At 70.7% G+C, this 57530-nt stretch carries 49 protein-coding genes and 1 pseudogene (1 of these 50 only partly in view); 25 read left to right on the forward strand and 25 right to left on the reverse strand.

The features are described 5' to 3' along the window. Positions 1-8 precede the first annotated feature (8 nt). The 6 genes from AB0H78_RS04825 (at position 9) to AB0H78_RS04850 (ending at position 7720) form a co-directional block, all read left to right on the forward strand. Positions 9-464 (forward strand): GNAT family N-acetyltransferase, encoded by a 456-nt coding sequence (locus tag AB0H78_RS04825; protein WP_363232805.1) that lies wholly within the window; start codon positions 9-11, stop codon positions 462-464. A 191-nt stretch (positions 465-655) separates the two neighbouring features. Continuing rightward, positions 656-991 carry an SH3 domain-containing protein gene (locus AB0H78_RS04830; RefSeq protein ID WP_363232806.1) on the forward strand — a complete coding sequence of 112 codons (336 nt, stop codon included), beginning with the start codon at positions 656-658 and terminating at the stop codon, positions 989-991. A 132-nt stretch (positions 992-1123) separates the two neighbouring features. Continuing rightward, positions 1124-3190: an MDR family MFS transporter gene (locus AB0H78_RS04835; RefSeq protein ID WP_363232807.1), complete on the forward strand. Its 2067-nt coding sequence runs from the start codon at positions 1124-1126 to the stop codon at positions 3188-3190. A gap of 55 nt (positions 3191-3245) precedes the next feature. Then, complete coding sequence (locus AB0H78_RS04840) at positions 3246-4697, forward strand: amino acid permease (RefSeq protein WP_363232808.1); 1452 nt, start codon at positions 3246-3248, stop codon at positions 4695-4697. Between the two features lie 67 nt (positions 4698-4764). Continuing rightward, positions 4765-5766, forward strand: a complete 1002-nt coding sequence (locus AB0H78_RS04845) for a LacI family DNA-binding transcriptional regulator (RefSeq protein WP_363232809.1) — start codon at positions 4765-4767, stop codon at positions 5764-5766. Positions 5767-5845: 79 nt separating this feature from the next. Further along, positions 5846-7720: an alpha-L-fucosidase gene (locus AB0H78_RS04850; protein WP_363232810.1), complete on the forward strand. Its 1875-nt coding sequence runs from the start codon at positions 5846-5848 to the stop codon at positions 7718-7720. 9 nt (positions 7721-7729) lie between these two features. On the opposite strand, the gene AB0H78_RS04855 is transcribed toward AB0H78_RS04850, so the two are convergent. Beyond that, positions 7730-9223 carry an APC family permease gene (locus tag AB0H78_RS04855; protein ID WP_363232811.1) on the reverse strand — a complete coding sequence of 498 codons (1494 nt, stop codon included), beginning with the start codon at positions 9221-9223 and terminating at the stop codon, positions 7730-7732. A 123-nt stretch (positions 9224-9346) separates the two neighbouring features. Here AB0H78_RS04855 and AB0H78_RS04860 point away from each other — a divergent pair, with 123 nt between their 5' ends. Continuing rightward, entirely contained in the window at positions 9347-10060 is a 714-nt protein-coding gene (locus AB0H78_RS04860) for a TetR/AcrR family transcriptional regulator (protein WP_363232812.1), read from the forward strand. On the opposite strand, the gene AB0H78_RS04865 is transcribed toward AB0H78_RS04860, so the two are convergent. The 4 genes from AB0H78_RS04865 to AB0H78_RS04880 are packed head-to-tail and all read right to left on the reverse strand — an operon-like array spanning position 10047 to position 13179. Then, on the reverse strand, positions 10047-11120 hold the full coding sequence (locus AB0H78_RS04865) for a bile acid:sodium symporter (protein WP_363232813.1): 1074 nt from the start codon (positions 11118-11120) through the stop codon (positions 10047-10049). The genes AB0H78_RS04860 and AB0H78_RS04865 overlap by 14 nt on opposite strands. A gap of 46 nt (positions 11121-11166) precedes the next feature. Continuing rightward, the gene (locus AB0H78_RS04870) at positions 11167-11922 is read right to left on the reverse strand and encodes a phosphatase PAP2 family protein (RefSeq protein ID WP_363232814.1); all 756 of its coding nucleotides are present in this window, start codon (positions 11920-11922) and stop codon (positions 11167-11169) included. Continuing rightward, positions 11919-12506, reverse strand: coding sequence for a phosphatase PAP2 family protein (locus AB0H78_RS04875; protein ID WP_363232815.1), 588 nt, complete (start codon positions 12504-12506; stop codon positions 11919-11921). The genes AB0H78_RS04870 and AB0H78_RS04875 overlap by 4 nt, the downstream gene beginning before the upstream one ends. Before the next feature lie 13 nt (positions 12507-12519). Then, entirely contained in the window at positions 12520-13179 is a 660-nt protein-coding gene (locus AB0H78_RS04880; protein ID WP_363232816.1) for a DedA family protein, read from the reverse strand. A 115-nt stretch (positions 13180-13294) separates the two neighbouring features. Here AB0H78_RS04880 and AB0H78_RS04885 point away from each other — a divergent pair, with 115 nt between their 5' ends. The 7 genes from AB0H78_RS04885 (at position 13295) to AB0H78_RS04915 (ending at position 22247) form a co-directional block, all read left to right on the forward strand. Further along, complete coding sequence (locus AB0H78_RS04885) at positions 13295-13666, forward strand: BlaI/MecI/CopY family transcriptional regulator (protein WP_363232817.1); 372 nt, start codon at positions 13295-13297, stop codon at positions 13664-13666. Next, on the forward strand, positions 13663-14604 hold the full coding sequence (locus tag AB0H78_RS04890) for a M56 family metallopeptidase (RefSeq protein ID WP_363232818.1): 942 nt from the start codon (positions 13663-13665) through the stop codon (positions 14602-14604). Before AB0H78_RS04885 ends, AB0H78_RS04890 begins: the two co-directional genes overlap by 4 nt. A gap of 97 nt (positions 14605-14701) precedes the next feature. Continuing rightward, positions 14702-15568: an alpha/beta hydrolase gene (locus tag AB0H78_RS04895; protein ID WP_363232819.1), complete on the forward strand. Its 867-nt coding sequence runs from the start codon at positions 14702-14704 to the stop codon at positions 15566-15568. Between the two features lie 24 nt (positions 15569-15592). Next, positions 15593-16834, forward strand: a complete 1242-nt coding sequence (locus AB0H78_RS04900) for an FAD-binding protein (protein WP_363232820.1) — start codon at positions 15593-15595, stop codon at positions 16832-16834. A gap of 108 nt (positions 16835-16942) precedes the next feature. Beyond that, a complete protein-coding gene (locus AB0H78_RS04905) occupies positions 16943-18205 on the forward strand; it encodes an ROK family protein (protein ID WP_363232821.1) in 1263 nt (420 codons plus the stop codon). Next, complete coding sequence (locus tag AB0H78_RS04910; RefSeq protein ID WP_363232822.1) at positions 18202-21039, forward strand: glycoside hydrolase family 2 TIM barrel-domain containing protein; 2838 nt, start codon at positions 18202-18204, stop codon at positions 21037-21039. The genes AB0H78_RS04905 and AB0H78_RS04910 overlap by 4 nt, the downstream gene beginning before the upstream one ends. After that, positions 21036-22247, forward strand: a complete 1212-nt coding sequence (locus tag AB0H78_RS04915; protein WP_363232823.1) for an MFS transporter — start codon at positions 21036-21038, stop codon at positions 22245-22247. Before AB0H78_RS04910 ends, AB0H78_RS04915 begins: the two co-directional genes overlap by 4 nt. Here the strand turns inward: AB0H78_RS04915 and AB0H78_RS04920 are convergent. Both AB0H78_RS04920 and AB0H78_RS04925 read right to left on the reverse strand, forming a co-directional pair. Next, positions 22189-23433, reverse strand: coding sequence for an MFS transporter (locus AB0H78_RS04920; protein WP_363232824.1), 1245 nt, complete (start codon positions 23431-23433; stop codon positions 22189-22191). The genes AB0H78_RS04915 and AB0H78_RS04920 overlap by 59 nt on opposite strands. A gap of 3 nt (positions 23434-23436) precedes the next feature. Continuing rightward, positions 23437-24405 (reverse strand): helix-turn-helix domain-containing protein, encoded by a 969-nt coding sequence (locus AB0H78_RS04925; RefSeq protein ID WP_363232825.1) that lies wholly within the window; start codon positions 24403-24405, stop codon positions 23437-23439. Positions 24406-24476: 71 nt separating this feature from the next. On the opposite strand from AB0H78_RS04925, the gene AB0H78_RS04930 reads away from it, so the two are divergent. Beyond that, entirely contained in the window at positions 24477-24806 is a 330-nt protein-coding gene (locus AB0H78_RS04930; protein WP_363232826.1) for a cupin domain-containing protein, read from the forward strand. Positions 24807-24849: 43 nt separating this feature from the next. Next, positions 24850-25689 (forward strand): sulfurtransferase, encoded by an 840-nt coding sequence (locus AB0H78_RS04935; RefSeq protein ID WP_363232827.1) that lies wholly within the window; start codon positions 24850-24852, stop codon positions 25687-25689. Here AB0H78_RS04935 and AB0H78_RS04940 read toward each other — a convergent pair. Further along, positions 25682-26515 carry an NAD(P)H-binding protein gene (locus AB0H78_RS04940; protein WP_363232828.1) on the reverse strand — a complete coding sequence of 278 codons (834 nt, stop codon included), beginning with the start codon at positions 26513-26515 and terminating at the stop codon, positions 25682-25684. The genes AB0H78_RS04935 and AB0H78_RS04940 overlap by 8 nt on opposite strands. Before the next feature lie 95 nt (positions 26516-26610). On the opposite strand from AB0H78_RS04940, the gene AB0H78_RS04945 reads away from it, so the two are divergent. Continuing rightward, positions 26611-27564, forward strand: coding sequence for a WYL domain-containing protein (locus AB0H78_RS04945; RefSeq protein WP_363232829.1), 954 nt, complete (start codon positions 26611-26613; stop codon positions 27562-27564). 24 nt (positions 27565-27588) lie between these two features. Here AB0H78_RS04945 and AB0H78_RS04950 read toward each other — a convergent pair whose 3' ends face one another. The 4 genes from AB0H78_RS04950 to AB0H78_RS04965 all read right to left on the reverse strand — a co-directional run bounded on the left by AB0H78_RS04950 (position 27589) and on the right by AB0H78_RS04965 (position 31036). Next, a complete protein-coding gene (locus AB0H78_RS04950; RefSeq protein WP_363232830.1) occupies positions 27589-27912 on the reverse strand; it encodes an SCO5918 family protein in 324 nt (107 codons plus the stop codon). A gap of 46 nt (positions 27913-27958) precedes the next feature. Further along, the gene (locus AB0H78_RS04955; RefSeq protein WP_363232831.1) at positions 27959-29416 is read right to left on the reverse strand and encodes a DEAD/DEAH box helicase; all 1458 of its coding nucleotides are present in this window, start codon (positions 29414-29416) and stop codon (positions 27959-27961) included. Between the two features lie 159 nt (positions 29417-29575). Continuing rightward, the gene (locus AB0H78_RS04960; protein WP_018536328.1) at positions 29576-29779 is read right to left on the reverse strand and encodes a cold-shock protein; all 204 of its coding nucleotides are present in this window, start codon (positions 29777-29779) and stop codon (positions 29576-29578) included. A 225-nt stretch (positions 29780-30004) separates the two neighbouring features. After that, positions 30005-31036 carry an alpha/beta hydrolase gene (locus AB0H78_RS04965; protein ID WP_363232832.1) on the reverse strand — a complete coding sequence of 344 codons (1032 nt, stop codon included), beginning with the start codon at positions 31034-31036 and terminating at the stop codon, positions 30005-30007. A gap of 99 nt (positions 31037-31135) precedes the next feature. Between AB0H78_RS04965 and mmuM the strand changes: the two genes are divergently transcribed. From mmuM to AB0H78_RS04980, 3 genes are all read left to right on the forward strand, one after another. After that, positions 31136-32062, forward strand: coding sequence for a homocysteine S-methyltransferase (mmuM, locus tag AB0H78_RS04970; protein ID WP_363232833.1), 927 nt, complete (start codon positions 31136-31138; stop codon positions 32060-32062). A gap of 131 nt (positions 32063-32193) precedes the next feature. Continuing rightward, the gene (locus AB0H78_RS04975) at positions 32194-33534 is read left to right on the forward strand and encodes a hypothetical protein (protein ID WP_363232834.1); all 1341 of its coding nucleotides are present in this window, start codon (positions 32194-32196) and stop codon (positions 33532-33534) included. Positions 33535-33553: 19 nt separating this feature from the next. Then, positions 33554-34261 (forward strand): hypothetical protein, encoded by a 708-nt coding sequence (locus AB0H78_RS04980; RefSeq protein ID WP_363232835.1) that lies wholly within the window; start codon positions 33554-33556, stop codon positions 34259-34261. On the opposite strand, the gene AB0H78_RS04985 is transcribed toward AB0H78_RS04980, so the two are convergent. The 3 genes from AB0H78_RS04985 to AB0H78_RS04995 form a co-directional block, all read right to left on the reverse strand. Then, complete coding sequence (locus AB0H78_RS04985) at positions 34241-34678, reverse strand: NUDIX hydrolase (RefSeq protein WP_363232836.1); 438 nt, start codon at positions 34676-34678, stop codon at positions 34241-34243. The two genes, AB0H78_RS04980 and AB0H78_RS04985, sit on opposite strands and share 21 nt — an antisense overlap. A 90-nt stretch (positions 34679-34768) precedes the next feature. Continuing rightward, entirely contained in the window at positions 34769-35815 is a 1047-nt protein-coding gene (locus AB0H78_RS04990) for a rhamnogalacturonan acetylesterase (protein WP_363232837.1), read from the reverse strand. A 166-nt stretch (positions 35816-35981) separates the two neighbouring features. Continuing rightward, positions 35982-38918, reverse strand: a complete 2937-nt coding sequence (locus AB0H78_RS04995) for a glycoside hydrolase family 48 protein (protein WP_363232838.1) — start codon at positions 38916-38918, stop codon at positions 35982-35984. Between the two features lie 240 nt (positions 38919-39158). On the opposite strand from AB0H78_RS04995, the gene AB0H78_RS05000 reads away from it, so the two are divergent. Continuing rightward, positions 39159-40652: a cellulase family glycosylhydrolase gene (locus tag AB0H78_RS05000; RefSeq protein ID WP_363232839.1), complete on the forward strand. Its 1494-nt coding sequence runs from the start codon at positions 39159-39161 to the stop codon at positions 40650-40652. A 14-nt stretch (positions 40653-40666) separates the two neighbouring features. Then, on the forward strand, positions 40667-42439 hold the full coding sequence (locus AB0H78_RS05005) for a glycoside hydrolase family 6 protein (RefSeq protein ID WP_363232840.1): 1773 nt from the start codon (positions 40667-40669) through the stop codon (positions 42437-42439). On the opposite strand, the gene AB0H78_RS05010 is transcribed toward AB0H78_RS05005, so the two are convergent. Then, entirely contained in the window at positions 42424-42972 is a 549-nt protein-coding gene (locus tag AB0H78_RS05010; RefSeq protein ID WP_363232841.1) for a helix-turn-helix domain-containing protein, read from the reverse strand. The two genes, AB0H78_RS05005 and AB0H78_RS05010, sit on opposite strands and share 16 nt — an antisense overlap. Positions 42973-43021: 49 nt before the next feature. On the opposite strand from AB0H78_RS05010, the gene pip reads away from it, so the two are divergent. Together pip and lepB are read left to right on the forward strand one after the other, a co-directional pair. Beyond that, entirely contained in the window at positions 43022-43981 is a 960-nt protein-coding gene (gene pip / locus AB0H78_RS05015) for a prolyl aminopeptidase (protein ID WP_363232842.1), read from the forward strand. 52 nt (positions 43982-44033) lie between these two features. After that, positions 44034-44741: pseudogene (lepB, locus tag AB0H78_RS05020) on the forward strand (signal peptidase I); the annotation flags it as partial. An 18-nt stretch (positions 44742-44759) separates the two neighbouring features. Here the strand turns inward: lepB and AB0H78_RS05025 are convergent. The 4 genes from AB0H78_RS05025 to AB0H78_RS05040 all read right to left on the reverse strand — a co-directional run bounded on the left by AB0H78_RS05025 (position 44760) and on the right by AB0H78_RS05040 (position 48764). Next, positions 44760-45206: a response regulator gene (locus AB0H78_RS05025; RefSeq protein ID WP_363232843.1), complete on the reverse strand. Its 447-nt coding sequence runs from the start codon at positions 45204-45206 to the stop codon at positions 44760-44762. After that, positions 45203-46900: an ATP-binding protein gene (locus tag AB0H78_RS05030; protein WP_363232844.1), complete on the reverse strand. Its 1698-nt coding sequence runs from the start codon at positions 46898-46900 to the stop codon at positions 45203-45205. The genes AB0H78_RS05025 and AB0H78_RS05030 overlap by 4 nt, the downstream gene beginning before the upstream one ends. Further along, positions 46897-48072: a SpoIIE family protein phosphatase gene (locus AB0H78_RS05035; RefSeq protein ID WP_363233424.1), complete on the reverse strand. Its 1176-nt coding sequence runs from the start codon at positions 48070-48072 to the stop codon at positions 46897-46899. Before AB0H78_RS05035 ends, AB0H78_RS05030 begins: the two co-directional genes overlap by 4 nt. Positions 48073-48305: 233 nt before the next feature. Then, a complete protein-coding gene (locus AB0H78_RS05040) occupies positions 48306-48764 on the reverse strand; it encodes a MarR family transcriptional regulator (RefSeq protein ID WP_363232845.1) in 459 nt (152 codons plus the stop codon). Positions 48765-48885: 121 nt separating this feature from the next. On the opposite strand from AB0H78_RS05040, the gene AB0H78_RS05045 reads away from it, so the two are divergent. Beyond that, positions 48886-50685, forward strand: coding sequence for an ABC transporter ATP-binding protein (locus AB0H78_RS05045; protein WP_363232846.1), 1800 nt, complete (start codon positions 48886-48888; stop codon positions 50683-50685). Here AB0H78_RS05045 and AB0H78_RS05050 read toward each other — a convergent pair. The 5 genes in view from AB0H78_RS05050 to AB0H78_RS05070 are tightly spaced (at most 20 nt apart) and all read right to left on the reverse strand, a layout consistent with a single transcriptional unit that may run on beyond the window. After that, positions 50660-51868 (reverse strand): sigma-70 family RNA polymerase sigma factor, encoded by a 1209-nt coding sequence (locus AB0H78_RS05050; protein ID WP_363232847.1) that lies wholly within the window; start codon positions 51866-51868, stop codon positions 50660-50662. The genes AB0H78_RS05045 and AB0H78_RS05050 overlap by 26 nt on opposite strands. Before the next feature lie 20 nt (positions 51869-51888). Continuing rightward, a complete protein-coding gene (locus AB0H78_RS05055; RefSeq protein WP_363232848.1) occupies positions 51889-52236 on the reverse strand; it encodes a YciI family protein in 348 nt (115 codons plus the stop codon). 18 nt (positions 52237-52254) lie between these two features. Further along, entirely contained in the window at positions 52255-53766 is a 1512-nt protein-coding gene (locus AB0H78_RS05060) for an MFS transporter (protein WP_363233425.1), read from the reverse strand. Between the two features lie 3 nt (positions 53767-53769). Further along, positions 53770-56469, reverse strand: a complete 2700-nt coding sequence (locus AB0H78_RS05065) for a carbohydrate-binding protein (protein WP_363232849.1) — start codon at positions 56467-56469, stop codon at positions 53770-53772. Continuing rightward, positions 56466-57530, reverse strand: the 3' portion of a protein-coding gene (locus AB0H78_RS05070) for a DUF2264 domain-containing protein (RefSeq protein WP_363232850.1). It continues 684 nt past the right edge of the window; 1065 of the gene's 1749 nt are visible here — the last part of the coding sequence; its start codon lies beyond the right edge, outside the window — the gene reads right to left on this strand; its stop codon occupies positions 56466-56468. The genes AB0H78_RS05065 and AB0H78_RS05070 overlap by 4 nt, the downstream gene beginning before the upstream one ends.

A 57530-nucleotide genomic window follows, 5' to 3' on the forward strand; every position in this document is an offset into this window, starting at 1 on the left:
CTTCTCCCATGACAGAGATCCGGCGGGCGACCGCCCGGGACGCCAAGCGCCTGACCCGACTCGTACGCAACTCGGGCGCCTACCAGGGCCCGTACGCGCCGATGGTCGCCGGATACCGGATCGGGCCCGACTACATCGAGATCCACGAGGTGTACGTCGCCGAGGGCGAGGACGGGCGGGTGCTCGGTTTCTACGCGCTGCTGCTCGACGCCGCCGAGCTCGACCTGATGTTCGTCGCCGACTCCGCTCAGGGGCTCGGGATCGGCCGGCAGCTCGTCGAGCACATGGTGAGCCGGGCGCACGCCGCCGGACTCGACCAGGTGCGGGTGGTCTCGCATCCGCCCTCGGAGGGCTTCTATCTCAGCGTGGGCGCGGAAAGGGTCGGCACGGTGCCGGCCGGCCCGCCCGCCGTCGCATGGGACCGCCCCGACCTGGTCATCGCCATCGCGCGACGGCGCGCGTAACCGCCCTGACAGTGCTTCGGTACGGGGTTTGTTCCGGCGGCCTCACTCGATCAGGTTGCCGTCGGTACGACCCTCTTCTGATCTGGACACGCTAGGTCACTCTTGGTCATGGGTGTCGCACCCAAGGTGACGTCCCGCAGGTGCGACGACTCGTCAACAGGCAGTCCCACAGCATCAGTTGAGGAGATTCCATGCGATCCACCACGATGTCCCGGACCATGCGCACCCTGACCGCCGCCGTCACCGCCACGGTCGGGGTGCTCGCCCTGGCCGGATCCTCCGTCGCCACCGCGGCCCCGGCCCCCGCATCCCGCTCACAGGCCGTCCGAGCCCCCGCGCTGGTGTGCACGGTCAACGACAACGGCGTCAACTTCAGGGGCGGTCCCGGGACCGAATATCCGGTCCTCGGCCAGGTGAACCGGGGGCAGAACCTCAACTACCGCGGCCGGACCGGGGACTGGGTCATGGGTGACCTCTGGGGCGGTCCCACCGGCGTCTGGATCTATATCGCCTACCTCGACTGCTAGGACGCCGGCGAACGGGGAGCGCCTTCCGGCCGGAAGGCGCTTGCCGCCGAAGGGCTGAGCTTCGCCGACACGTGATCACCGGTCCGGACCACCCCGCATGCGGCCCCCCAGCGGCGGTGTGAGGGTGCCAGTGTGACCACCACTGCCAGCGAAACCGCACCGGCCGCACCGCCCGTCCTCGACGTACGGCAGCGGAACATCGTCTTCGGCACGATCATGCTGGGCATGCTCCTGGCCGCATTGGACCAGACGATCGTCGGCACCGCCCTGCCGACGATCGTCTCGGATCTGGGCGGCGCCTCACACATGTCCTGGGTGGTCACCTCGTACCTCCTGGCCGAGACCGTCGCCACCGTCCTGGTGGGAAAGTTCGGTGACCTCTTCGGCCGCAAGCTGGTCTTCCAGCTCTCCGCGATCATCTTCATCACGGGCTCGTTCCTCTGCGGTCTGTCGACGAACATGTCGCTGCTCATCACCTGGCGCGCCATGCAGGGCATCGGCGCGGGCGGTCTGATGGTCACCGCGATGGCGCTCATCGCCGATGTGATCCCGCTGCGCGAGCGAGGCAAGTACCAGGGTGCGATCGGTGCCGTGTTCGGCGTGGCCACGGTCATCGGACCGCTGCTCGGCGGGCTCTTCACCGACCATCTGACCTGGCGCTGGGCGTTCTACGTCAACGTCCCGATCGCCATCCTCGTCGTCATCGCGGCCGCCCGTAACATCCCCTCGGTCAAGTCGGCCGTCAAGCCGGTCATCGACTACATTGGCATCGCCCTGGTCGCGATCGGCGCGAGCGCCCTGATCCTCGGCACCAGCTGGGGCGGCAACGAGTACGCCTGGACGTCGGGCACCATCATCGGTCTGTTCGTGGGCGGCATCATCGCGCTCGCGCTGTTCTGCCTGGTGGAGACCCGCGCGGCGGAGCCGATGCTGCCGATGCGCCTCTTCGGCAACCCGGTCTTCACCGTCTGTTCGGTCCTCAGCTTCGTCGTCGGTTTCGCCATGCTCGGCGCGATGACGTTCCTGCCGACCTATCTGCAGTACGTCGACGGCGACTCGGCCACCATCTCCGGGGTACGGACCCTGCCGATGGTCGTCGGTCTGCTGATCGCCTCGATCTTCAGCGGCAACGTGGTCAGCAAGACCGGCAAGTACCGGATCTTCCCGATCGTCGGCTCCCTGGTGATGGGGATCGGGCTCTTCCTGATGTCGCTGATGGGGGCCGGGACCAGCGCCTGGCTCGAGTCGCTGTACATGTTCGTGCTGGGTCTCGGCATCGGTCTGTGCATGCAGGTGCTGACGATCGCCGTGCAGAACACCGTCGAGTACTCGGATCTCGGCACCGCCACCTCGGGCGTCACCTTCTTCCGTACGCTCGGATCCTCCTTCGGCACGGCGGTCTTCGGGACCATCTACACCAACTCCCTCAAGCCCAACCTCACCGAGGGGATCACCGAGGCGGCCAAGGCCTCGGGGCTGCCGCCCGAGAAGATCACCTCGGCGGCGACCAGTCCGGAAGGGCTGCACACCCTCCCTGCCAAGGCGGCCCAACCGATCATCGAGGCGTACGCGGACACCATCCAGACCGTCTTCCTCTGGACCGTGCCCGTCGCGGTCGTCGGGTTCGTCGTCGCGCTCTTCCTCAAGGAGGTGAAGCTCCGCGACACCGCGCGCGCCGGCTCCACCGACATGGGCGAGGGCTTCGCCTCCCCTTCCTCCGGGGACTCCGCGCGGCTGCTCGAACTGGCCGTCGCCAAGATCCTGCACGCCAAGGGCCCGAACACGGCACGGCAGATCGTCGCCGAGTCCGACACCCGTCTCGACATGGCGGGCGCCTGGGCGGTGATGCAGGTCGAGCTCTACACGCGCATGGTCGGACACACCTCGATCGGGCTGATCGCCGGACGCCACCGGCTGCCGCCGGAGGTCCTGGTGCCGGTCTTCGAGCGGATGGTCGACGAGGGCTATCTGACGCGCGCCGGAACCCTCTACCAGCACACCGACGCGGGCCGCCGGGAGGCCGCCACCCTCACCTCCGCCTGGTCGAAGTGGCTCAACGAGCAGCTGGAGGAGGACACCGGGCGCCCGCAGACCGCGGAGCTGCGGGTCGCGGTGGACGCCATCGCCAAGCGGCTGCTCGCCGAGGATCTCGCGCACGGACTGCCGCAGAACCGGCAGCCCGCGGCCGTCGGTTCCTGACCGGCCCTCTCCTCTCTCCTCCCCTCTCCGGCCCCGAAGGTGAGACCGCGCACCCGTGAGCAAGGAAATCCTCGAAGACCCCCGGGAAGTCTCGGACGCGGGGGACGCCGGATACAGCAAGGCGCTCAAGCCACGCCACATCAGCATGATCGCCATCGGTGGGGCGATCGGCACCGGGCTCTTCCTCGGCGCGGGCGGCAGCCTCGCCAAGGCGGGTCCCGCGCTGGCGTTCGCGTACGCGATCTGCGGCGTCTTCGCCTTCTTCGTCGTACGGGCGCTCGGTGAACTGGTCGTCCACCGGCCCTCCTCGGGGTCGTTCGTGAGTTACGCGCGCGAGTTCCTGGGCGAGAAGGGCGCCTACGTCGCCGGCTGGATGTACGTACTGAACTGGGCCAGTGCCGGCATGGCCGACATCACCGCGGTCGCGCTCTACGTCCACTACTGGTCGATGTTCACCACGGTGCCGCAGTGGCTGCTGGCCCTGATCGCCCTCGCCATCGTGCTCGCGATCAACCTGATCTCGGTGAAGATGTTCGGCGAGATGGAGTTCTGGTTCGCGATCGTCAAGGTCGCGGCGATCGTGGTCTTCCTCGGGATCGGGATCTGGCTGCTCGTCACCCGCCATCCCATCGACGGGACCACACCGGGCTACTCCCTGATCTCCGACAACGGCGGCTTCTTCCCGCTCGGCGTGCTGCCGGTCATCCTCGTCATGCAGACCGTGCTCTTCGCGTACGCGGCCGTCGAGATGGTGGGCGTGACCGCGGGCGAGACCGAGGATCCGCACACCGTCGTCCCCAAGGCCGTCAACTCCATCATGTGGCGTGTGGCGATCTTCTACGTCGGCTCGGTGCTCATGCTGACCCTGCTGCTGCCCTGGACCGCGTACTCCGCCGACCAGAGCCCTTTCGTCACGGTCCTCTCCAAGCTCGGAGTGCCCGCCGCGGGCGGCGTGATGAACCTGGTGGTGCTGACGGCCGCCATGTCCAGCCTCAACTCCGGGCTCTACACGACGGGCCGCATCCTGCGCTCCATGTCCATGGCGGGCTCGGCGCCCGGATTCACGGCGCGGATGAGCAAGCGCCATGTCCCGTACGCGGGAATCCTGTTGACCTCCACCGTGGTGCTGCTCGGTGTGGCGCTCAACGCGTGGCTGCCCGACAAGGCCTTCGCGATCGTCACCAACATCTCGGCCCTGGGCGTCATCTCCACCTGGACCATGATCATGGTCTGTCATCTCGTCTTCGTCAGACAGGCCAAGCAGGGGCTGATCGACCGGCCCGCCTTCCAGCTCTGGGCCTCGCCGTGGATCGAGCTGGCGACGATCGCCTTCCTGGCCGGTGTGGTCGTGATGATGTGGTTCGACACTGATGGCACGGGCCGCGACACCGTCATGCTGGTGGTGCCGATCGCGGCGGCGCTGACGCTCGGCTGGTACGCCGTGCGCGGACGGGTCCGCGGTATCGAGAGCGCCGAACAGCCCCCGCCCGTCGACCCCCTGGGGTGATACGTTCGCGACGGCGGGAGGCGGGGAAGCGGTTACTCGCACGACCCGCTGACGGGAGGGGAGCCCGGTGACGGTTTCGAAGCGCACGAAGAAGGCGACGATCGCGGATGTCGCCGCAGCGGCCGGAGCTTCCGTGGCCACCGTCTCCCGCGTCCTCAACGGTGTGCGGACGGTGGATCCCGTGCTGGCCGACCGGGTCAGGGCCACCATCGGGGAACTCGGCTACCGGCCCAGCGCCGCGGCCCAGGGGCTGGCCCGCGGACGGTCGGGAACCCTCGGGGTGCTCGTGCCCGACCTGGCCAATCCCTACTTCCACGAGATCATCAAGTCGGTCTCGGCCGTGGCGAGATCATCCGGGGCCCGGGTCCTGGTGATGGACTCCGACGAGAACGCGGCCGAGGAGCGGGAGCTCGCCGAAGAGCTCATGCGGTACGCCGACGGGCTGCTGCTCTGCTCACCGCGGATGGAGCGTGCGGACCTCGCCGCGCTGGCCACCAGGTCCGTACCGATGCTCGTGACGAATCGTCAGGTACCGGGTCTGGCACTGCAGTCCATCACCGTGGACTTCTTCGGGGGGATGATGGCGCTCTGCGGCCACCTCGCCCAGCTCGGGCACCACCGGGTGGTGTACCTCTCGGGACCCGAGCACGCCTGGGCCAACGGCGAGCGGCTGCGCGGGGTTTCGGCTGCGGAGGCTTTTGGGCTGAGCGTGTCCGTCCTGGCCTGCGGTTACACCACGGATGACGGGTACGCCGTCGCCCCGGCGGCGCTGGAGACGGGGGCCACGGCCGTCCTCGCGTACAACGACTTCGTGGCGCTCGGGGTGCTCGCCCGTCTCGGCGAGCTGGGGGTGCGGGTGCCCGAGGACATCTCGCTGACCGGATTCGACGCGGTCGACGTGGCCAGGTACTCCGCTCCCCCGCTGACCACGGTAGCGGTACCGCGGGACCGTCTGGGGCGTGCGGCGGGCGAGGCGCTCGGCCGGCTGATGGCCGGGGACGAGGGCACGGAGCCGGAGACCGTACCCGTTGAGCTGCGGGTCCGTGGATCGAGTGGCGCACCGTCTTGACACCGCTCCGGGCGGGGTGGACCTTGTTCGGGCACGGCGACCGAGAAAGCGCTATCTCATCTGGGGAGAGTGTCGATCCATGTCCCGCCCACTGCACAGTCGTTCAGTATCTGCACAGAGATCCCCGCGTGCCGACCGGCGTGCGGCCCGGCTCGTCCGGATCGCCGTGTGCTCGCTGCTCTGCGGGCTGTTCCTGACCTCGCCGGCCTCCGCCACCGCCGCCGGGCACCGTCCGGAGCCGTCTCCGTACCCCGCGCGTCAGACCTGGCTGCGCGACTCCACGGCCGGACTCTTCCTGCACTGGGGCATGTTCACCCAGCCCCGGCACGACGACTGCGCCTCCTGGGAAAAGGCCGTCACGGACGGCGGGTGGACACCCGATTACTGGGTGAACGAGGCCAAGAAGCTCAAGGCGAGCTACATCGTGCTCGCCACCTTCCACAGCCGGCTCGGATACGCCCGGCCCTGGCCCTCGAAGATCCCCGGATCCTGCTCCACCCAGCGGGACTTCCTCGGTGAGCTGATCAAGGCCGCCGACCGGCAGGGCATCAAGGTCGACCTGTATATGACGGACGACCCGCAGTGGCACAACGAGCAGGGCTTCGAGACGCTCGACTCGGCGGCCTACTCCGCGCACGCGGGACATGACGTGGACCTCACCACCCGCCCCGGCTTCGGCGAGTTCAGTTACGAGAACTTCTTCGAGGTGATGAAGAACTACCCGAAGCTGGCGGGCTTCTGGATCGACAACGACAACGAGTACTGGGAGCAGCACCAGCTCTACGAGCAGATCCGGCAGCTCCGTCCCGACATGGTGCTGAGCAACAACAACGAGGACACCCCGATCATGGACACCGTCTCCAATGAGCAGAAGACGGGGATGACACCGGCGTACGACCAGCCGTCGGCGATGTGGACACCGATGCCGCGGCTCACCGAGTCCTGCTACAAGGTGCCCGACACCGGGGCCTGGTGGTACGACGGCCAGGACCGGCCCGTCAACACCGGTCTGAACGTGGGGCGTTACGTCGCCAACGCGGGCACCTCCTACAAGTCGCTGATGGATCTGCAGGCGATGGTCGACGGGAAGTTCCCGCCGAAGCAGCAGGCCTTCACCGACTTCATGAAGGACTATCTGCCGCCGATCTGGAAGTCGCTCTCGGGGGTCGAGGGCGGCGGCTACCTGTACGGCGGGATGCAGCCCGGCGCCTGGAACGACGGCGCGTACGGCTACACCGCGATCAGCAAGACGGATCCGACGCACCAGTACGTGCATGTGACGACCCGGCCGACGGCGGGCGACGCCGTACGGATCCGCGACAACGGCTACCGCGTCAAGCGGGTCACCGATCTGCGCACCGGCAGGCGTATGCCGTTCGAGCAGCACGGCGGGAGCCTGACCATCAAGGGCATCGGCGCGTGGGATCCGTACGACACGGTCTTCACCGTCGACACGGACAAGGAGCGCGTGGGGCTCTATCCGACCCGGACGGTGACCGCCACGGCGAGCGCGTCGAAGGACGGCTTCCCCGCGGCGAACCTCACCGACGGGGACTTCACCCGGTACTGGGACTCCGACGGCACGGTGCCGGTCTCGGTGACCCTTGACCTCGGCCGGGTGAAGAAGGCGCAGTACCTGGGGATCAATCAGCGCGAGTGGTCACCGACGTACAACCGCGAGACGTTCGGGCGCAAAGAGGACTCGGCGCGGATCAAGGACTACAAGGTGTTCGTGAGCGCCGACGGGCAGAACTGGGGCGACCCGGTGAAGGCTGCCGTGCTGGAGAGCGCGCGCGGCACCCGGTTCATCGACCTCGGGACCTCCGGGGCGCGGGCCAGGTACATCAGGCTGGAGGTGGACAGTACTTGGTCGGCTCCCACCGTGTCCAAGTACTTCCAGCAGCTGCAGATCGACGAGATCCGGGTCGGCTACCGCTATCCGTCGGCCCACTAGGAGCCGCGGTCAGACGGTCGTGGCTTCGGTGGCGAAGAGGCCGTCGGCGTCGGCGTCGGTTCCTCGTCCGGTGCGGAAGTACGGTGACTTTCGCACCCACTTGGCCCAGGCGGCCACCGCGATTCCGGTGCCGATCATCAGGCCGGGGCAGAGCAGCATGAACCAGCCGTTGTCGGGGCTCGCCGCGAAGTGATCGGTGGAGACGTAATAGCTGTGGCAGAGGTAGCCGCCGAGGGCGAGCAGGACGGCCGCGCTGAGGGTGGGGAGGATCACGGCGCGCACGCCCTGCCAGAAGTCCTCGCGGAGCAGCGAGCGGAAGCGGACCGCGGCGGCGAGCGCGGTGAGCGCGTACGAGAGCGCGACGACGACGCCGATCGCGTTGACCGCTGCCAGGATCATGTCGCTGAGCGTCGGGATGATCATCGCGAGGAAGGCGACGGCGGCCGCGCAGGCGCCCAGGAGCAGGGTGCCGGCCGCGGGCGTCTTGTACTTGGGGCTGATTTTTCCCCAGACGGGACCCAGCGTGCGGTCGCGGCTCATGGCGAACATGCCGCGCACGGTGGGGATCACGCCGGACTGGAGCGAGGCGACGGCCGAGAACATCAGGGCGATCAGCGGGAGCGTGGCGAGCGGTTCGGAGGCGAGACGGTCTCCGAAGTAGGCGAGGCCTTCCGCGCCGTGTCCGGCCAACTCGTCCTGGGACAGGACGCGTTGGAAGGCCGTGGAGCCGAGGAGGAAGAGCGCGAGCATGGTGAGCAGGGTGATCATTCCGCCGCGGGAGGCCTGGCGGGGGTCGCGTACCTCTTCGTTGACGGTGAAGGCGGCGTCGAAGCCCCAGTACATGAAGACCGAGAGCAGCATGCCCTGGGCGAGGCTGGAGAGCGAGGGGATGTCGAAGGGGTTGAACCAGCTGAGGCTGAAGGGGTGGTGGCCGGCGACGAGCCCATAGACGCAGAAGCCGAGGAGGACCGCGTACTCGAAGATCAGCAGGCCGGTCTGGAAGCGGGCCGCGCCACGGATGCCCGAGACGGCGGTGACGGTGACCGCGGCCAGGACCAGCATGCCGAGCAGGGTGGTCTGGACGGTGGAGCCTGGGTCGAAGGTCAGCCCTGCGATGTGGTGGAGACCGGCCTTTCCGGCGAGCTGCAGCAGCGCGGATCCGGTGATCGCGGTGGTGTACGCGAGGAAGACGACGGTGCCCACGATATTGATCCAGCCGGTCAGGAAACCGAGCCAGGGGCTGAGCGAACGGCCCACCCACACATAGCCGGTGCCTGCGTTGGGCTCGACCTTGTTGAGACGCACGAAGGCGCCGGCGATGCCGAGGATGGGGAGGAAGCCGAGCAGCATGATGGCGGGCAGGTGCAGGCCGACGACGATCGCCGTCGTACCGAGGCCGATGCCGATGCTGCTGGTGGCCGCGGTGCTGGAGGCGGCGATGGCGACCGTGTCGAGCACGCCGATCGACCGGCCGAGGGACTGCTGGGGCGGGTCCGTTCCCAAGGGGGGCTTCGCAGGTGTCACAGCGCTCTCCGCTCTCACCGAGGGGCCACGACCGGCCCGATGGCTGGTTATGAAACTGCCGGAGGCCTTAACAGGTCAATGGCGTTGACGTAAGGTGCCGCCATGAGCGAACGCGTGGTGCCCGCGGCCGGCGAGCGGCGGCGCCGTCGGCCGACCAAACAAGGCGTCGTGCTCTCCGAGGAGTTGATCGTCGAGACCGCGCTGCGGCTGCTCAAGGAACACGGGGCCGCCGCGCTCACCGTGCGCCGGCTCGGCGCGGCCCTGGGCGCGGATCCCAGCGCGCTGTACCGCTACTTCCGCGATACGGACGATCTCCTGCTGGCGATCGCCGACGAGCTCATCGGCCGGACCCTGCGGGCCTGGAAGCGCACCGGTGACTGGCGCGTCGACCTGCGCAATCTGGGGCTGCTCATCCATGCGAACGCACTGACTCATCCGCAGGCGGCGGTGCTCGGTTCCTGCCGGGTCACCGGCAGGGTGAACGAGATCCGGTCGGTGGAGGCGATCCTCGGCGTGCTGCGCGACGCGGGTTTCCCCGACCCCGAAGCCGTACGGATCTACCACGCCTTCGTCGACCAGGCGCTGGCCTTCGCCGCGCTGGACGCGGCCGCAGCGTCCCTGCCCCGCGAAGCCCGCAGGGCCGACGAGGAGATGTGGCGGGCGACGTACGCCCGGCTGCCATCGGACAGCCATCCGCATATCGCCGCGACCGCGCGCCATCTGGTCGCCGACATGAATCGCGACGCCTATCCGACAGCCCTGGACCTGCTGCTCTCCGCCGCGGGCGCGCGCCTCGCAGCCCTCAAGTCGCCCTAGCCGCAGCCGATTTCGCCCGGTGGCGCATCAGCACGGCGTCGGTGACCCCTGCCAGGAGTTTCTGCAGCAGGCTGTACGCCAGGACGGGCAGCAGCACCTGCGGGTAGTCCGGGAGCCGGGTCGCCGCCAGGACCGCGCTCGCGCTGCTGTTGTTCATGCCCGAGGCGAAGGTGATCGCCACGGTGTCGGCGTGGGTGGCGCGCAGGACGCGGGCCAGACACCAGCCGATCGTGAAGGATGCCGCGCACATCCCGGCGGCGGTGACGACGGAGGCGACGAGCAGCACCGGCCGCGGGTCGCGCAGGAAGCCGCCCAGGGCGCCGGAGGCATTGCTGTACGTGAGGAACACGGCCGCCAGCAGACTGGCCAGTTTCAGCCAGGGGACCGCCTGTTCAAGTCCCCGGCCGGGCAGGACCGCACGTACGAACAGCCCCGCGAGACATGGCGCCACCACACCCGCCAGGGCGAAGGCCCCTCCCCCGGTGTGCGCCATGCGCGTCAGGTCGGCGGAGTAGTGGCCTCTGGTGACGGCGGAGGCGGCGTGCAGGGTCAGCGGGATGGTGACCGGGCTGATCAGGGTGGAGGTGAGGACGATCCCCACCACCAGGGTGTGGTTTCCGCCGGCCCGGTCGCCCCAGACGGTCGCACCGCCTGCCACGGGCATCGCACCGATCAGCGCCATACCGGTGAGGAGCCCGCTGCAGCCGTCGCTGTCGGGCAGCAGTCCGAGGGCCAGAGCCATCGGCGGCAGCAGCATCAGCGGCATGACGGTGTTGGCGACGGTCCCCGTGAGCAGGGGCAGCGGCCGCCTTGCCAGGGCGGGCAGGTGGCGGGCCGGGATCTGCAAGGACGCGGTGAACAGGACGAAGGCGAGCAGCAGCGAGGGCAGGGTCACCGGCACCGGATGTCCGGCCGGTGCCGGCAGCGTGCCGAGCCGGGTGTGGCGCGCGGCGATCCCGGTGGCGGGGGCCAGGGCCGCCGCCGCGTAGGCGAGCAGCATGGTCGGGGTGAGCCTGCGCTGGAGGAGCCCGAGTGCCCGCGGGGCGAGGGAGGCGTGCATGGGTACGGCATCCCGTCTCTGGTGCGTCGTACGGAGCGAGCGACGATCAGCGGCCGCCGGGTGCGGTGGCCTTCGGGATCCGTATGGAGGAGCGGAGCAACGGTGCGAGCGCGATACCGACGGCGATCCAGCACATGGCGAACGACCAGCCCGCGATCACGTCGGCGACCCAGTGCACCCCGAGGTAGACACGGCTCAGTCCGACGGCGACGGCCCAGCCGGCGAGCAGTACGCAGACGGTACGGCGTGGACCGGGCCGCCGGATCCGACGGGACCCCGCGAGCAGGGCCCAGCCCAGCAGCCCGGCGGCAAGGGCGGAGGTGGTGGCATGCCCGGAGGGGAAGGCGGAGCCGGACGCATGGGTGGCCCAGTCGGCGACAGGAGGCCGGGGTCGCCCCACCGCCTTCATCAGACCGAAGCGCAGGACCTGACCGAGCGCGAGAAACGCGAGCGCCGCCGCGACGGCGAGAACGCTTCCGCGCCCGGCCCCGCTCGCAACAGCCGTTCGTCCCGGCTGACTTGTGGCCGTCGTGCGCGGAACTGCCGCCAGCAGGCCCGCGACGGCGGCGATGACGTACGGCACCGCCCCCGTGCCCGTGGCAGTGACCGCGCGGGCGACGGCCAGGGCGACCGGAGGCCGGTGGTCGAGGCTCCAGGTGTGTGCGGCGAGGTCGCCGGGGAGGGGCGCCCCGTTCCGTACGGCGACGACCACGGCCAGCAGCGCCAGCAGGGCGGCGCTTCCGGCCGCGACGAGCACGGGGGCGGTCGGCTTCGGCGGACGCTCGCGGGCCGGGGTGTTCACGCCGAGTCCACCAGCAGTGGCTTCAACCGGGTGTCGCGGAGCCGCTCGACCGCCGGAGCCGCACGCCGGGCCGCCGTCGCTAGCGGCCAGGCGACTAGCGCGCCGGTGAGCAGGCCGACGGCCACGTCGTGGGGATAGTGCACGCCGACCCACACCCGGGACGCGGCCATCAGCAGCGCGGCGCACATCGCGAAGGCGGCGAGGCGGCGCCAGGCGAAGGCCAGCGCGACGGCGGCCGCGGCGGCGATCGCCGCGTGGTTGCTCGGGAACGACCAGTCGCCGAGCGGCGGGCAGCTGTCGAGCGTGACGGCATGGAGGGTCCGGCACGGTCTCTGCTCCTGGAAGAGCGACTTGACCACGTCATTGGCCAGATAGGCGATGACGACGATCACGGGGACGGCAAGGGCGGCCGCCATGCGCTCGGCGCTGTCGTGCCGCGCTCGCCACCAGGTGGCGAGCGCGAGGACGGCGAAGAGTCCGAGGCCGTAGTCGGACCAGTAGGTGATGAGGTGGTCGAGCCAGTGCGGGGCGTGCTGCGCGAGATCAGTGATCCGGGTGTACAGCCCGCCGTCGAAGGTGGACACGGCGGTTTTCTCCTCAGTCGGTCTGCCCCGCGCCGGATGCGGCACGGGTGCGTGAGCGGTTGCGGGATCGGACGAGTTCCAGGGCGAGCGGAATCAGGGAGATCAGCACGACGAGCGCGATGACAGGGAGCAGATACGTGTCGACGTTCGCCACGGACGAGCCCAGGGCGTATCCGCCGAGGACGAGGCCGACCGTCCAGACCACACCCCCGACCGCCTGCCAGAGCGTGAACGTGCGGACGGAGACGAGGAGCGCACCGGCGAGCGGGTTGAGCACGGTGCGCACGACCGGGACGAAGCGGGCGAGGACGATGGCCTTGGCGTGGCCGTACTTCCCCAGAATCTCCTCGGCTCTGGCCGCGCCCTCCCGGATCCGTCCGGATCTGCTTCTCTCCAGCAACGGGCGGCCGCCGCGCCGGCCGATCCAGAATCCGGTCTGGGCGCCGAGAAGCGCCCCGGCGACCGACGCGATCAGCACCTGCCAGAGCGCGAGGTGCACGGAGCCGTGCGCCCCGGGAACACAGAGCAGCCCCGCCGTGAAGAGCAGCGAGTCGCCCGGCAGGAAGAACCCGATGAGCAGTCCGGTCTCGGCAAAGAGGACGACGGCGATGCCGAGCGCCCCGAAGGCGGACAGCAGCGAGCCTGCATCGAGTGGATTGACAGCCACCAGCATGCGGTCGGCCCTCCCATAATGGTCGTGGGGCCGCAGGCTGCCGCACCCCGACTGACTACAGTGATGTAGACGGTCTACAACACTGTAGACGAAGGATCCGGGAGGAGAGTTCCCCATGCCCGACGCGAATGCCGAGCGACGGCCCGCAGGTGAGCTCGAGGCCAGCGTGCTCGCCGCACTCTGGGCCGCGCAGGGCCCACTGACACCGGCCGAGGTGCAGCACACCCTGCCGGGCGGTCTCGCCCGCACGACCGTGACCACGATCCTCAGCCGCCTGCACGAGAAAGGCGCCGTCGCCCGCACCCGCTCAGGCCGCGGCTACGCCTACACACCGACCGAGGACTCCCCCGGGCTCACCGCCCGCCGGATGCACACCGAACTGGAGAAGGAGGAGGACCGCTCCACGGTCCTCGCCCGATTCGTCTCCCAGCTCAGCGACCACGACGAGCGGCTGCTGCGCGAGCTCCTGGACGGCGACTCGTCATGATCTACGCGGTGTGGCTGCCCCTCCTGCTGCCGCTGTTCGCCGCCCCCGCGGCCCGTCGTATCGCCGATGCCCTGGCGCCCCGGCCGGCCGCCTGGCTGCTCACCGCCACGACCGTCACCCTCGCCCTCTGCAGCACGGCCGCCCTCGCCCTCCTGGTCCTCGCCGGGGCGCTGCTCCTCCCGCCGGTCGCCGCCGTCGGCGATCTGATCAGGCCGCCGGCCGGCAGCGGCAGCCCCCTGCTCACCGGCCTCGCCGCGGGCACCGCCGCGACACTGCTCTGCAGCGCAACCGCCGTGCTCGTACGGGCAGTACGCCGCCGGGCCGCCGAACTCTGCGAGGCCAGAAGGCTCTTGGGCCGGCCGAAGGCGGGTGGTCTGTCCGTACTGCGCGACGGCCGCCCCGACGCGTACGCGCTACCGGGCCGCCCCGGCCGGATCGTCGTCACCACCGGCATGCTCCAAGCCCTCGAACCAGCGGAACGCGAGGCCCTGTTCGCCCACGAACGGGCACATCTCAGCGGCCGCCACCATCTGTTCCTCGCCGCCGCCGAGTTCGCCGCCCTGTGCCACCCCTCGCTGCGCTCGCTGCGGCCGTCCATCGGCTACGCCCTGGAACGCTGGGCGGACGAGTCGGCCGCGGCCGCCGTGGGCGACCGTTCACTGGCGGCCCGCGCGATCGGCCGCGCCGCGCTCGCCGCCCGTGGCGCACCCTCGCCCCGCCCCGGAGCCGCACTCGCGGCAGCGGCGGGCCCGGTGCCCCGCCGGGTCGCCGCCCTGCTCGACCGCCGGCCCGCCGGCGCACGGATCGGCGGCCGTACGGTGCGGGGCCTGACTGCCGTGCTCCTGGCCTGTCTTGCGGTGTCCGCAGGCGCGGCCCTGGACGCCGCGACCGATCTGCACAGCAGCGTCGAGACGGCGCAGGGCGAGAACAACGGCTGACCCGGCGGCCGATTGACGATCTCCGTCAATCGACCCCCGCGCCTTTGCCGCTCTCCGGCTACGGTCTGTCCAGACGCCCCGACGGAGGAGACCGAACATGACCGAGCCGACGCACGGAATGGCCGACGTGGAACCGGGGTTGCGCCTGCACTACGTCACCGCCGGGGACGGCGACCGCACCGTCGTACTCCTGCACGGGTTCCCGCAGACCTGGTGGGAGTGGCACCGGGTGATCACCCCCCTCGTGGAAGCCGGCTTCCGGGTGGTCGCCCCCGACTACCGGGGCGCGGGCCACTCCTGGAAGCCCGCGGGCGGCTACGACAAGAAGACCGTCGCGCGCGACATCCACACCCTGCTGCGCCGCCACCTCGGGATCGAGGGACCGCTCGTCGTCGTCGGCCACGACATCGGTCTGATGGTCGCCTACGCCTTCGCCCAGGCCTACCGGGACGAGGTCTCGCACCTGGTCGTGATGGACGCACCGCTGCCGGGCACGGACGTCTTCGACCAGCTGCGCAGCGACCCGCGGGTCTGGCACTTCGCCTTCCACGGCGCACGCGACGTGGCGGAGATGCTGGTCGCCGGGCGTGAGCGGCAGTACCTCCAGACCTTCTTCAACGTACGCAACTCCGACCCGTCCGCGATCGGCCCCGCGGACCTCGACATCTATGTGGACGCCTACTCCGCACCGGGCGCGATGCGCGCCGGCTTCGAGCTCTACCGCGCCTTCGACCAGGACGCGGAGGACAACCGCACAGCACTGAAGCAGAGCGGAAAACTGACCGTGCCGGTGCTCGCCCTGGGCGGCGCCGTCTCCACCTCGGGCGCACTGCTCGGGGAGATGATGCGCGAGGTCGCGGACGACGTCACCGCGCACATCGTCCCCGGCACCGCGCACTGGATCGCCGAGGAGAACCCGCGGGCGATGCTCGCGTTCCTGCTGGACTTCCTCGGCACGGCGTGAGGGCGTGGACGTATCGTCTGGAGGATGTTGACCAACTGGGCGGGGAACATCGCCTTCACAGCACCGCATCTGGACAGCCCGGCCACCCTCGACGAGCTGCGCAAAAGCGTGACCGCGAGCACTCGGGTACGGGTGCTCGGGAGCGGTCACTCCTTCAATGAGATAGCCGACACCGACGGCACGCTGCTCTCGGTGGCCGGTCTGCCGCCCGTGGTGGAGGTGGACCGGGACGCGTCGACCGTGCGGGTCGCGGCGGGCGTCCGGTACGCGGAGCTGGCCCGGCAGGTGCACCAGCACGGTTTCGCCCTGCACAACATGGCCTCGCTCCCGCACATCTCCGTCGCGGGTTCGGTGGCCACGGGCACGCACGGATCGGGCAACGGCAACGGCTCACTGGCCACCGCCGTACGGGAGCTGGACCTTCTCACCGCCGACGGCGAGCTGCTGACGCTGAGCCGGGAACGCGACGGCGAGCGCTTCGACGGAGCCGTCGTCTCGCTCGGCGCGCTCGGGGTCGTCACCTCGCTCACCCTGGATCTGGTCCCCGCCTTCGAGTTGGGGCAGCGGGTCCGCACCGGGCTCGAGCTGTCCGTACTGGACGAGCATTTCGACGCGGTCACCTCGGCGGCGTACAGCGTGAGTCTCTTCACCGACTGGCGCGGCCCGCGCTTCGGGCAGGTATGGCTGAAGTACGAGGCCGACAAGGAGCCGGAGTTCCCGTGGGCCCCCGAGGCCGAGGGTCCGCTGCACCCCGTGCCCGGCGTGTCGCCCGAGCACTGCACCCAGCAGCAGGGCGTCCCCGGCCCCTGGCACGAGCGGCTCCCCCACTTCCGGGCCGAGTTCACTCCGAGCAACGGCGAGGAGCTGCAGTCCGAGTACCTGGTGGACCGCGCACACGCGGTCGCGGCCCTGCACGCCGTCGACGCGATCCGCGAGACGGTCGCGCCGGTGCTGCAGATCTGCGAGGTCCGGACGATGGCGGGCGACAGCCTCTGGCTGAGTCCTGCGTACGGCCGTGACACGGTCGGTCTGCACTTCACCTGGGTCAAGGACATGACGGCCGTCGAGCCGGTGCTCCGGCTCCTGGAGGAGGCGCTCGCCCCGTTCTCGCCGCGCCCGCACTGGGGGAAGGTCTTTGCCACGCCCACGCCACAACTGGCGGACCGATACCCCCGGTTCACGGAGTTCCAGTCGCTGGCCAGAGACCTGGACCCGGCCGGCAAGTTCACCAACTCCTTCCTGGCGCCCCTCCTCGCCAAGAACTGAACCCTTTTAACAACCCCTATCCGAACCCCTTGTCGAACCCTCGGCCGACGCCATAGCCTGGCATGGCGCCGCCCGGGGCGGCCGGGGAGCACGACAGGGGGAACCGCCGTGAAACGCACGTCCCGAGACATCCGCACGGCCAACCGTTACGGGGTGCTGCGGCAGATCATCGCCGATGCACCCGTCTCCCGCCAGGAGGTGGCGGCAGCGACCGGGCTCAGCCTGGCCACCGTCGCCACCCTCGTCGGCGAACTGCTCGAACTCGGCCTGCTGACCGAAGTCGGCTTCGAGGACTCCGACGGAGGACGTCCCCGCGGGCTCGTCGCCGTCCACGCCGCCGGGGGCGCACTGATCGGCGTCGATGTCGCCGAGACGTACATCCACGTCGAACTCTTCGACCTCGCGCTGAAGGTGCTGGCCCGGGCGGACACCGACCTCAAACCCGGCAGGCAGCCGCCGGAGCAGCTGGTCGCGCACATCGCGGACGCGATCACCTCCGTCGTCCTGCAGTCGGGCATCGATCCCGCCACGGTGCTCGGCGCCGGGATCTCCATGCCGGGCCAGGTGGACCGCGAGAACGGCTTCCTGGTGTACGCACCGAACTGGGACTGGCACGACGTCCCGCTGCTCGACCTGCTGGCCGAGCACGTCGACTACCCCCTCCACCTCGACAACCCGCTGCACGCCTGCACCGTCGCCGAGCTGTGGTTCGGCGCGGCACGCGGCCGCTCGGACGTGGTCGTCATCAACCTCGGTACGGGCGTGGGCGCCGGCATCGCACTCGGCGGCGAACTGCACCGGGGCGCATCCAACTCGGCGGGCGAATGGGGCCACACCACCCTCGTCCTGGACGGACGCCTCTGCCACTGCGGGAATCGCGGCTGCGTGGAGACGTACGTCGGGGCGCCCGGCATCATGCGCAATCTGCGCGAACTGAGCCCCGGCAGCCCCATGATGCACCCCGACGACCAGACGGCGACCATCGAGGCGATCGCCGCCGGAGCGGCCGAAGGCGACCCGGTCGCGGTCAAGGTCGTACGGGAGACCGCCCGTTATCTGGGCGCCGCCGTGTCCGACCTGGTCAATCTCCTCAATCCCGAGGTGATCGTCCTCAGCAGCTGGGTGGCCGGGAAGCTGGGCCGACCACTCCTCGACGAGGTCCGTGCGGCGGTGGCCCGCCATGCGCTGGCCCGTCCGCTGGCCGCCACGGAGATCGTGCTGTGCCCCATACCGACCGACCCCGTGAGCCTCGGCGCCGCGACCTTCGCGCTCGAGGGATCTCTCGCCTCCACGGGAGCGCGGGCCGCAAGGACAGGAAGGCCGTCCGCCGCACCGGCGGCAGCGGCCAGGGCCGACCAAGGAGACCGATGAGCACCCCGTACCACGAAGACGTGTCACCGGGCAGCGGTGCGCTCGCACCGCGCGCCCACTGCCCGTCCTCCGACGCGATGTCCCTCTCCCTCAACGGCAGTTGGCGCTTCAGGCTGTCCCCGACGGCCGACGCCGAGGACACGTCGTTCGCCGTGCGCGGATACGACGCGGACCACTGGCCGGAGATCGCCGTGCCCGGCCACTGGGTGCTCCAGGGCCACGGCGCACCGATCTACACCAATCACCTCTACCCCTTCCCCGTCGACCCGCCGCGCGTGCCCACCGAGAACCCGACCGGAGACCATCTCCACACCTTCGACCTGCCCGCCGGCTGGCCCGCCGACGGGGACGCCGTGCTCCGCTTCGACGGAGTCGAGTCGTGCGCCAAGGTGTGGCTCAACGGCGAGGAGATCGGGGAGTTCAAGGGCAGCAGGCTGCCGCACGAGTTCGCCGTGGGAGCGCTCCTGCGGCCCGCCGGCAACGTCCTTGCCGTACGGGTGCACCAGTGGTCGTCGGGCTCCTACCTGGAGGACCAGGACCAGTGGTGGCTGCCGGGCATCTTCCGCGACGTCACGCTGCAGCATCGCCCCGCCGCCTCGGTACGCGACCACTTCGTGCACAGCCCGTACGACCACCGCAGCGGCGAGGGCACGCTGCGCGTCGACTGCGATCCCGCCGGCCGCATCACCGTCCCCGAGCTGGGCATCGATGTGGCGACCGGTGAGTCGGTGACGCTCCCCGTCGAGCCGTGGACCGCCGAGACACCCCGGCTGTACGACGCCGAACTGGCCACCTCCGGCGAGCGGATATCCCTGCGGATCGGCTTCCGGACGGTCGCCCTCGAAGACGGCCTGATCAAGGTGAACGGCCGGCGGATCCTCTTCCGCGGCGTCAACCGCCACGAGTTCCACCCGGAGACGGGCCGCACTCTCGACCTGGCCACCATGCGCCGCGACGTCGAGCTGATGAAGCAGCACAACATCAACGCGGTCCGCACCTCGCACTACCCGCCGCACCCCGCCTTCCTCGACCTCTGCGACGAGCTGGGCCTGTGGGTCGTCGACGAGTGCGACCTGGAGACCCACGGCTTCACCGAGCAGGACTGGCGGGACAACCCGGTCGACGACGAGCGCTGGACCCCGGCCCTCCTGGACCGCGCGGCCCGCATGGTCGAACGCGACAAGAACCACCCCTCCGTCGTCATGTGGTCGCTCGGCAACGAAGCGGGCACCGGCCGAGGCCTGACCGCGATGGCCGAGTGGATCCGCGACCGCGACCCCGACCGCCTCGTCCACTACGAGGGCGACATCGACTGCCGTGACACGGACGTCTACTCGCGGATGTACGCCCCGCACGCGGAGGTCGAGCAGATCGGCCGCGGCCTGGACGGCGGCACGCACAAGCGGCGCGGGCTCCCCTTCATTCTCTGCGAGTACGGGCACGCGATGGGCAACGGCCCGGGCGGCCTGACCGAGTACCAGCAGCTCTTCGAGGCGCACGAGCGCAATCAGGGCGGCTTCATCTGGGAGTGGATCGACCACGGGATCACCCATCCCACCCTCGGCTACGCCTACGGCGGCGACTTCGGCGAGGAACTGCACGACTCCAACTTCGTCTGCGACGGCCTGCTCTTCCCCGACCGCACACCGTCCCCCGGCCTGATCGAGTACAAGAAGGTCATCGAGCCGGTACGGATCACGGGCGACGGCGAGGCGGGCACCGTCCGTATCACCAACCTCTACGACTTCTCCGACCTCTCCCACCTCACCTTCGAGTGGTCCTACCAGGTCGAGGGCGAAACGATCGAAGCGGGCACGCTCCCCGTCCCGCCCCTCGCACCCGGCGAGTCGGCCGACCTCAAGCTCCCCTCGCCGCCGGCGGCGGGCCACGACGCCGAAACGCAGTGGACCGTTCGGGCACAACTCGCCGGCACTCCCGCCCACACGGTCGCCTGGGGCGAACTGCCCGCCACACCCCGCCCCGCACCCCGGCCCGCGACAGGCAGCGGCCCGCAGCGCGGCGACGGGCTCATCACGCTCGGTCCCGCCACCTTCGACGCAGGTACGGGTGCGCCACGCACGATCGGCGGGACGGCGGTCGGCGCGCTGCGCCTCGACGTCTGGCGCGCGACCACCGACAACGACAACGGCGCGGACTGGCAGACCGACATCCGGCTCGGACAGCTCTGGCGCAAACTGGGCCTGCACCGGATGCAACACCGCCTGGACGCGGTCGAGTTGACCGACGACGCCCTGGTGGTACGGACCCGGGTCGCGCCCGCGGGGTGGGAGCCTGGCCTGGGGGCCGTCTACCGCTGGACCAGCGACGGAACGCGTCTGGGCCTGACGGTCACCGTCACCCCCGAGGGCGCCTGGCACGTGCCGCTGCCCCGGCTCGGCATCCGGCTCGGACTCCCCGGCGGAGCGGACACGGCCACCTGGTTCGGCGGCGGCCCCGGCGAGGCGTACCCGGACACCCGGGCGGCATCGCGCCTCGGCCGCTGGACATCGACGGTCGACACGCTCCAGACGCCGTATGTCCGCCCGCAGGAGAACGGCGCACGCGCAGACGTCCGTTGGGCCGAGATCGGCGGGATCCGGGTGGAGGGCGAGCCCGCGTTCTCCTTCACGGCCCGCCGCTGGACCACCGAGCAGCTGGACGCCGCCGAGCACCCCACCGACCTCACCCCCGGCGACACGGTCTGGGTGAACCTCGACCACGCCCAGCAGGGCATCGGCTCGCAGTCCTGCGGCCCCGGCGTCCTCCCGCAGTACCAACTGCACGCCGCACCGGCCGAGTTCGGCTTCACCTTCGTCCCGCTGGAATCCGCGTGACAGCGACGGTCACAGCCCGCGCGCCCGGACGGCTCTTCAGCCGTCCGGCCGCGGCCGCCTCCTGCGTGGCATTCGTCCTCATCGGGATGCTGCAGGCGGTGTACGGACCTGCGGTCCCGGGGCTGCGCGAGGAGTTCGGCCTCTCCCCCTCCGCCGCCGGACTCGGGCTGAGCCTGCACTTCACCGGCGGCGTGGCCGGAGTCCTGGCCTTCAACGCCATCCACTCCCGGATCAGCAACAGCGCACTCCTGGGCTGGAGTTACGCACTGATGGCACTCGGCGCCCTGGGCGTCGCACTGGCCCCCGCCTGGCCGGTCGTCCTCATGGCGGCCTTCGTCTGCGGTCTCGGATTCGGCGGCGTCGACTACGGCCTCAACCAGCTCTTCGCGGTCGGCTTCGGCAACCGCTCCACCGCGATGCTCAACGTACTCAACGCCCACTTCGGGATCGGCGCGGTCCTCGGCCCCGCCGTCATCGCGGCGGTGGGCCCGGAGAACTACCCGTACGCCTTCGGAGCGTGCGCGGTCCTGGCAGCGGCACTGATGCTCTGCACCCGCGGCATCGGCACCCAGGAACCCGCGCCCGCAAGTGCCCCCGCCCCGGCGAGCGGACCACGCCTGCTCTCCCGGGTCCTCGTCGGTTTCCTCGCCCTGTACATCCTCAATGTCGCCGTGGAGGCAGGCGTAGGCGGCTGGGAGCCCACCCACCTGGAGACGGTCGGCTTCTCCGCGGCGGTCGCGGCCTCGGCCACCTCCGTCTACTGGCTGATGATGACGGCCGGCCGCTTCCTGGTCGTCCCCCTCACGCTGCGGTACGCCCCCGAGCGCATCCTCACCGTCTGCGCGGCCGGGATGACGGCCTGTCTGCTGCTGGCGCTCGTACCCGGCGCGGCACCCTACGCCTACGCGGGTGTGGGGCTCTTCATCGCGCCCGTCTTCCCCACCGGTCTGCCCTGGCTGAACCGGGCCCTGCCGCACGCGAGGCGCGCGGGCGCCGTGGTCATCGCGGCATCGATGATCGGCGGTGTGGCGGCACCGCCCTTGCTGGGCAAGGGAATCGAACTCTCCGACATCCATGCGGTCCCGGTCCTGCTGACGATCCTCTCGGCGGCCTCGCTGGCCGCGACCGTCTGGCTCGCCCGGCAGGGGGTCAGCCGACCGGCCGGTCGCGCCCCGCGAGAAGACCCGCCGCCATCTGCGCCAGCATGAGCACCATCATGAAGGCCAGCGGTGCCCGCCAGCCGCCGGTGTTCTGGTAGAGCGCGCCGACGAGCACGGGGCCGGGGATGGAGAGCAGATAGCCGGCGCTCTGCGCGAAGGCGGAGAGCCTGATCACGGTCGTTCCGTCCTTCCCGCGCAGCCCGATCATCGTCAGGGCCAGAGGGAAGGAGCAGTTGGAGACTCCGAGCAGCACCGCCCACAGCCAGGGCGCGGCGGCGGGGGCGGCCCACAGTCCGGCGTATCCGGCGAGGCCGAACACCCCGATCGTCAGCGCGATCCCGCTCTGGTGCCGCAGTCGTCCTGCGACGGCCGCGAGTACGTAGGAGAGCGGCACGCCCAGCAGGGAGGTGACGGCGAACAGCAGGCCCGCGGTTCCGGCCGACAATCCGGCGTCGCGGAAGATCTGGGGCAGCCAGCCGATGATGACGTAGGCGGCGGTCGCCTGCAGCCCGAAGTAGCAGGCGAGCGCCCAGGCGGTGGGGCTCCGGGTGACCCGGACCTCCTGTGCGGTCAAGGGAGTTGCCGTTGCCGTTGCCGCTCGGGAACCGGAAGCCTTCCGGTCGCGGGCGAGGGCCACCCACGGCGGTACGGCGATGGCCGCGACCACCGCCCAGGCGCCGATCCCCACCCGCCAGTCGCCCAGCGTGTCGGCGAGGGGAACGGTCACCGCCGCGGCGGCCGAGGCCCCCAGGTTGAGGGCCATGGCATACAGACCGGTCATCGCCCCGACGCGGTCGGGAAAGCGCTCCTTGACCACGACCGGCAGCAGCACATTGCTGACCGCGATCCCGGCGAGCGCGAGGCCGCTCAGCGCGACGAACGTGGCGGTGTCCTGGGCGAACGAGCGCAGCGCGAGACCGGCCGCAACGGTCGCCGTACCGACGGCTATGACGGCTCCGGCTCCATGCCGGCGGGCGAGGCGTGGCGCGGTGAAACCGACCAGCGCGAAACACAACGCCGGCAGGGACGTGAGGAGTCCGGCGACCGTGGCACTCATCCCGAGTCCGGCACGGATCTCTTCCAGTACGGGGCCGAGGCTGGTGACCGCGGGCCTGAGGTTGAGCGCGGCGAGGACCAGGGCGACAGCGGCGAGGCGTCGCACGCGGACGCCCGACAGGACGGCGGGACGGCCTGGTCCGGTGCGGTTCTCGCACACCGTTTCATCGTTGGGCATGGGTCATCCTAGGTCGGCCGGTTGCTGAAATGCCCTTCTGTAGGCGGCGGGTGTGGTCCGCAGCGCCCGGTGGAAATGGCGGCGCAGATTGGTCGCCGAGTGCAGGCCGACCCGGGTGGCGACCGTCTCGACGGGCAGGTCGGTCTGTTCGAGGAGCGCCTGCGCGGCGGTGATGCGGCGGTCGAGCACCCAGCGGCCCGGGCTGACGCCGAGCTGCTCGTTGAAGCGGCGGGCCAGCGTGCGCGGGGAGAGCCGGGCGTGGACCGCGAGTTCATCGATGCCCAGCTGCCCGCCGAGCCGGTCCGCGGCCCAGGCGAGCAGCGGGGCGAGCGAGTCCGGGACGCGGCCTTCGTACGGCGGGAGGTCCACGTACTGCAGCTGGCAGCCCTCGCGGTGCGGTGGCATCACCAGGTGGCGGGCGACCTGCGCCGCATAGGCGGCACCCTGGTCCGCACGCACCAGGTGCAGGCAGAGGTCGATCCCGGCGGCGCTGCCCCCGCTGGTGGCGACGTCCCCGTGGTCGATGTAGAGGACGTCCGGGTCGACCCTGACCTGCGGGGCGTGCCGGGCCAGCGCCTCGACCAGCCGCCAGTGGGTGGCCGCGCGGCGCCCGTCGAGGAGCCCTGCCCCGGCGAGGAGAAAGGCCCCCGAGCAGATCGCGGCGATCCGCGCACCCCGTGCATGGGCGCGGCGCAGGGCGTCGACGACGGCGGGCGACGCCGGTGCCGTGGGCGGATTACGGCCGGGCACGACGACGGTGTCGGCGGTGTCGAGGGCTTCGAGACCGTGCGCGATGTGCATGTCATAGCCCGCCAGGGTGGGGACAGGGCCCGGGTGCTCCGTCGCGACACGGAAGTCGTACGCCTCGGGGATGCCGGGGGTCGCGACGCCGAAGATCTCGGCTGCACAGCCGAGTTCGAAGGTCGACTGGGGCGGATGCACGAGGGCGACGACCCGGTGACGGGGGCTCATGGCACGAAAGTACCCGGGGGTGTCGATCCTGTCACTGGGCCGGGCGTACAGATGCGTCCAGGCTGGAGCACATGACAGCAACCGAGCACATCCAGCCGCCCGTCCAGTTCGTCAACATCGAGGAGGCCAGGCGCAGTTCACCCGGAGCCGGCCTGTCGGTCCGTGAGCTCCCCTCCACCGCGCAGGCCAGTTCCTGGGTGCTGGATTTCGCGCCGGGCAGCCAGTGGATGGAGGTCGATCACCATTCCAGCGAGGAGCACTTCTACGTCCTCAGCGGCGAACTCCACGACGGCGACCGGCTCCACAGGGCGGGCGACTACGTGGTGATGGCCGCGGGGACCAGCCACCGGCCGTACTCCGAGACAGGTGCTTCGCTCCTGGTCATCAGCCTGAAGGGGTGAGGCCGTAGGATGCGCCGGCAGACCGGTGCGAACGAGGAGAGCCATGGAATCCGACAGCCCGCGCGGGAGTGTTCCGGCCCTGGTGGCGGCAGACGCGCTCGCGCCCCGGCTCGGCGAGCCGGGCCTGGTCCTCCTCGACGCCTCGGTCGGCGCGCACCGGGGCGCTGCCCGCCGGATCCCGGGAGCCCGGGCCTTCGACATCGACGGCGCCCTGTCCGACCACTCCTCGCCGGTCCCGCACACCATGCCCGGCGCCGACCGGTTCACCGAGGAGATGCGCGCGCTCGGCGTCGACGACGACTCCACCGTCGTCGTCTACGACAGCGCGGGCATCTACTCGGCGGCCCGCGCCTGGTGGATGCTGCGGGCGATGGGCTTCGAGAGGGCCTGCGTACTCGACGGCGGCCTGCCCGCCTGGTCCGCCGGCGGGCACCCCCTTGAGGACAACACCGCCCAACCCCCTTCACCGCGGGGCGACTTCACGGCACGCCCCCGTACCGGACTGATCGTCGGCAGCGGCACGGTGACGGCGGCCCTGGCCGACCCCGCCACCGCCGTCCTCGACGCACGCTCCCGGGGCCGCTTCGCCGGTACGGCACCCGAGCCCAGGCCCGGGCTGCGCTCCGGCCACATGCCCGGGGCGGTGAACCTCCCCTTCACGGAGATCCAGCGGGACAACAGGATGCTGCCGGCCGAGGAGCTGCGCACCGCCTTCTCCCGTCTCGCCGGGGACCGGGAGAAGCTGGTCTTCAGCTGCGGCTCCGGCGTCACCGCCTGCGTCCTCGCCCTGGGCGCCGAGCTGGCGGGCTACCGCGAACTGGCCGTGTACGACGGGTCCTGGAGCGAATGGGGCCTGCCCTCGGACCTGCCGGTCGTCACCTGAAGGCGGCCGCATTGCGCACGGCCCACTCGGCGAACGGGCGCGGCGCCCGGCCGAGCACCTCTTCGACCGCGGGACTCACCCGCAGTTCGTCCTCCGTCGGCTCTCCCAGGATGGAGAGGGTGATGTCCACCGCCGCCTCCGGCATGAACCGCACCATCTGCTCCCGTGCCTCGCCACGGCTCAGCCCTGCGAACCGCACCGGCTCGCCGATCGCGTCTCCGATCGCCCTGGCCTGCTCGCGCGGGGTGACGGGTGCCGGTCCGGTGAGGACGTACGTACGGCCCGCGTGCCCCGCGTCGCGCAGGGCCGCGGCCGCGACCTCCGCGATGTCCGCCGGGTCGACGACCGGCAGCCCCACGTCGCCGAACGGCGCGGCGACGGTCCGGTGTTCGCGTACCGGCGCCGCCCACAGGTAAGCGTTGGAGGCGAAGCCTCCCGGCCGCAGAACCGTCCACTCGAGACCCGATTCCTGAACGGCCTCCTCGAACGCCCTCAGCTGCGCGTGGACGACGGACCGGGTCCGGGTGCCGACCCCTTGGGAGGACTGCAGCACGATGCGCCGCACCCCCGCCGCGCGTGCCGCCCCGACGATCTCCCGCGGCTGCAGACCCGCACCGTCACCGGGGATCAGCAGGAAGAGCGCATCGGCCCCGTCCAGCACCCTCTTCAGCTCCGCGGGGTCGGCGAGCTCGGCCTGCCGGTACCGTACGCCCGCCTCCTCGCCTTCCGGACGGCGCGAGACGGCCGTCACCTCCTCGCCGGCCGTCAACAGCGCCTGCACCAGCGGGCGTCCGACGTTTCCAGTGGCTCCGGTCACTACGATCACAGTCTTCTCCCAGTTCGGTTCCCGCTGCTTCTGTGACCATCCTGGAAGCCAAAGTGGCCACCTTGTGGCCACTTTCAGGAGCAGAATCGTCTGCCATGAGAGCTGATCGTCTGGTGGCCGTGCTGCTGTTCCTGCAGACGCGCGGGCAGGTGACCGCGGCCGAGGTGGCGGCCGAGCTGGAGGTGTCCGAGCGGACCGCCAGGCGCGATCTCGAAGCGCTCGCCACCGCGGGCATCCCCGTCTATTCGCAGGCGGGGCGCGGCGGCGGCTGGGCGCTGGTCGGCGGGGCCCGTACCGATCTGACGGGTCTGAACGCGGGCGAGTCCCGGGCGCTGTTCCTGGCCGCGGGTCCGTCGTCCGCGACGCCCGAACTGCGCTCCGCACTGCGGAAGTTGGTGCGCGCCCTGCCCGCGCCCCTGCGTGCGGACGCCGAAGCGGCGTCGAAGGCGGGGGTGGCGGACTCCACGGACTGGTCCGGGTCCGCCCTCACCGCGGACACCCCTCATCTCGCGGCTCTGCAGCGGGCGGTGGTGGACGGGGTGCGGGTACGGCTGGGATACGCGAAGCCGGGAGCACCCGCCGGGGAGCGTACGGTCCATCCCCTCGGCCTGGCGTCCAAGGCGGGCACCGGATATCTCGTCGCGGGAACCGACCGCGGTCTGCGGACCTTCCGGCTCAGCCGTGTCACCTCGGTCGAGGCGACCGGCGAACGGGTCGAGCGCCCGGAGGGTTTTGATCTCGCCGCGGCCTGGCGTTCCCTGGCCGCGCGGATGGAGGACCGGATGCTGGCCTCGACGGTGTGGGCGCGGGCAGGCCAGGGTACGGAACAGATTCTGCAGGGCCTCTTCGGCGGGCGGCTGCGGACCCTGCGGTCGCTGCCCGACGGCTGGACGGAGATCGAGGTCGACGGTCCTTCGCCGGAGGTCGTGGCAGCGCAGCTGGCCGGCCTCGGGGCGCGCGTCGAGATCCTGGAGCCCCCTGCGGCCCGGGAGCGGCTCGCACGTCTGGCGTACGAGCTCGCTTCCCTCTACGGGCCGCCGGCCGGCTGACCGGCCGGGTCGAACCGGACCGGATCAGACCTGGTCCGTGGCTCCGAGCATCGGGGCTCCGAGCATCGCCGAAGCGGCCTCCACGGGGCTCATGGCGGGGGCCGGGACGGGCGCGGTGACCGAACGGCAGGTGAAGCCGAGGCGGGTCAGCGCGCGGGTCACCTCACCGGCGGTGAAGTCACGGCGGTCCTGACGGGTGATGATCTCGCCGACCTGCTTGACGGGGTAGGTGCGGCGGCTGATGATCACGGATTCCCCGGTGACCGGTTCGGGCTTCTTGCCCTTCATGGCCGTCTCCACCTCGAGCTTGGTGAATTCGAACGGGTAACGGGCGATGACGAAACGCATGGTGCCTCGCTTCAGTGGCAGAAAGGGACGGGCGGGGGAACGGTGCTCATGCGGCGCGGCGGATACGGGCGGCCTTGCGGGCCTCCGCGGTCTGGCGGGCCTCGGTCGCCTTGCGCGACTCGCCGCCCGACCGGGTGCCCCGGCCGCGGAAGGGGGTGCCGCCGCGCTTGGGCCGGTCGTCGGAGACCGGCGCGCTGCCGCGGATGGGGACGCCCGAGGGCGCCTGGGCTCCGGTGATGCGGCTCAGCTCGGCGTCGCCGGAGCGTACCTGCGTGACGGTCGGCCTGATGCCCGCGTCGGACATCAGCCTGGTCATGTCCCGGCGCTGGCCGGTGGTGACGAGGGTGACGACACTGCCGGACTCGCCGGCCCGGGCGGTGCGGCCGCCGCGGTGCAGATAGTCCTTGTGGTCGCTGGGCGGGTCGACGTTGAGGACCAGGTCGAGGTTGTCGACGTGGATGCCCCGGGCGGCGACATTGGTGGCGACCAGCGCGGTGACGCTGCCCGACTTGAACTGGGCGAGCGTACGGGTGCGCTGGGGCTGCGACTTGCCGCCGTGCAGCGCCGCGGCGTGCACCCCGCTCGCCAGCAGGTGCCGGGTGAGCTGGTCCACGGCGTGCTTGGTGTCGAGGAAGATGATCACTCGCCCGTCGCGGGCCGCGATCTCGGTGGCGACGGCGTACTTGTCGGTGCCGTGCACCTGCAGGACGTGGTGGTCCATCGTGGAGACCGCACCCTTGGACGGGTCCACCGAGTGGACCACCGGGTCGTCGAGGTAGCGGCGCACCAGCAGGTCGACGTTGCGGTCCAGGGTGGCGGAGAAGAGCATCCGCTGGCCACCGGGACGTACGAGGTCGAGCAGCTCGGTCACCTGGGGCATGAACCCCATGTCGGCCATCTGGTCGGCCTCGTCGAGGACGGTGATGGCGACCCGGTCGAGCTTGCAGTCGCGGCGCTCGATGAGGTCCTTGAGGCGGCCGGGGGTCGCCACGACGACCTCGGCGCCGGAGCGCAGCGCACCGGCCTGCCGGCCGATCGACATGCCGCCGACGACGGTGGCCATGCGCAGCTTCAGAGCCCGCGCGTAGGGGGTGAGCGCGTCGGTGACCTGCTGGGCGAGCTCCCGCGTGGGAACGAGGATAAGAGCGAGGGGCTGCTTGGAGTCGGCCCGCTGTCCGGCGGTCCGCTTCAGTACGGCGAGCCCGAAGGCGAGCGTCTTGCCCGAGCCGGTACGGCCACGGCCCAGGACGTCGCGCCCCGCGAGGGCGTTCGGAAGGGTGGCGGCCTGGATCGGGAACGGTGTGGTGACGCCCTCGGCGGTCAGCGCGGCCAGCAGGGGCGCGGGCATGTCCAGGTCGGCGAATGCCTCGACCGGGGGGAGGGCGGGGGTGACGGTGACCGGGAGGGCGAACTCGCCCTGCTGTGCGGCGGGGCGCCGCCCGGCGCCCTGGCCCGGCTTTCGTGTGCCGGAATAGCGGTTGTTCGTGCGCGTGGGTCGGTTCACGGGGAACCCTTCCTCGATATGGCACGTATCGAGGAATTCCGGGCCGCGGGGAAAGAGGGCCGGGGAATTGCAAGAACGAACCGGGTTTCTTGTCCAGAAACAGCGAGCTGGGGCCCGCGCCCGAAGGTGCGTGCCCCAGCTGCGTTGTGCGGTCAAGCTTTAGGCGGGAACGATGTTCTCCGCCTGCGGGCCCTTCTGGCCCTGGGTGACATCGAAGTTCACCTTCTGGCCTTCCTGAAGCTCACGGAAGCCCTGGGTGGCGATGTTCGAGTAGTGGGCGAAGACGTCCGGGCCGCCACCCTCCTGCTCGATGAAGCCGAAGCCCTTTTCCGCGTTGAACCACTTCACGGTGCCAGTAGCCATGTCAAATTCTCCTTCGGGGCTGTGCCCCAGAGTCCGCACTGTGCGGAACTCCGGCGTTGCGCGTGATTGCCCCGGAAAAACAAAAGCGCCTGATGGAGAACTCCCATCAAGGCACTTGAAGTCTATGGGAACCACAACTGCAACTGCGTCGACAGTAGCACGGCGCGAGCGTGCGAGCACGGCATGTACTCGCACGAATCGCGGTCGGTCAAGCCCCTGGGCCCCCTAGGTTGCACTGCGCTCGCTGGCCTCCTGGTAGTCGCGCTCCACCGAGCGGTTGAACGCGTCGTCGGGCTGCCCCACCTCGGTGCCGGGGCGACCGGCGCCCAGCAGCCGCCGCCACTCCTCGACGCTCCAGTCACCGGGGTCGGTGGTGGCGACGAAGTCCTCGAGCAGGGTGCGGAAGCGGTCCGGTTCGCTGTGGTGCGGAAAGTGCCCGGCGCCCTGGAAGACCGCCAGCCGGCTGCCGGGCATCGCCTCGTACGCCGTGTGCGCGTGCCGTACGGGAAGGACGGAGTCCCTGGCCCCCCAGACCAGCAGCGTCGGCATCCCCTGGGTCAGATAGCAGCGGTCCAGCATGGTGACGACCTGGCCGCGCCAGTCGACGACGGCCCGCAGGGTGCGGGTGAAGGCGCTGCGGGAGCGGGCGTCGGGCAGGGCGTCGACCAGGCCGATGAGGTCGGGGGCGTCCAGGCCGAGCCCGCTGTCGATCAGCTGGAGGGCCTTCACCGCGAGGCGTACCTGCAGGCGCGAGCCGGGGAGTTTCAGCAGGGACATCGCCAGGTCGGCGCCGGGCAGGGTCGCGGCCCGCAGTACGGGGGTGACCTGGCGGCCCACGCCGCCGGTGGCGACCAGCACCAGGCGGTCCACGCGCTCGGGGTACTGGTAGGCGAACTGCATCGCCACGCCGCCCCCGAAGGAGTGCCCCACCAGAGTCACCCGATCGATACCCAGCACACCGAGGAGGTCGCGGATCCCGTTGGCGTAGGCGGCCACCGAATAGTCGGCGCGTGGTTTGTCCGAGTGACCGTGGCCGAGCAGGTCGGGGGCGATGACGGTGTGGCGTGCGGCGAGCGGGCCGATCAGGTCCGACCAGGTCGCCGAGGAGTCGCCGATGCCGTGGATCAGCAGGACGGCCGGGCCCTCCCCGGCGATCCGGTAGGCGCGGCGGTAGCCGTGCACCGTATGGAACCGCAGGGCAGTCTCCTCGGCGGGCGGGCGTGGCTGCTGGGCGCGGAACGGCAGGATCAGTGCCATGGACGGCCTCCCTGTCCCCCGGTACCCCGGATTCCGAGTGTAGGAAGGCCCGGGTTCGGGAGGGTTTCGGCTCGGTTTCCCCCAGGTAGCGTCGGCGCCATGACCAGCACACCTGCCTTCTCCCGCGCGCTCGCCGCAGGCACCGTCGTCCTGGACGGCGGGCTCTCCAATCAGCTCGAGTCCGCCGGGCACGACCTGAGCGACGGGCTGTGGTCCGCCCGGCTGCTCGCCGAGGACCCCGAGGCGATCGTCGCGGCGCATCTCGCCTATTACGAGGCGGGGGCCGACGTCGCCATCACGTCGAGCTACCAGGCCACTTTCGAGGGGTTCGCCCAGCGCGGGACCGGGCAGGAGCGGGCGGCCGAACTGCTGGCCCTCAGCGTGGAGTTGGCGCGTGAAGCCGCGCGGCGGGCGCGGGCCGGGAGGCCGCTGTGGGTGGCTGCCTCCGTGGGGCCCTACGGGGCGATGCTCGCGGACGGTTCGGAGTACCGGGGGCGGTACGGGCTGAGCGTCGCGGAACTGGAGGCCTTCCACCGGCCCCGGCTCGAGGTGCTGGCCGCGGCCGGGCCCGACGTACTGGCGCTGGAGACGGTGCCGGACACGGACGAGGCGCGGGCGCTGCTGCGGGCCGTGCGGGGGCTCGGGGTGCCGGCGTGGCTCTCGTACAGCGTCTCCGGGGAGTCCACCCGTGCCGGGCAGCCTCTGGACGAGGCCTTCGCGCTTGCCGCGGAGGCGGAGGAGATCGTCGCGGTGGGAGTGAACTGCTGCGTCCCCGAGGACGCCGACCGCGCGGTGGAGCTGGCGGCCCGCGTGACCGGAAAGCCGGTCGTGGTGTACCCGAACAGCGGGGAGACCTGGGACGCGCGGGCCCGTGCGTGGCGTGGGGACGCGACCTTCTCCGCGGACCGGGTGGCGGGCTGGGAGCGGGCCGGCGCGCGGTTGATCGGCGGCTGCTGCCGGGTGGGTCCCGGGGTGATCGCCGAGCTGGCGCGGCAGCTCGGCGGCGATGGGCCGCCGGCGGGCTGACGCACGAGGGAGCCCGTACGCCGGTTCCGGGCGACGCGCTCCCCGCGCCCTCCAAGGGGCGCGCGCCTCAACTCGCTGTCACCGACCTACACTTGATGTCCGTCGGCACGCCAGGGGGAGGTGGGGACATCGTGACGCAGTCGCCTCGCCCCGTCCTTCCCGCCCGCCCGGAACCCGCCCCGGTCCAACTCCTGGGCTGGCTGGGCCGGTTCGGCTCGGCCGCCGCTGCCTACGGGGTGTTCCAGGCGCTGGTCGGCGTGCTGCCCGACGACCTCTCGGGCGTCGTGTCCCGGTACTGCATCGCCGCCCTGGCCGGGATCGCGGTCGGGTCCGTCGCCTTCCTGTCCGGATCGCTGCTGCGGGCGCGTACGACGGCCGCCGCCGCGGTGGAGGCGGCACGGGAGGCCCCCGGACCGCTGCCCGCCGTGGTCGAGGGCGCCTGCATCGGGCTCGCCGCCGAACTGGCCTCCGTGGAGGATGCCGGGCGCGGGAGTCTCACGGGGTGGCCGCACTCGCTGGGCGAGGGCGATCCTCCCGTACGGCCGACCGCGTACGGGACGGTCTACGGACTGCTCATCAGCCTTGAACTCGGCCTTCCCGACGCCCGGTTGAAGACCTCAGAACTGGTGGACACCCTGTGGCGGCTGCGCCTCGACGGCGGCGGCTGGGCGGCCCGGTCGCAGGGCGCGATGGCGCGGGCCGAGGTCACCGCGCTCGTCCTCGGCGCGCTGGCGCGGGCGGGTGCCGATCCAGTACGTCTCGCCGAGGAGGCCGCCATCTGCGAGACCCTGCTCACCCAGGACCGGGACCCCTCCGGTTACGACGTCAGCTTTGTCGTGACGACCGTGATCCGCGGACTGCTCAAGGCCGCCCCGTCGGCGGCCGCCCTCCCCCGGCTGCGCGACGCCCTGGTGGACGGTGCGGTGGTGGACCCGGAGCGCCGCCATCTGCATGCCTGGGGATCGCGGCTGACCGCACCGCGCGGCGAGACCCTGATGCCGACCGCCGTGCACACCGCGCAGGCGGTGGTCGCGCTGGAGCGCGCGGCGAAGACCCTCGGCGAGGACCGGCACACCCGGCTTGTGCGCGAGGACGGCATCCGCTGGCTGCTGAGCTGCCCGACCCCTGAGCACACCGACTGCCCGGATCTGGCGAACAGGTACGGGGTGGTGCGCCGCCGCAACCCCCTGGACCCCGACCAGCGCGAGCAGTTGACGGTACGTCACTTCGCCGCCGCCTGGCTCGCCCGCGCCCTGATGAGCACGGGCGCACGCGAGGTCGCCGCCGAGGATCTCCGCGAGGACGTGTGGCAGCGCCAGCTGGCGGGCGCGGTCGGCTCGGTGTGGGCGCAGCAGCAGGACGGGATATGGCGGTGGTCCGATGGCGATCTGGACCGCCCGCTGTGGATGACGTATCAAGGGCTTTCGGTACTGCGTCGGCACGCCCTCCTGGTCTACCGGCCGCACCCCTGACCGCACCCCGGGAGAGCCCATGCACGTCGCCGCCGCACTCGACCAGCTGCAGTCCGCACTCGGCCCCGGCCGCGGGCTCCCGCCCCAGGACATCGCCAGGGAGGTCCTGGCCGAACTGGCGCAGCCGGACCGGCTGCTGCCCCTCTTACATGAACTCGCGGACGGCGCGGGCGACGTGGAGCAGTGCGCGCGGTTCTCGTACCGCCATGTCCTCGGCTTCGACAAGCTGCTGCTGCTCCCGGGAAAGCCGCACTTCATGCTGCGGGCCCATGTCTGGCGCGCACCCGACGGCGAGGTGCCCGAGGACATCCACAACCACCGGTGCGCGATCGCCTCGTACGTGCTGCTCGGCGGCGTACGGATGGAGCTGTACGAGGAGGCCGCCGAGGGCATCGCCGTCACCGGCTTCCTGGAGACCCTGGAGGGACCCGAGGAGGACTGGCGCCTGGAACCCACGGGCGAGGCCAGGCTGCGGCGGATCCACGCGGCCCACCATGCGACGGGCAGCGGTTACGTGCTGGCGCCGCACGTGCTGCACCGGGCGCACAGCGGTGGGGACGGCACCGCGGTGACGCTGTTCCTGGAGACCGAGGGCGTACGGGACCGGACGCAGGTGTTCAGGTCGGCGGCCGGGCCCGCGCGGGCGGGACGCACGGTGAAGTCAATGCTGTCGGTGAAGGAGTATCTGGCCGAACTGGACGCTCTCTCAGCGCTGTTGGATGCCTGATTCCGCGTCGAGCACCTGCTGGATGACGGTGCGGTTGTAGGCGTCCACGGGGACCGAGTCGAGCTCGTCGGGCTTCACCCAGAGGGCCTTCTGGTCCGCGTGGGGCAGCCGCACCTCGGTGGTCAGCGGGCGCACCAGGAAGTTCGACTGGTGGTTCCTGACCGGGCGGCCGCGGTACTCGCTGTCGAAGTCCGAGGTCCCCGCGAGCCGTACGATCTCGCCGAGGATCCCCGTCTCCTCCTGGAGCTCGCGCAGCACCGCGTCGGCGGGCGCCTCGCCCGGATCGAGCTTCCCGCAGGGCACCCCCCACACATTCGGGAGGAACCGCTCGGTCTTGCTTCGTCGTACGACAAGGACAAGGCCGTCGTCGACGACGACGGCCGCGGCCAGCCGGTTGGAGTCCACAGTGCCTCGCACAGCGGGAGGAGGGGCCGAAACCCTGGGCGTTACTACGCTACCCGCCTGAGGCCCGAACCTCTCGCTGTGCGACGTTTGGGTACCTGATGGTTACGAAGGCGAGCGCAACGACCGGGCCGGCACGAGGTGCTGGGTGCGCAGTTCGCCGACGACGAGCCGGGCGAACGCGGCCGCGCCGGTGGCCGAGGTGTGGGTGTTGTCCTTCTTCTCGTTGTAGAGGTAGTACGCCTTGGAGCCCTCGGGGCCGAGTGCCTCGACGCGGGCCTTGCTGAGGGCGGTGAGGTCGACGAGCGGGGTGTGCTGCTCGGTGGCGAGGGTGCGCATCTCGGCGGGGAGGTCGACGCCGAGGCCGTTGACGATCAGGGCGGTGCCGTTGTCGAGGGTGGCGCCGGTGAACCAGCGGCGGACGATGGGGGTGACCAGGACGGGGCGGCCGCCCTGCGCGCGTATCCCCTCGATCATGGTGGTGAGGTTGGCGCGGTAGGTGTCGCGGTCGGTCTGCTTGTCGTTGTGGGCGAGCTGGATCAGGACGAGGTCGCCGTGGTGGATCTTGGTGCTGACGGTGGCGAAGAGCGCCGGATTGTCGAGGTACGTCTGCGAACTCTCGCCGGAGTCCGCATAGTTGGCGACCGAGAGGCGGTCGGTCAGGTACTGCGGGAGCTGCTGGCCCCAGCCGACATAGGGGTCGCCCGGCTGGTCGCAGACCGTCGAGTCGCCGATCAGGAGCAGTTGCGGCGTGCGGTCTCGGGTGACGCGGAGGCCGGCGAGCTGTGGGGCGGTTCCATCGAAGGTGAGGTCGAGACCCGGGGTTCCTTCGGGTCCCGTGGGCTCACCCTCGGGGGTGCGTACGTCCACGGTGAAGCTGCGGCGGACGGTCTCGCCCGCCGCGTTCGCGGTCTCGGCGAGCACGGCTCTGCGGGTCTCCGCGGTGACGCGGGTGGAGCCTGCCGCCGTACCGCCGCCGAGCAGGGCCGAGACGCGGTACGTACCCGGCGCGACGTCGAAGTGGCACACGAAGGGGGCGGTGGCGGTGCAGTGTTGGAGGCCGTCAGGACGCGGGCGTGCGTGGGCGGGGACAGCGGTCAGTGCGGCGGCCGCGGTGATGGCGGCCAGTAGTGCGGTACCGGCTCGGCGCATGGCGAAGCTCCTCTGATCGACCCGATTGAAAGGTTTCAGAGGCGGACCGTACCGCGTACGGGCAAGCGCTTTCTACAGTGCGGTCCCACAAGCACAGTCGACGAAAGCCGGGCAGGATCGCGCAAAGGCGATCCTGCCCGGCCCCGGACACGGAGCCCAGCGGGGCTTATTCGAGGAGCTCCGCGTACGAGCCCATGGCCATGGCGATGTCGGCCTGGGCCCAGAACCGGTGGTACGTGAAGGTCGGCGCTGCGCCGCCCTTCAGATAGGCCTCGACCTTGGACCAGGCCGGGTCGTTCTTGTAGAAGGAGCGGATCGACTCGAAGGTGGATGTGGAGTTGATCGTGTCGCCGTTCGGCATCTTGCCGCTGAAGGTGCTCGGCACGTACACCGGGTCGTCGAAGCGGCTGTAGTCGGTACGAGTCTCGGGCGCCGCGATGCCCAGCGCGTCCTGGTTGTGGTCCCACATGCCGTCGAGCAGCGCCTTGGCCGTGGTCTTCGCGGCCGCGTTGCCGGACTTGGCCGCGTAGTAGGAGAGGGTCTTGGCGTACGCGGCCGCCACGCCCACGTCATTGGTGTAGTCGGCGACGGTGACGTGCAGACCCGTGTTGGCGCCCGGGGTGCTCGCGCTCCACGTGTCGGGCTTTCCGGACCACTTGAGCGTCGAGGGGATCTGGTAGGTCCCGTCGGGGTTGATGGTCGTTTCGGAGAGCGCCCAGGCGACCCACTTGTCGAGCACGGTCTTCGCGGCCGCGTTGCCCGTCTGCTGGTAGTACTCGGCGACGCGCTCCATCGACCAGGCCTGGAAGCCGAACCACTGGTTGGACGGCGGGTCCTGGTAGACGGGTGCCTCGTCGTAGTACATGCCGTAGAAGGTCGGGGTGCCGGCCGGCGGGGTGGCGTAGCGCCCCTGCCAGCTGTTGGTCGCGCCGCCCGCGATGGCGCCCTCGGACGACTGGAGCCAGCGGTAGAACTCCAGCTGCCGGCCGAGGCTGGTGTTCCAGTCGGCCGCCCCGGTCGCGGACTTGGGCTTGAGGTCGGCGTAACTGCTCAGCGCGTAGGCGGCCATGGGGTTCTGGTAGCCGCCGTGGACATGGCTGGATCCGATGCGCCAGGCCCAGCCCGCCGAGGTGTCGGTGGCGCCGCCCCAGGCGTAGTACCAGGAGAGGAGGTAGCTGGAGCTGTTCTTGCCGGTTCCTGCCGGGCAGGTGGTCGGGCCGACGCAGTCGCCCTGCTTCTTGAAGTACTTGTCGTACATGGCGTAGCGCAGATAGTCGCCCATCTTGGCCGCCTTGGCGACGGTCGCGGTCACCTGGCTGTCCTTGCCCTGCTGCTTGGCCCAGACGTCGGCCCAGTAGGCGGCCTGGACGGCACGGGCGTCCGCGTCGGGGGCGTCCGTGTACTTCCACTGCTTGGAGTACGAGGAGTCCCCGGTGAAGAGGTCCAGATAGCCGTTCTTGCCGCCGTAGGTGAAGTTGTCGCAGGTCGGCTGGGGGACGGTCTCCCAGACGGACTCCTGGGGGCCGCGCTGGAAGGTGTTGATGTAGGAGGGTCCCGTGGCGGTCGGTCCCGCCTGGCACTTTCCGGGCTCGTTGCCGAATCCGTAGGTGTTGTCGACGTCCTGGATCCAGTGCATGCCGTAGACGTCGTCGGTGCCGTACGCGCTCTTCAGCTCGCCTGCGATCGGGTCGCTGCCGACGGAGACGCCGGTGTCGAGGGCCGCGGGGTACTGCGAGGGGAGGTCCCACTCGGGGGCGTACGTCGCGGGCTTCGAGGCGTTGTAGAAGCTGTTGGTGGGCTGGTCGGCGTGGGTGGGGATCATGTACTTCTCCATGGTCGCCCACGCGGCGTTGAACTGTGTCCAGTCGCCGGAGATCCTGCCGTACACCGCCTGCAGCCAGATCAGATAGCTGTACGCCTCCGACGTCGTCTCATGGCCGTAGTCGGGAGCCTCCACGATCAGGGTCTCGACGGAGTGGTACGGAATGCCTTCCGGCGAGAAGTAGCCGTTCGCCGGATTGGTGATCTTGGCGTAGAGGTCGAGGAAGCGGGCGTCGTACGCCTTGGTGGCGGCCAGTTCCGTCGCGGTGACCTCCGCCTTGGTGTAGCCGGGGGCGGTCACGGTGAAGGTCGCGGCGCCGGTGCCCGACGCATTGGCGGTGACGGTCACCTTCTGGGCCGTCGACCAGTTGGCGGACGTGAAGGTGAGGGAGGCGCCCGTGGTGACGGAGAGGCCGGTGTTGCCCGAGGTGCGGGCGACCGCGGCCGTCACCGTGGCGGTGGGCTGCGAGGAGAGCTTCACGTCGAACGTCGCCGTCTTGCCCTGCTGGACGCCGAATTGGGACGGGGTGGCGACCAGGGACGGGCCCGCGGCGACCGTAATGCCGACGGGGGTGGACTCGGCGGATGCGCCCAGGCTGTCGTACGCCTTGGCGTAGAGGGAGTAGCTGCCTGCGGGGACGCTCGCGTAGTCGAAGGTGTAGGGGGCGGTGGTGTCCGTGCCCAGCAGGGTGGTGTCGCTGTAGAACTCCATCTTGCTGATCGTCGCGCTGTCGGCGGCGGCCGCGGTGGCGGCCATCGGGACGGTGGCGCCCGCGGTGTAGACGGTGCCGGCGCCCGGGCTGGTCAGGACCGTGATCGGGGGCTGGTGGGCGCCGGTGCAGGGGGTGCCGTTGACGGCGAAGGCGGTCGGCGCGGTGTTCGTACCGCTGTAGTTGAAGTTGGCGCCGATGGACGTGGCCGCTCCGGGTGCGAGGGTCTTGTTCCAGTCGAGGTTCTTCGCGGTGACGTTCTTGCCGGACTGCGTCCAGGTGGCGCTCCAGCCGCTGGTGAGCGTCTGGTTGCCGGCGTACGCGTACGTCAGGGACCAGCCGTCGACCGCCGCCGTTCCGCGGTTGGTGACGGCGAGGTTGGCGGTGAACCCGCCGCCCCAGTCGTTCACCGTGTAGTCGACGCTGCACTGGAGCGTCGCGGCCTGGGCGGGACTGCCGCCCGCGGCGGTCATCGCCAGGGGCAGGGAGAGTGCTGCGGCGCATGCGGTCAACAGGCGTCTGACTCTTCGTGCACGGGGTCTTTGTGAGCGTGGTCTTCGTAAGGCAGCCATGGGGAGGGCCTCCTCGCGGTTCTCGGTGGGGGACGTCTATGACAACTCTTGAACCAGTGGGAGCGCTCCCAAGGTGCAGGCGAGGTGAAAGAGTGTCAAGACCTGTCACAGCGATGCAGATGTCGAAGTCATTCGATTGAGAAGTTTTTCAACTCCCCTGTACTAAAGGGGGTGTTGTGGCTAACCTCCGAACAACCAGTGGGAGCGCTCCCGTCGTCTAGGTACGTAAGGACGCGCTCCATGAGCCCACCGCGATTACCTGTTTTCGCCGCCGTCGGCACGCTCTTCGTGGCGGCGGCCGCCGCACTGCTTCCCACGCTCACCGCTTCAGGGGCCACCCCCGCCTGCTCCGTGACGTACTCCGTCACAAGCCAGTGGGACTCGGGCTTCCAGGGCGGCGTGACGGTCACCAACAACAGCGCTGCCATGAGCAGCTGGACGCTGTCCTTCGGCTTCGCCGGCACCCAGAAGGTGACGCAGGGCTGGAACGCCAAGTGGTCCCAGTCCGCTGCGAGAGTCACCGCCACCAATGAGTCCTACAACGGCACTCTGGCGACGGGAGCCTCCGTCAGCGCCGGATTCCTGGCCTCCTGGTCCGGGTCCAACCCCGCGCCCACCACGTTCACCCTGAACGGCGTCACCTGCAACGTGGACGGCGGGCCCGATCCCACGCCCACCCCGACCCCGACCCCGACCCCGACAGGACCGCCCACCGATCCGGGCCCCGCATCGGCCATCCACGCCTCGGGCAACAAGCTCGTCGACGCGGCCGGCACCGAGCGCCACCTCTACGGAGTCAACCGCTCCGGCGGTGAGTTCATGTGCGTGCAGGGATACGGAGTCTTCGACGGGCCCGTCGACGACGCCTCCATCGCCGCGATCGCGGACTGGAAGGTGAACACCGTCCGCGTACCGCTCAACGAGGAGTGCTGGCTGGGCACTTCGAATATCGACCCGGCCTACGCGGGCACCAACTACATCAACGCGATCAAGGGGTTCGTGACCCGTCTGGAGGCACATGGCATCACTCCGCTCCTGGAGATGCACTGGAGCTACGGCCAGTACACCGGCAACTCGTCGGGCTGCTCCGACATCCATGCGAGCTGTCAGAAACCGATGCCCGACGCCCAGTACGCCCCGGCGTTCTGGAAGTCGGTGGCCACCACCTTCAAGGACGACCCCGCGGTCGCCTTCGACCTGTTCAACGAGCCCTATCCGGACCGCGCCACCTCCACGCTCGACCAGGCGTGGGCCTGCTGGCGCGACGGCGGGACCTGCCCGGGCATCGGCTACGAGGTGGCCGGCATGCAGGATCTGCTGGATGCCGTACGGGGCACGGGCGCCCAGAACCTCGTGCTGGTCCCGGGCATCGCGTACGCCAACGACCTGAGGCAGTGGCTCGACCACAAGCCGACGGACCCGGCCGGAAACCTGGCCGCGGCGTGGCACTCGTACAACTTCAACACCTGCTCCTCCGCGAGCTGCTGGGACGCCCAGCTCGCTCCGGTCGCCGCCCAAGTCCCCTTCGTGGCGGGGGAGATCGGCGAGAACACCTGTGCGCACGGCTACACCGACCAGGTCATGGCCTGGCTGGACGCGCACCACGCCTCGTATCTGGGCTGGACCTGGAACACCTGGGACTGCGCGTCGGGTCCTTCCCTGATCAGCAACTACGACGGCACACCCACCGCATACGGAACCGGGCTGCGCGACCACCTGCGCGCCCTGTCTTGAGAGGAATCACATCGATGAGCCGCACTTCCGTACCACCGAGACGTGCCCGTACGGCACTCATAGCCGCCGGCGCCCTGGTCCTGGCGGGCGCGGGCGCCGTGTCCGCCCTGCAGTCCCCCGCTTCCGCTGCCGGTGTGCAGTGCAGCGTCGGGTACACGGCCAATGACTGGGGCAGCGGGTTCACCGCGAACGTCTCGGTCACCAATGCCGGCACGACCGCGATCGACGGCTGGTCGCTGACGTACGCCTACGCCGGCAACCAGACGCTCACCAGCGGCTGGAGCGCCAACTGGACGCAGTCCGGCAAGAACGTCACCGCGAAGAACCTCGACTGGAACAAGACCCTCGCACCCGGCGCCTCCACGTCCTTCGGCGGCAACTTCAACTACAGCGGGACGAACACGGCCCCGACCGCCTTCGCGGTCAACGGCACTCCCTGCAACGGCGGTTCGTCGACCGGCAGCCCCACGCCGACGCCGACCGATCCCACCAGCCCCTCCCCCAGCCCGTCGACCTCCACGCCTCCCGGCACCGGCGATCTCGTCGACAACCCCTTCTCCGGGGCGGGCGTCTATGTGAACCCGGAGTGGTCGGCCAAGGCCGCCGCCGAACCCGGCGGCACCAAAATCTCCAGCCAGCCGACCGCCGTCTGGCTCGACCGGATCGCCGCGATCGAGGGCGTGAGCGGCGGCATGGGCCTGCGCGACCACCTCGACGCAGCAGTGCAGCAGGCGGCGGGCAAGCCGCTCGTCGTGCAGCTCGTCATCTACGATCTGCCGGGCCGCGACTGCGCCGCCCTCGCCTCCAACGGCGAGCTCGCACCGACGGACCTCTCCCGCTACGAGCACGAGTACATCGACCCGATCACCACGATCCTCTCCGACCCGGCCTACAAGAACCTGCGGATCGTCAACACGATCGAGCCGGACTCGCTGCCCAACATGGTGACCAATGTCAGCGGACGCCCGACGGCCACCGCCGCCTGTGACGTCATGAAGGCGAACGGCAACTACATCACCGGGGTCGGGTACGCACTCGCCCACCTGGGCAGCGCCGGCAACGTCTACAACTACCTCGACGCCGGTCACCATGGCTGGATCGGCTGGGACGACAACCTCAACCCCACCGCCCAGCTCCTGCACCAGGCGGCCACCACCTCGGGTGCCACGGTCGACGACGTCCAGGGCTTCATCACCAACACCGCCAACTACGGCGCGACCACCGAGCCGTACTACACCATCGACGACACGGTGAACGGCACCTCGGTGCGCCAGTCCAAGTGGGTGGACTGGAACCGCTACGTCGACGAGCAGACCTTCGCGCAGGGCTTCCGCACCGCGATGGTCAGCGCGGGCTTCAACTCCTCGATCGGTGCGCTGATCGACACCTCGCGCAACGGCTGGGGCGGCACCGCCAGGCCCACGGCTCCGGCCGCGAAGACCACGCTCGACGGATACGTCAACGGCAGCAGGACCGACCTCCGTATCCACCTCGGCAACTGGTGCAACCAGTCCGGTGCGGGCATCGGCGAGCGGCCCAAGGCGGCGCCCGCCGCAGGTATCGACGCCTACGTCTGGGTGAAGCCTCCGGGCGAGTCCGACGGCTCCAGCACCGCCATCGCCAATGACGAGGGCAAGGGCTTCGACCGGATGTGCGATCCGACGTACACGGGCAACGCCCGTAACGGCAACAGCATGTCGGGGGCGCTGGCAGGCGCCCCGGTCGCGGGCCACTGGTTCTCGGCCCAGTTCCAGGAGCTCCTGAAGAACGCCTACCCGGCGCTCTGATCACCTGAGCCGGGCGGTGCGGGCGCAAGGAAATCGGCCCGCACCGCCCGGTCCTTCATGACGGCACCGATCCGCTCGCGCATCGGGCGCCGGGCGAGAGCGTCGAGCGCCTCGCCGATCAACCGGCTGAGCGGGTAGGGAAGTTCGGCCTCGAATTCCGTGGCGGCCGCCGTGGTGGCCGCCGACTCCGCGTCGAGCAGCGGCAGCAACGACTCAGCCGCCTGGGTCAGCCGCGCCATGCGGCGGCGTGCGTCGTCCTCGCCCGGCTCCAGCACGAGAAAGCCCTCCCTGACCATCTGGGCGACGGTCTGGCTGGCCGCCGAGTGGGTCACCCCGGTCGCCCGGGCGAGGTCGCGGATGGAGCTCGGGCCCGTGGCGGCCAACTCCCTTACGACCGGCGTGAACCGGGGCCTGAATCCTTCGAGACCCAGGTCGGCGTAGACCGCGGCGACATCTCCGTCGAGGAGCTCCAGCAGGTGGCGCAGCCGGGTGCCGAGCAGTTCGGGGCCCGGGCCGGGGGCTTCGGAGGGCATGGCTGTTAATGTAACAGCACTGTTGCATCTCCGTCGAAGGGGCCGGGCCATGGCCGACCGCCATCCACCGATCGAGCCGTACGCGCACGGAATGCTCGACGTGGGCCACGACAACCTCGTGTACTGGGAGGCCTGCGGCAGCCCCGGGGGCAAGCCCGCGCTGGTCGTCCACGGCGGCCCCGGGTCCGGCTGCACGGCCGAGGCGCGGCAGCTCTTCGATCCGGAGCGGTACCGCGCCGCCCTCTTCGACCAGCGCAACTGCGGGCGCTCCACACCGCACGCCGCCGACCCCGCGACGGATCTGACGCACAACACCACCCAGCAACTCATCGACGACATGGAGCAGTTGCGGGAACACCTGGGCATCGAGAAGTGGCTGCTGTACGGCGGATCGTGGGGGTCGACGCTGATCCTCGCGTACGCCGAGGCGCACCCCGAGCGGGTGTCGGAGATCGTGATCGCCGGTGTCACCACGACCCGGCGCTCGGAGACCGACTGGCTCTACCGGGGTGTCGGGCGCTTCTTCCCGGAGGCGTGGGACCGGTTTCTGGCAGGGGCTCCCGAGGCGGGCCGGGAGGGGGACATCGTGGGTGCCTATGCGCGCCGGGCCGCCGATCCCGATCCTGGCGTACGCGCGAAGGCGACCATCGACTGGTGTGCGTGGGAGGACGCGGTGCTCTCGGCCGAACCCCACGGTTCCGCGCATCCGTACGGCGACCGGCCTTCGGCGGCCCGCACCGCCCTGGTCCGTATCTGCTCGCACTATTTCTCCAGCGGCGCCTGGCTGGAGGAGGGCGCCCTGCTGCGCGACGCGGGACGGCTGAAGGGGATTCCCGGGGTCCTCGTCCACGGCCGCCTGGACCTGAGCAGCCCGCTGGGCACGGCCTGGGACCTCGCCCGTGCCTGGCCGGACGCCACGCTCCGCGTGATCGAGGACGCCGGGCACAAGGGGAGTACGGCGACCCGTGAGCTGGTCGTCGAGACCCTGGACCGTTTCGCGGAAGCCTGAGTCCCCCTCGGGAACTCCCGCTCGTTAGGGAGGTGGTGGGACCGTCCTGATCATGGGCGGGCGCGGTTCGGAGCAAGGAGCGGTCGACGTGTCGGGTACGAAGGTCAAGAAGCAGCGTGTCTGGTGGAAAGAGCTGCCGCTGCTCATCGGCATCGCGCTGGTGCTCGCCCTGCTGATCAAGGTCTTCCTGGTGCAGGCCTTCTCGATCCCCTCCGGATCGATGCAGAACACGCTCCAGGTGGGCGACCGCGTGCTGGTCGACAAGCTGACCCCGTGGTTCGGTTCGAAGCCCGAGCGGGGCGAGGTCGTCGTCTTCAAGGACCCCGACGGCTGGCTCAAGGACGAGCCCGTCACCAAGCCGAACGCGGTGCAGAAGGTGCTGAGCACCATCGGGCTGATGCCGTCCGCCGATGAGAAGGACCTGATCAAGCGGGTCATCGGGGTCGCCGGTGACACGGTGGAGTGCAAGGGGACCGGCCCGGTGAAGGTCAACGGCAAGCCCCTGTACGAGCCGTACGTCTACAAGGGCAACACCCCGTGCAGCACGGACGCCGAGTTCAAGATCACCGTGCCGGACGACTCGATCTGGGTGATGGGCGACCACCGCCAGGCGTCGGCGGACTCGCGCTACCACCAGAACAAGCCCGGCGGCGGCTCGGTGCCGGTGGACGACGTGATCGGGCGGGCGATCGTCATCGCCTGGCCGGCCGGGAACTGGGGCACGCTCTCGATCCCCGACACCTTCGACCAGGAGGGGATCGACGGCCGTTGACGTGCCTCAGGCCTTGGGCAGTTTGACCACCGTGACGAAGAAGTCGTCGATCTGGCGGATCGCCCGGATGAACTGCTCGAGGTCCACCGGTTTGGTCACATAGGCGTTGGCATGGAGCTTGTAGCTCCGCAGGATGTCCTCCTCGGCCGCCGACGTGGTCAGCACGACGACCGGGATGTGCTTGAGCTCCGGGTCGGACTTGATCTTCTCCAGGACCTGACGGCCGTCGTACTTGGGCAGGTTCAGGTCCAGAAGGATCAGATCGGGCCGTACGGCCCGGGTGTGCTCACCGCGCCGGTAGAGGAAGTCGAGTGCCTCGAGACCGTCGCGCACCACATGGAGCGTATTGCCGATCTTGTTGTCCTCGAACGCCTCGCGCGTCATGAGTTCATCGCCCGCGTCGTCCTCGACGAGGAGCACTTCGACAGGCTCGGGCGGAGGGGTGGTGCTCATGGAGTGGCTCCCTGGGGCGCGGTGGTCGTTCCGGGTTCGGTCGGGGCGGGGGACGCGGTGTGGGCGGCGGCCAGGGTGAAGACCAGCCGCGCCCCGTCCGTGTACTGCGTGTCGAGCCAGATCTGGCCGCCCGAGTGCTCCACGATCTTCCGGCAGAGCGAGAGGCCGATCCCGGTCCCTTCGTAGGCATCACGGCTGTGCAGCCGCTGGAAGATGACGAAGACCTTCTCCGCGAACTCCGGTGCGATGCCGATCCCGTTGTCGGTGACCGAGAACCGCAGGAGGCCCGGCTCCTCGTCCGGCCCGACGCTCACCTCGACGTGCGGGGCCGTGCCGGGGCGGCGGAACTTGACCGCGTTGCCCAGCAGGTTCTGCCACAGCATCGTGAGCAGCGTGGCATCCCCCATCACCGCCGGGAGGCTCTTCGGCCGTTCGACGGTCCCCTCGTGCTCCTCGACCGCGGCGGAGATGTTGCGCAGCGCCCGTTCGAGGACCGTGTCCAGGTCGACGGCTTCGTAGCTGTCGTTGAGCCGTCCGACGCGGGAGAAGGTCAGCAGGTCGTTGATGAGTACCTGCATGCGCTTGGCTCCGTCGACGGCGAAGTCGATGTACTGCACGGCGCGGTCGTCCAGTTGGTCACCGTAGCGCTTGTGGAGCAGCTGGCAGAAGGAGGCCACCTTGCGCAGCGGCTCCTGGAGATCGTGCGAGGCGACGTACGCGAACTGCTCCAGCTCGGAGTTGGACCTGCGCAGTTCGGATGCCTGTTCATCCAGCTCCACGGCCTGAGCCGCCAGCACGGCTTCCCGGCGGCGTGCGACGGTCAGTTCGCCCACCACGCGCAGGCGCATGTCCTCCACCGCCCCCGCGAGTGCCCGCAGGTCGGCGGGCCCGTGCGCCGGAATGGGCTGCTCGAAAGCACCGTCCGCGACGAGCTTCACCGCGGTGCGCACCGACTCCAGCGGCCGCAGAACCGTGTACCGCAGGATGACCACGACGCCCGCCCCGGTCAGCGCGAGCAGGACCAGAACCCCGATGAACACCCAGTCGCGCTGGGTGCGGGCCACATGGAGGTCCTCCTGGGCGCGGGTCTGATCCGTCAGGAGCCGGGCATGCAGGGTGTCGAGGCGCGTACGGACCTGGTCGAAGGTCGTCTTGCCCCGGTCGATCGACACGGCAGGGGCCTCGTCGTCCCTGGCCGTGACGGCCGGTACCGCGAATTCCTCCCGCCATTTGCGTACGGACGCGTCGACCGAGGCCAGCGCCTCGGTGTCGCCGGAGGAACCCGCGGTCAGCGAGGCCAGCCGGGCGCGTGCCGTGTGTTCGGCGCCCTTCCCGCGCTCGTACGGCTCCAGCAGGGTCATGTCCCCGCTCAGCAGATAGCCGCGTACGCCGGTCTCCTGGTCGAGCAGCGCCGCCTGGAGCCGGTAGGACTCGGTGCGGGCAGGTGCCACGTTGTCGACCAGGTAGTTCGTCGCGTCGGTGGTGCGGGACTGCACGGCGACACCCAACGCCGCCGCGGCTGCCGTGATGACCCCCAGCACCGAGACGGCGAGGAGGAACCACGCGCGGACGGTGAGGCCGCGCGGGACGGCGGCGGCCGCTGCCACGGCGCGGGCGTCCGCCTCCGGGCCCGCCTCGGGTACGAGGGCTGCCGGGTCCGGCTCCTCGGGAAGGGGCGGGGTCTCGGCTGTCATGAGGGGTTGTTCCATTCCAGGAGCAGGACGGCCACGTCGTCGGCCAGCCCCCCGCTCGGTGCGGCAAGGGCTTCGGCGGCTCTGATGAGGGTGTCGGCGAACTGGCCGTGCGTGCAGTGCGTGTGCTCGCGCGCGATGTCCAGGAGGCCGCTCTCGCCCAGGCGTCGGGGGCCGTCCCCCACCCGCCCCTCGATCAGGCCGTCGGTGAACAGCATCATGGCGTCGCGCTCCGCCAGCGGCACCCGCGTGCCCGGCCAGGTCGCGACCCCGGGCAGGATGCCCAGCATCGGCCCGCCCGGCACCTCTTCCAGCCGCACCGCGCCCGTGCGCGAGCGCACGATGAGGCCGGGATGTCCCGCGCGTACGACACGGACCTCCGCCGCCCCTGCGGCCCGGGTCAGACAGCTGAGGGTGGCGAAGACCTCCGGCCGCGAGCGCTCGGCGACGAGGATCTGGTCCAGGAGCTCGAGCAGCGACTGCTCCCTGGCACCGGCCAGTACGAAGGAGCGCCAGGCCACCCGCAGGCAGACGCCCAGGGCCGCCGCGTCGGGGCCGTGCCCTGACACGTCGCCGACCAGGGCGTGCGTGGTGCCGTCGGCGGTCTGCACGACGTCGTAGAAGTCGCCGCCCAGCAGCGCCTGCGCCCTGCCGGGCCGGTAGCGGGCGTGGACCGTGACGGTGTTGTCGTGCAGCAGCGGCCTGGGCAGCAGGCCGCGCTCCAGGCGGGCGTTCTCCTCGGCACGCAGTCGGCCCTCCTGGAGGGCGGCGGCGGCCAGCTCCGTGTGCCGGCGCTGTATCGCGTAGCGGACGGCCCGCACGAGCATGTCCGCGTCCAGCCGACCCTTGGCCAGGTAGTCCTGGGCGCCCGCGGCGACCGCGGCGAGCCCGGCCTGCTCCTCGGCCAGCCCGGTCAGGACGACCACGGCGGCGCCGCCCGCGTGTTCGAGCACCGCCCCCAGTGCCTCCAGGCCCTGGGCGTCCGGGAGATGGAGATCGAGCAGTACGCAGTCCGGTGTCTCCGCGGCCAGTTCGGCGACGGAGTCCTTCAGCGAGCGCGACCAGCGCAGGCCCAGCGGCATGCCGCTGTCGGCGAACAACTCCTCGACCAGTACGGCGTCCCCGGCGTCGTCCTCGATGAGCAGCACCCTCGGCGCCTCACCGTCCCACGTCAGGGAGGGCGGAACCGAGCCGAGAGGGGCGCGCTGTGCGGGCAGCGCGGGTAAGACGGAACCCTGCACGGGGGCAGGTTCGGGGCCGGTCCCCATGGCAGATCTCTCCTCTCGCCACGGGCGCTTCGGCCCATGAGGCGCGCCCGAGCGTGCCCGCGACGAGATTAGGGCGATCAGTTGACTTTTGACAACTGTTCCCGGAACAGCCGGACATGGACCGGACGCAGCCTTGCGGCCTACGCGGCTTCCACGGCGGCCGCCGCCTCACGGAACGCCGTCAGCCCCTCCATGAGCTGCCCGAGCGCGTCCTCGGGCATCGCGTCCAGAACGGGGCGCAGCTCGTCCACCTCGTACTCGCGTACCTCGTCGAGGAGGTCGCGCCCCTGTCGGCTCAGGTGCAGTTCCAACTCCCTGCGGCTCGCCCTGCTGAGCCTGCGCTCCACGAGCCCGGCGGCTTCCAGCCGGTCGCAGAGGCGGCTGGTCGCCGGTGCGCTCGACCCCAGCGCTTCGCCGAGGGACCGCAGGTTCCCGCCTTCGAGGCTGCCGATGGTCTGCAGCGCGCGCATCTGCGACACCGGAACCGGCCCGGTAGGGGCTCTGCCGAGCGCCCTGCCGCGCAGAACGCCGAGCAGACCCGACACCTCCGCTGCGGTGTCTGCCAGGTCCCGACAGTGCGTCGTAGTGCTTGGGCGCATCGGCCCACTGTGTCATTTCCGCGCCGGGCTTGTCAGTACGCGGTCGAACGCCGGCCTCGCGTGAAGTGGGCCGCTCCGAAAGGGGGTTGCGCGCCGGTCGGCCGGAGGTTTGGCTTTCCCCATGCAGCAACCGCTTTCCCCACCGTCCCGGCACGGCACCCTCGACCACCGCTACCGGGGCGAGCACCCGGTGCGCACCCTCGGATACCTCCTGAGACCCGATCGCGGCCGACTGCTGCTCGCAGTCGCCGTGTTCGTGGTCAAACACAGCCCCGTGTGGCTGCTCCCGCTCATCACCGCGAACATCATCGACGTCGTCGTCGAGCACGGCCCCGAGTCCCGGCTGTGGCTCAATGCGGGCGCGCTCCTCGTCGTCCTCCTGCTCAACTATCCGATGCACCTGCTGTACGTACGGTGCGTGGGCAGCAGTGTGCGGCGCATGGGCACCGCACTGCGCGACGCGCTCTGCCGCCGGATGCAGCAGCTCTCCATCGGCTACCACGCGCGGACCAGCGCGGGCGTCCTGCAGGCCAAGGTCGTCCGGGATGTGGAGACGATCGAGCAGGGGGTACAGCAGTCCGCCGACATGGGGCTCGCCGCGGTGACCACCCTGGTCGGCGGCCTCGTCGTGATCGGGCTGCGGGTGCCCGCGTTCCTGCCCGTCTTCCTGGTCGTCGTCCCGCTGGCCGGCGTACTGGTGATGCGGCTCCGCGGCCGGCTGCGCCGCCACAACGAGTCCTTCCGGCAGGAGGTCGAGCAACTCTCCTCCCGGGTCGGCGAGATGACCAGCCTCATCCCCATCACCCGCGCCCACGGCCTGGAGCGTACGGCGCTCGGCCGGGTCGACGGCTCGGTGCGCCAGGTGTACTTCGCCGGGCTGCGCCTGGATCTGCTCAACGGCCGCTTCGGCGCGCTCGCCTGGATCCTGCTCAACACGCTCGGCGTCACCTGCCTGGCGGGCTCCGCGCTGGCCGCCTATCACCACTGGATGTCGATGACGGCGGGCGACGTCGTGATGCTCAGCGCGTTCTTCACCGTCCTGACGGGCTCGATGACCACACTGCTGGGCCTGACCCCCGTCATCAGCAAGGCACTTGAGTCGGTGCGCTCGGCGGGCGAGGTCCTGCAGGCACCCGACCTGGAGATCAACGCGGGCAAGTCGGAGGTCGAACAGGTCGGTGGCCGCGTCGACTTCGAGCAGGTCGGCTTCGCGTACGAGGGCGCCGACGGGCCAGCGGTCGACGACTTCACCCTCACGGCCAGGCTCGGCGAGACCATCGCGCTCGTCGGGGCCTCGGGTGCGGGCAAGTCGACCGTGCTCAACCTGCTCATCGGCTTCATCCGCCCCACCTCGGGCCGCATCCTGCTCGACGGCACCGACATGGCCACGCTCGATCTGCGCAGCTACCGCCGTTTCCTCTCGGTCGTACCGCAGGAGTCGATCCTCTTCGAGGGCTCCATACGCGAGAACGTCACCTACGGAATGGGCGCGGTGGAGGAGGAGCAGGTACGTGACGCCCTGCGCGACGCGAACGCCCTGGAGTTCGTCGACCGGCTGCCGCTGGGGCTCGACACCGTCGTCGGGGAGCGCGGCTCACGGCTCTCGGGAGGCCAGAAGCAGCGCCTGGCCATCGCCCGTGCCCTCATCCGCAATCCGCGGGTCCTGGTCCTCGACGAGGCGACTTCGGCCCTGGACACCCGCTCGGAGGCCCTGGTGCAGGAGGCGCTGGCCCGTCTGGTCAGGGGCAGGACCGTGTTCGTCGTCGCCCACCGGCTCACCACGATCCAGGGCGCGGACCGGATCGTGGTGATGGACGGCGGTCGGATCGCGGAGGTCGGCACCCATCGGGAGCTGCTGGGCCGCGGTGGCGCGTACGCCGGGCTGCAGCCCGGCGTCACAGCTGCTTCAACCGGTCCATGAGGAAGGCGCGCTCCGCGCCGTTGCGGGTGAGGTGCAGCGCTTCCTCGTACGCGGATCTGGCCCGCTCGCGGCAGCCCAGGCGGCGGAGGAAGTCGGCGCGGGCCGCCGCGAGGTAGCCGTACGAGGCGAGCCGAGGTTCGGTGGCGAGCAGGTCGAGGGCCCGCAGTCCCGCGGCGGGCCCGTCGGCCAGGCCCACGGCGACCGCACGGTTGAGTGCAACCACCGGGGAGGGCCAGGTCCGCATCAACAGGTCGTAGAGGGCGACCAGTTCGCCCCAGTCGGTCTCCTTCTCGGAGGCCGCCTCGGAGTGCACGGCGGCGATCGCGGCCATCAGGGGGTACCGGCCGGGAGGGCGGGTGCGCAGCGCGAGACATACAAGCGACGCACCCTCCTTTACGGCTTCGTGGTCCCAGAGCGTGCGGTCCTGGTCGGCGAGGAGGACGATCCTGCCCGCGCTGTCGGTGCGGGCTGCGCGGCGGGCGTCGGTGAGCAGGATCAGCGCGAGGAGCCCCGCGACCTCCGGGTTTTCGGGGAGCAGGCGGCGCAGCATCCTGGCCAGGTCCTGGGCCCGCGTCACGAGGTCGGTGCGCATCAGGGTGTCGCCGACTGGGGCCGTGTGGCCGGTCGTGAAGAGCAGATGGACGACGTCGAGAACGGCGTCGATCCGGGTGGGGAGCTCCGCGGCGGGCGGTACGCGGTAGGGGATGCCCGCTCCGGCGATCTTCTTCTTCGCGCGGGTGATCCGGGCGGCCATCGTGGTCTCGGCGACCAGGAAGGCGCGGGCCACTTCGACGGTGGTCAGGCCGCACAACAGACGCAGCGTGAGGGCCACTTGGGCCTCGACGGCGAGCGCGGGGTGGCAGCAGGTGAAGATCAGGCGCAGCCTGTCGTCGGGGATGTGGTCTCCGTCGGCCGACTCCGGCGGCTCGTCCGACTCGTCTAGCAGGAGCAGCGGCAGGGTCCGCCGCAGCGAGGACTCCCGCCGCAGTACGTCCGTCGCGCGGTTGCGGGCGACGGTGGTCAGCCAGGCTCCCGGGCTGCGCGGGACGCCGTCCTCGCGCCATTTCACCAGCGCCTTCGCGTACGCGTCCTGGACGCACTCCTCGGCCAGGTCGAGGTCGCGGGTGACGCGCACCGTCGCGGCGAGCACGAAGGCCCACTCGTGACGGTGCGCGTCGGCCACGGCACGGGCCGCGTCCCTGTTCAGTGGAAGACCCTGATCGGCCGCACTTCCACTCCTCCGGGCGGTGCCGGGACCTCCTTGGCGATGACGATCGCCTCGTCGAGGTCGGCGGCGTCGATCAGGTAGTAGCCGGCGAGGACTTCCTTCGTCTCGGCGAACGGCCCGTCGGTGACGGTGAATTCACCGGCGGCGTCCGCGCGGATCGACGTCGCGGTCGCCCCCTCCTGCAGGGCGTTGGCACCGAGGATGTTCTCGGACCGTGCCGCGTCGAACGCGACGTGGTCCTTGTACCGCTGTTGGAAGGCCTCGTCGCCCGCGGCTTCCCTGGCCTGCTCGTTGTCGTAGATGAGAATCAGGTACTGCCCCATGATGTGAAGTCCTCTCGGTCAGACGGAGGCGCCGGGCAAGGCACCAGTGTGCTCCCTCGGCACGGCGGCCGCGGGGGTCGATGGGACGCCCTGGGAACTCGCGGGTGCGAGCAGGGCGGCGATGACGCCGACGGCGGAGAGTGCCGCGGCGACCCAGACGGCGGGGACGAGCCCGTCGGTGAAGTGCTGCGCGGTGCCGTATCCGCCGTTGGCGGTGAACACCGCGGCCACCAGGGCGACTCCGAAGACGCCGCCCAGTTCGCGCAGCGCGCTGTTGGCGCCCGAGGCGACACCGGCCTCGGACAGGGGGACGGATCCCATCACCGCGTTGGCGACAGTGGGGAAGCACATCGAGATGCCGATGCCGGACACGGTCAGGGCGGTGCCCAGCCAGGCGTATCCCACGCCGGGGGCTGCGATCGACGCGACCCAGGCATAGCCGACGGCCTGCAGGGCGAGTCCTGCGGCCATGAAGGGCCGGTTGCCGAACCGGTCGGCGAGCACGCCCGCGACGGGCGCGACGATCATCGGGGCGCCCGCCCAGGGGAGCATGCGCACCCCGGCTTCCAACGGCGAGTATCCCAGGGCGAGTTGGAAGTACTGGGCGATGATGAACAGGGCTCCGAAGAGCGAGGCGAAGCTGAAGAACGCCACCGCGCCGGCCGTGGAGAAGGCCCGGATCCGGAAGAGCCCGAGCGGCAGCATCGGCGACCTGGCGCGCTGCTGCCACCGCACGAAGGCCACGAGCAGTACGAGGCCCGCAGCGAACGCGGTGACCACCTCGGCCGAGCCCCAGCCCGCCGGGCCGCCACGGACAAGCCCCCAGGTCAGCCCGAAGAATCCGGTGGCGGCGAGCGCGAGTCCCCGCAGGTCGAGCTGCGGCCTGGGGCCGAAGCTCTCGGTCAGGAAGCGGGCGGCCAGCGGCGCGAGCACGACTCCGATCGGTACGTTGATCCAGAAGATCCAGCGCCAGTCACCGCCCTGGGCGATGGCCCCGCCGACCACCGGGCCCACGGCGACACCGAGCCCGGTGATACCACCCCACAGTCCGATCGCCGCACCGCGCTTGCCCTGTGGGAATGCCTCGCTGATGAGGGTCAGGGTGAGCGGCATGACGATCGCGGCCGCGGCGCCCTGTACGACCCGGGCCGTCACGAGCATGCCGACGCCCGGTGAGCAGGCGGCCGCGGCCGAGGCGGCGGTGAATCCGAGCAGTCCGATGACGAACATCCGCCGCCGGCCGAACCGGTCGCCGAGTGCGGCACCGGTCAGCAGGAGGCAGGCGAAGGAAAGGTTGTATCCGTTGACAGTCCATTCGAGGTCGGAGAGGTTCGCGCCGAGATCGGCGCGGATGACGGGCAGCGCGGTCGCCACGACGAGGTTGTCGAGCGCGGTCATGAACAGTGCCAGCGAAACGAGAACAAGGGTCCAGCTCTGACGGTGCCGCATGAGTGCGTACGTCCTTCCCTGGCCGGCCCGCTGTCCGGGCCGCCTGTGGGAACGACGTACGCACTCCGCCGAAATCGACAGGTGTCAGGGACGGAATGTCAGCCGGTCGACGGCGGCGACCTTCCGGCCGCCGCTCGCGACCAGGTAGACGTCGTGCGCGCCGGCCACCGGGCGTGCGAGTCGTACCGACTGCTCCTGCCAGGTGTCGGCGCCGCCCGTGTCCACGACCGGGAGCGTCGCGGCGAGCGGTCCGTGCGGCGAGCCGATGCGCAGCTGGAGCGAGCAGCCGCGGCCGCAGCCCGTGGAGGCGAGGCGGACGGTCATCGTGTCGGCGCCCGCGGCGAACTGGACGGAGCGGAAGCCGATGCTGTCCCCGGCGCCGAGGGTCCCGGTCGCCGCTTCTCCGCGTTCAACTCCCTTGGTGTACGTGGCCTGTTCGGCCTGGAGTGTGGAGGTCGCGTCGGGTCCGTCCGCGTACAGGCGGATCTCATTGACGGCCCAGGGGGTGTCGCCGGGTGCGGTCAGTTCGATGCGGAGGTAGCGGGTCGTGGTCTGCGGGAAGACCGCGTCCTGGGTGAAGGAGCGGCCTGCGACGCGGGCCACGGGGGCGTCGAAATGGGTGCCGTCGTCGCTGGTGGAGACGGTGAAGCCGTACGGGTGGCCGGTGGCGTCCAGGCCCGCGTCGAGGGCAAGCCGGCTGACGCTCTTCGGCGTTTTGAGGTCGAGGGTGAGGGACTGTCCTGGCGTCTGGGCGGTGGCCGCCTTCCACTGGGTGCTCTGGTCGCCGTCGACCGCTGCCGTGGCGTCGGTGCCGTCGGACGCCTGCGCCGTCCAGCCGGCGTTGCGGAGCCGGTCCTGGCAGCCGGGCAGGGTGCAGCCGCTGGACCAGACAGCGGCTCCGTATTCGTACGCGCCCTGGTCGGGGGCCGTGCCCCGTACGCCGGTGGTCACTCCGTCGACGGTCTCGCCCGCGTCGATGGCCGGTGAGCCTTCGCTCAGCCAGAGTTCGCCGTTGCGGGCGTCGGCGTAGCGCGGGTCGGCGGGCGGCAGGAGGTTGTCGCGGACGACGGGGGCGGGGCTGCCGGGGCCGGAGATCTCCATCGGGTTCAGGGCGACGTCGTTGCTGACGTACGTTCCGGTCGCGTCGGTCGCACCGCTGAGGCGGACCGATGCCGTGGTGATGCCGAGCCCGTAGGAGGAGTGGTGGTCGCGGTTGCCGAGGCTGACGCTGCTGTGGCCGTTGAAGAAGGTGCCTCGGGTGCCGGTGTTGTACGCGACGTTGTGGTGGAGGAGGAACTGGGAGGAGGAGTTGTCGATGTAGTAGCCGACCTGGCCGTCCGCATCATGGACGGTGTTGTGGTCGATGCTCGTGCCGGTGGCGTCGAGGTTGCAGCAGACGTAGAAGGGGCTGCCGTCGCGCGAGGTGCGCATCGCCTCGGAGAGGTCGTTGTAGGCGATGCGATTGCCTTGGAACGGGACGCCGTTGAGCTGCCAGGAGACGTCGATGGAGCCGCGGCCCGTGCGGCGCACGGTGTTGTGCGTGATCGTGTGGTCCGAGCCGTTGATCTCGATGCCCGGGGTGTAGCTGCCCATCCAGCCGACGTCGTGGACGTAGGTGTTGGTGACGGTGTTGCCGCTGCCGCGCACCAGGATGCCGGTGCCGGCCGAATAGCCGATCTCGCTGTCCCTCACCTCATTTCCCGTGCCCAGGAGTTGGACACCGGAGTCCAGCACGCGCGAGTCGACGATGTTGCCCTCGGTGGGCGGGATGGACAGATCGGAGTCGGCGGGCATGGGGAGCGTGCTGAACTCGGAGACGTAGCGGGCACGCAGCGAGGACACGAGGACGCCGGTGGAGCCCTTGCCCGTACGGAGAGACGTGCCCCACAGGTCGAGACCGCGCACGGTGACGTACGAGCTGCCCGAGAGGTCGAGACCCCAGTCGCGCTGCTTGGCGGTGACGGTGTGGCCCGTCAGGCCGCCCTTGGGCGGGACCAGATAGAGCGTGCTCGCCGCCTTGTCGTAGTACCACTCCCCCGGCTGGTCGAGGGTCGCCTTGGCGCCGACGAGGTAGTAGTTGCGGTACGTCTGGCTGCCCATGCACAGCGGCGGGCAGCGGTAGTTGCCGCCCGTGAAGTCCAGCGCGCCCGATGTCGTGGCGGTGACCGTGCCGGTCTGCTGGCTCCAGGGGTTGGAGCCGGCCCAGATGTGGACCGTCGCCCCGCTGAAGTCGCCTGCGGGCAACGCGGGGTCGTCGATGTGCTGGTCGGTGGAGGTCTTCTCGGCGACCGCCCAGGTCGGATTCAGCGGATCCGAACCGGAGTTGGGCCAGCGGCCCTCCATGGCGCGGCCCCCGTCGAGGAAGAGCGCGTTCTCGGACGGGTCGAGGTCCAGGTGCACCTGGGCGGATACGAGGCCGCCGCCCGCGCCCTTCCAGCCGGTGACGGTGTCGGTGCCGTCGACGGTGACCGTTCCGTCGCCGTACGCGGCGAAGGTGATGGGCGCGTCCTTGGTGCCGGACGGCGGGGTGACCTGCTCGCGGTAGGTGCCCCGGTGGATGAGGCAGGTGTCCCCCGGCTTCACCAGGTCCGCGCAGCGCGCGATGGTGTGCAGCGGGTGGCGGGCGGAGCCGCTCGCGTGGTCGGAGCCCCAGGCGGCGACTTCGTACGTACGGCCCTGGTGGCCCGTGTCGGCCGACGCGGCGCCGGGGACGGCGAGGAGGGCCGCGGCTGCGGCCGCCAGCAGGGACAGCGGTCTGCGCGGGACCTTGGGCGGGATTCTCATATGCGGCCTCCGGGGGTCGGCATCGGTGGTGCGGGCGGGTTCTTCCAGGCCTTCTCGCCCTCGGGTCCTGCGGCCGTGCCCAGTACGGCGCAGCGCAACCAGTGCTCCCCTGGCGGGAGTTCGGCGGTCAGCAGGGGCAGGGCGGTGCGGCGGGCCAGGACGTTGGTGCCGGGCAGGCAGTCGAGGGTCTCGCCGGATCTTCGGCCGTCGCTGTCGATCAGTCCGGTGAGTCCGGCCGGGGAGGCGATACGGGCGCGGGCCGCGCCCGTCCTGCGGTCGGCTCCGCCGTCGCGGTCGACGGCGAAACCGCCCTCGGCGGTGTGCAGTCGGCGTCCGGTGCGGATGCGGTGGACCCGCAGGTGCCAGGGCGGGGCGGCCGTCAGCCAGGTGGTGATCTCGACGTCGGGCCAGGGGTGCCAGGTGGAGCGGACCGTGCCCGCTGCGACCTCGGGGTCGGCGGGTTCTTCCCGTACGCGGAAGTGGTCGCCGTCCTCGCTGAGGGCGAGCATCGAGTCGTACGCACCCTGTTCCTGGCCGGCCGGCCCTGCGGGGACGCTGAAGCCGAAGCGGGTGGAGTACGCGAACTTGGCGTACTTCTCGGCGCCGTGGCGCACCCAGGAGTGGTGCTGGCGGCCGGCCAGGAGGGTCACGTCGCCGCCCGAGCGCATCAGGATCGCGCCCGCGTGGGGCTGTTCGGCGACCGGCGGGAGGGCGGGGGCCGCGAGTTCGGCGGCCGTCCAGAAGGGGTGGCTTGCGGGGAGGGCGAGCGGGAGGAAGGTTTTCAGGGCCCAGTACGGGGAGCCGGGCGCGTTGTACTGCTCGGCGATGGCCGGCTGCGGGTAGCCGTATCCGATGGTGAGCAGGCCGTCGGGCGTGGTGATCGGCTGCTGCCGCCACCAGCGGATGTGGCGCAGGTAGTGGCCTTTGACCACACCCCAGGGGAGCGCCTCGACCCCGGCGTACGGCAGGGCACCCCAGTAGGCGGCCTGCGCGAAGCGGTAGGTGAGGCTGCGGCCGTAGGGGACGGCGCTGCCGTCGTCGGCGAACCAGTGCTGGAAGTC

It is taken from the genome of Streptomyces sp. NPDC050738 (assembly GCF_040654175.1).
Lineage (GTDB): Bacteria > Actinomycetota > Actinomycetes > Streptomycetales > Streptomycetaceae > Streptomyces.

Bases quoted from the DNA above. Each gene is read 5' to 3' on its own strand.
- AB0H78_RS05025 (WP_363232843.1), bottom strand. From the start codon at position 45,206: ATGAGCACCACCCCTCCGCCCGAGCCTGTCGAAGTGCTCCTCGTCGAG.
- AB0H78_RS05040 (WP_363232845.1), bottom strand. From the start codon at position 48,764: ATGCGCCCAAGCACTACGACGCACTGTCGGGACCTGGCAGACACCGCA.
- AB0H78_RS04950 (WP_363232830.1), bottom strand. From the start codon at position 27,912: ATGCGTTTCGTCATCGCCCGTTACCCGTTCGAATTCACCAAGCTCGAG.
- AB0H78_RS04880 (WP_363232816.1), bottom strand. From the start codon at position 13,179: ATGCTGGTGGCTGTCAATCCACTCGATGCAGGCTCGCTGCTGTCCGCC.
- AB0H78_RS04965 (WP_363232832.1), bottom strand. From the start codon at position 31,036: ATGGCACTGATCCTGCCGTTCCGCGCCCAGCAGCCACGCCCGCCCGCC.
- AB0H78_RS05030 (WP_363232844.1), bottom strand. From the start codon at position 46,900: ATGACAGCCGAGACCCCGCCCCTTCCCGAGGAGCCGGACCCGGCAGCC.
- AB0H78_RS04945 (WP_363232829.1), top strand. From the start codon at position 26,611: ATGAGAGCTGATCGTCTGGTGGCCGTGCTGCTGTTCCTGCAGACGCGC.
- AB0H78_RS04920 (WP_363232824.1), bottom strand. From the start codon at position 23,433: ATGCCCAACGATGAAACGGTGTGCGAGAACCGCACCGGACCAGGCCGT.
- mmuM (WP_363232833.1), top strand. From the start codon at position 31,136: ATGACCAGCACACCTGCCTTCTCCCGCGCGCTCGCCGCAGGCACCGTC.
- AB0H78_RS05045 (WP_363232846.1), top strand. From the start codon at position 48,886: ATGCAGCAACCGCTTTCCCCACCGTCCCGGCACGGCACCCTCGACCAC.
- AB0H78_RS04930 (WP_363232826.1), top strand. From the start codon at position 24,477: ATGACAGCAACCGAGCACATCCAGCCGCCCGTCCAGTTCGTCAACATC.
- AB0H78_RS04910 (WP_363232822.1), top strand. From the start codon at position 18,202: ATGAGCACCCCGTACCACGAAGACGTGTCACCGGGCAGCGGTGCGCTC.
- AB0H78_RS04900 (WP_363232820.1), top strand. From the start codon at position 15,593: ATGTTGACCAACTGGGCGGGGAACATCGCCTTCACAGCACCGCATCTG.
- AB0H78_RS05005 (WP_363232840.1), top strand. From the start codon at position 40,667: ATGAGCCGCACTTCCGTACCACCGAGACGTGCCCGTACGGCACTCATA.
- AB0H78_RS04885 (WP_363232817.1), top strand. From the start codon at position 13,295: ATGCCCGACGCGAATGCCGAGCGACGGCCCGCAGGTGAGCTCGAGGCC.
- AB0H78_RS04865 (WP_363232813.1), bottom strand. From the start codon at position 11,120: ATGCACGCCTCCCTCGCCCCGCGGGCACTCGGGCTCCTCCAGCGCAGG.
- AB0H78_RS05055 (WP_363232848.1), bottom strand. From the start codon at position 52,236: ATGGGGCAGTACCTGATTCTCATCTACGACAACGAGCAGGCCAGGGAA.
- pip (WP_363232842.1), top strand. From the start codon at position 43,022: ATGGCCGACCGCCATCCACCGATCGAGCCGTACGCGCACGGAATGCTC.
- AB0H78_RS04995 (WP_363232838.1), bottom strand. From the start codon at position 38,918: ATGGCTGCCTTACGAAGACCACGCTCACAAAGACCCCGTGCACGAAGA.
- AB0H78_RS04960 (WP_018536328.1), bottom strand. From the start codon at position 29,779: ATGGCTACTGGCACCGTGAAGTGGTTCAACGCGGAAAAGGGCTTCGGC.
- AB0H78_RS04980 (WP_363232835.1), top strand. From the start codon at position 33,554: ATGCACGTCGCCGCCGCACTCGACCAGCTGCAGTCCGCACTCGGCCCC.
- AB0H78_RS04890 (WP_363232818.1), top strand. From the start codon at position 13,663: ATGATCTACGCGGTGTGGCTGCCCCTCCTGCTGCCGCTGTTCGCCGCC.
- AB0H78_RS05065 (WP_363232849.1), bottom strand. From the start codon at position 56,469: ATGAGAATCCCGCCCAAGGTCCCGCGCAGACCGCTGTCCCTGCTGGCG.
- AB0H78_RS04990 (WP_363232837.1), bottom strand. From the start codon at position 35,815: ATGCGCCGAGCCGGTACCGCACTACTGGCCGCCATCACCGCGGCCGCC.
- AB0H78_RS04825 (WP_363232805.1), top strand. From the start codon at position 9: ATGACAGAGATCCGGCGGGCGACCGCCCGGGACGCCAAGCGCCTGACC.
- AB0H78_RS04935 (WP_363232827.1), top strand. From the start codon at position 24,850: ATGGAATCCGACAGCCCGCGCGGGAGTGTTCCGGCCCTGGTGGCGGCA.
- AB0H78_RS04850 (WP_363232810.1), top strand. From the start codon at position 5,846: ATGTCCCGCCCACTGCACAGTCGTTCAGTATCTGCACAGAGATCCCCG.
- AB0H78_RS04830 (WP_363232806.1), top strand. From the start codon at position 656: ATGCGATCCACCACGATGTCCCGGACCATGCGCACCCTGACCGCCGCC.
- AB0H78_RS04925 (WP_363232825.1), bottom strand. From the start codon at position 24,405: ATGAGCCCCCGTCACCGGGTCGTCGCCCTCGTGCATCCGCCCCAGTCG.
- AB0H78_RS04860 (WP_363232812.1), top strand. From the start codon at position 9,347: ATGAGCGAACGCGTGGTGCCCGCGGCCGGCGAGCGGCGGCGCCGTCGG.
- AB0H78_RS04895 (WP_363232819.1), top strand. From the start codon at position 14,702: ATGACCGAGCCGACGCACGGAATGGCCGACGTGGAACCGGGGTTGCGC.
- AB0H78_RS05010 (WP_363232841.1), bottom strand. From the start codon at position 42,972: ATGCCCTCCGAAGCCCCCGGCCCGGGCCCCGAACTGCTCGGCACCCGG.
- AB0H78_RS05000 (WP_363232839.1), top strand. From the start codon at position 39,159: ATGAGCCCACCGCGATTACCTGTTTTCGCCGCCGTCGGCACGCTCTTC.